General features: G+C 71.0%; 32 protein-coding genes. 9 read left to right on the top strand and 23 right to left on the bottom strand.

What is annotated here, in order from left to right; all coding sequences use genetic code 11:
* Window positions 1–162 precede the first annotated feature (162 nt).
* A complete protein-coding gene (gene dnaE / locus ACFXPL_RS14695) occupies window positions 163–3,699 on the bottom strand; it encodes a DNA polymerase III subunit alpha (RefSeq protein ID WP_384917985.1) in 3,537 nt (1,178 codons plus the stop codon).
* Window positions 3,700–3,982: 283 nt separating this feature from the next.
* Here dnaE and ACFXPL_RS14690 point away from each other — a divergent pair, with 283 nt between their 5' ends.
* The 3 genes from ACFXPL_RS14690 (at window position 3,983) to ACFXPL_RS14680 (ending at window position 7,256) form a co-directional block, all read left to right on the top strand.
* Entirely contained in the window at window positions 3,983–5,350 is a 1,368-nt protein-coding gene (locus ACFXPL_RS14690) for a DUF2252 domain-containing protein (RefSeq protein ID WP_384917982.1), read from the top strand.
* A gap of 290 nt (window positions 5,351–5,640) precedes the next feature.
* Window positions 5,641–6,327: a hypothetical protein gene (locus tag ACFXPL_RS14685; protein ID WP_384918154.1), complete on the top strand. Its 687-nt coding sequence runs from the start codon at window positions 5,641–5,643 to the stop codon at window positions 6,325–6,327.
* 113 nt (window positions 6,328–6,440) lie between these two features.
* On the top strand, window positions 6,441–7,256 hold the full coding sequence (locus ACFXPL_RS14680; protein ID WP_384917979.1) for a DsbA family protein: 816 nt from the start codon (window positions 6,441–6,443) through the stop codon (window positions 7,254–7,256).
* Window positions 7,257–7,346: 90 nt separating this feature from the next.
* Here the strand turns inward: ACFXPL_RS14680 and ACFXPL_RS14675 are convergent, their stop codons facing one another.
* Complete coding sequence (locus ACFXPL_RS14675; RefSeq protein WP_384917976.1) at window positions 7,347–7,916, bottom strand: dienelactone hydrolase family protein; 570 nt, start codon at window positions 7,914–7,916, stop codon at window positions 7,347–7,349.
* A gap of 58 nt (window positions 7,917–7,974) precedes the next feature.
* Here ACFXPL_RS14675 and ACFXPL_RS14670 point away from each other — a divergent pair, with 58 nt between their 5' ends.
* Window positions 7,975–9,126 carry a mechanosensitive ion channel family protein gene (locus tag ACFXPL_RS14670; RefSeq protein WP_384917973.1) on the top strand — a complete coding sequence of 384 codons (1,152 nt, stop codon included), beginning with the start codon at window positions 7,975–7,977 and terminating at the stop codon, window positions 9,124–9,126.
* A 108-nt stretch (window positions 9,127–9,234) separates the two neighbouring features.
* Here the strand turns inward: ACFXPL_RS14670 and ACFXPL_RS14665 are convergent, their stop codons facing one another.
* The 5 genes from ACFXPL_RS14665 to ACFXPL_RS14645 form a co-directional block, all read right to left on the bottom strand.
* Window positions 9,235–10,821 carry a Na+/H+ antiporter gene (locus tag ACFXPL_RS14665; protein WP_384917969.1) on the bottom strand — a complete coding sequence of 529 codons (1,587 nt, stop codon included), beginning with the start codon at window positions 10,819–10,821 and terminating at the stop codon, window positions 9,235–9,237.
* 160 nt (window positions 10,822–10,981) lie between these two features.
* A complete protein-coding gene (locus ACFXPL_RS14660; RefSeq protein ID WP_384917966.1) occupies window positions 10,982–11,452 on the bottom strand; it encodes a GNAT family N-acetyltransferase in 471 nt (156 codons plus the stop codon).
* The gene (locus ACFXPL_RS14655) at window positions 11,449–12,390 is read right to left on the bottom strand and encodes an RluA family pseudouridine synthase (protein WP_384917964.1); all 942 of its coding nucleotides are present in this window, start codon (window positions 12,388–12,390) and stop codon (window positions 11,449–11,451) included. Before ACFXPL_RS14655 ends, ACFXPL_RS14660 begins: the two co-directional genes overlap by 4 nt.
* Before the next feature lie 162 nt (window positions 12,391–12,552).
* Complete coding sequence (lspA, locus tag ACFXPL_RS14650) at window positions 12,553–13,125, bottom strand: signal peptidase II (RefSeq protein WP_384917961.1); 573 nt, start codon at window positions 13,123–13,125, stop codon at window positions 12,553–12,555.
* Between the two features lie 137 nt (window positions 13,126–13,262).
* Window positions 13,263–14,078, bottom strand: coding sequence for a TraR/DksA family transcriptional regulator (locus ACFXPL_RS14645; protein WP_384917958.1), 816 nt, complete (start codon window positions 14,076–14,078; stop codon window positions 13,263–13,265).
* 625 nt (window positions 14,079–14,703) lie between these two features.
* On the opposite strand from ACFXPL_RS14645, the gene ileS reads away from it, so the two are divergent.
* Complete coding sequence (ileS, locus tag ACFXPL_RS14640) at window positions 14,704–17,871, top strand: isoleucine--tRNA ligase (protein WP_384917955.1); 3,168 nt, start codon at window positions 14,704–14,706, stop codon at window positions 17,869–17,871.
* 359 nt (window positions 17,872–18,230) lie between these two features.
* Here ileS and ACFXPL_RS14635 read toward each other — a convergent pair whose 3' ends face one another.
* The 16 genes from ACFXPL_RS14635 to rsmH form a co-directional block, all read right to left on the bottom strand.
* On the bottom strand, window positions 18,231–19,541 hold the full coding sequence (locus ACFXPL_RS14635) for a DivIVA domain-containing protein (protein WP_384917952.1): 1,311 nt from the start codon (window positions 19,539–19,541) through the stop codon (window positions 18,231–18,233).
* 49 nt (window positions 19,542–19,590) lie between these two features.
* On the bottom strand, window positions 19,591–19,887 hold the full coding sequence (locus ACFXPL_RS14630; RefSeq protein ID WP_329826038.1) for a YggT family protein: 297 nt from the start codon (window positions 19,885–19,887) through the stop codon (window positions 19,591–19,593).
* Between the two features lie 93 nt (window positions 19,888–19,980).
* Window positions 19,981–20,592 (bottom strand): cell division protein SepF, encoded by a 612-nt coding sequence (locus tag ACFXPL_RS14625; RefSeq protein WP_384917950.1) that lies wholly within the window; start codon window positions 20,590–20,592, stop codon window positions 19,981–19,983.
* A 124-nt stretch (window positions 20,593–20,716) separates the two neighbouring features.
* On the bottom strand, window positions 20,717–21,436 hold the full coding sequence (locus ACFXPL_RS14620) for a YggS family pyridoxal phosphate-dependent enzyme (protein ID WP_384918151.1): 720 nt from the start codon (window positions 21,434–21,436) through the stop codon (window positions 20,717–20,719).
* A 23-nt stretch (window positions 21,437–21,459) separates the two neighbouring features.
* Window positions 21,460–22,188: a peptidoglycan editing factor PgeF gene (gene pgeF, locus ACFXPL_RS14615; RefSeq protein WP_384917947.1), complete on the bottom strand. Its 729-nt coding sequence runs from the start codon at window positions 22,186–22,188 to the stop codon at window positions 21,460–21,462.
* Window positions 22,185–23,396 carry a cell division protein FtsZ gene (gene ftsZ, locus ACFXPL_RS14610; RefSeq protein ID WP_384917944.1) on the bottom strand — a complete coding sequence of 404 codons (1,212 nt, stop codon included), beginning with the start codon at window positions 23,394–23,396 and terminating at the stop codon, window positions 22,185–22,187. Before ftsZ ends, pgeF begins: the two co-directional genes overlap by 4 nt.
* 276 nt (window positions 23,397–23,672) lie before the next feature.
* On the bottom strand, window positions 23,673–24,464 hold the full coding sequence (locus ACFXPL_RS14605) for a cell division protein FtsQ/DivIB (RefSeq protein ID WP_384917941.1): 792 nt from the start codon (window positions 24,462–24,464) through the stop codon (window positions 23,673–23,675).
* A gap of 22 nt (window positions 24,465–24,486) precedes the next feature.
* Window positions 24,487–25,581 (bottom strand): undecaprenyldiphospho-muramoylpentapeptide beta-N-acetylglucosaminyltransferase, encoded by a 1,095-nt coding sequence (gene murG, locus ACFXPL_RS14600; protein WP_384917938.1) that lies wholly within the window; start codon window positions 25,579–25,581, stop codon window positions 24,487–24,489.
* Window positions 25,582–25,587: 6 nt separating this feature from the next.
* Window positions 25,588–27,024, bottom strand: a complete 1,437-nt coding sequence (gene ftsW, locus ACFXPL_RS14595) for a putative lipid II flippase FtsW (RefSeq protein ID WP_384917935.1) — start codon at window positions 27,022–27,024, stop codon at window positions 25,588–25,590.
* Between the two features lie 140 nt (window positions 27,025–27,164).
* On the bottom strand, window positions 27,165–28,571 hold the full coding sequence (gene murD, locus ACFXPL_RS14590; protein ID WP_384917932.1) for a UDP-N-acetylmuramoyl-L-alanine--D-glutamate ligase: 1,407 nt from the start codon (window positions 28,569–28,571) through the stop codon (window positions 27,165–27,167).
* Window positions 28,568–29,638, bottom strand: a complete 1,071-nt coding sequence (gene mraY, locus ACFXPL_RS14585) for a phospho-N-acetylmuramoyl-pentapeptide-transferase (protein WP_384917929.1) — start codon at window positions 29,636–29,638, stop codon at window positions 28,568–28,570. Before mraY ends, murD begins: the two co-directional genes overlap by 4 nt.
* Window positions 29,635–31,065: a UDP-N-acetylmuramoyl-tripeptide--D-alanyl-D-alanine ligase gene (murF, locus tag ACFXPL_RS14580; protein WP_384917926.1), complete on the bottom strand. Its 1,431-nt coding sequence runs from the start codon at window positions 31,063–31,065 to the stop codon at window positions 29,635–29,637. Before murF ends, mraY begins: the two co-directional genes overlap by 4 nt.
* Window positions 31,062–32,819: a UDP-N-acetylmuramoyl-L-alanyl-D-glutamate--2,6-diaminopimelate ligase gene (locus tag ACFXPL_RS14575; RefSeq protein ID WP_384917923.1), complete on the bottom strand. Its 1,758-nt coding sequence runs from the start codon at window positions 32,817–32,819 to the stop codon at window positions 31,062–31,064. Before ACFXPL_RS14575 ends, murF begins: the two co-directional genes overlap by 4 nt.
* 17 nt (window positions 32,820–32,836) lie before the next feature.
* Window positions 32,837–34,807, bottom strand: a complete 1,971-nt coding sequence (locus ACFXPL_RS14570) for a peptidoglycan D,D-transpeptidase FtsI family protein (protein ID WP_384917920.1) — start codon at window positions 34,805–34,807, stop codon at window positions 32,837–32,839.
* A gap of 4 nt (window positions 34,808–34,811) precedes the next feature.
* The gene (locus ACFXPL_RS14565) at window positions 34,812–35,300 is read right to left on the bottom strand and encodes a cell division protein FtsL (RefSeq protein ID WP_384917918.1); all 489 of its coding nucleotides are present in this window, start codon (window positions 35,298–35,300) and stop codon (window positions 34,812–34,814) included.
* Window positions 35,297–36,253 carry a 16S rRNA (cytosine(1402)-N(4))-methyltransferase RsmH gene (gene rsmH / locus ACFXPL_RS14560; RefSeq protein WP_384917915.1) on the bottom strand — a complete coding sequence of 319 codons (957 nt, stop codon included), beginning with the start codon at window positions 36,251–36,253 and terminating at the stop codon, window positions 35,297–35,299. The genes ACFXPL_RS14565 and rsmH overlap by 4 nt, the downstream gene beginning before the upstream one ends.
* A 280-nt stretch (window positions 36,254–36,533) precedes the next feature.
* Here rsmH and ACFXPL_RS14555 point away from each other — a divergent pair, with 280 nt between their 5' ends.
* The 4 genes from ACFXPL_RS14555 to ACFXPL_RS14540 all read left to right on the top strand — a co-directional run bounded on the left by ACFXPL_RS14555 (window position 36,534) and on the right by ACFXPL_RS14540 (window position 42,232).
* Entirely contained in the window at window positions 36,534–37,160 is a 627-nt protein-coding gene (locus tag ACFXPL_RS14555) for a beta-class carbonic anhydrase (RefSeq protein WP_384917912.1), read from the top strand.
* Window positions 37,161–37,392: 232 nt separating this feature from the next.
* A complete protein-coding gene (locus tag ACFXPL_RS14550) occupies window positions 37,393–38,451 on the top strand; it encodes an AAA family ATPase (RefSeq protein ID WP_384917909.1) in 1,059 nt (352 codons plus the stop codon).
* Window positions 38,451–39,809, top strand: coding sequence for a DUF58 domain-containing protein (locus ACFXPL_RS14545; RefSeq protein WP_384917906.1), 1,359 nt, complete (start codon window positions 38,451–38,453; stop codon window positions 39,807–39,809). The genes ACFXPL_RS14550 and ACFXPL_RS14545 overlap by 1 nt, the downstream gene beginning before the upstream one ends.
* The gene (locus ACFXPL_RS14540; protein WP_384917904.1) at window positions 39,806–42,232 is read left to right on the top strand and encodes a DUF3488 and DUF4129 domain-containing transglutaminase family protein; all 2,427 of its coding nucleotides are present in this window, start codon (window positions 39,806–39,808) and stop codon (window positions 42,230–42,232) included. The genes ACFXPL_RS14545 and ACFXPL_RS14540 overlap by 4 nt, the downstream gene beginning before the upstream one ends.
* Window positions 42,233–42,371: the final 139 nt, after the last annotated feature.

Genomic DNA, 42,371 nt, shown 5'->3' with positions numbered 1-42,371 from the left:
GGGGGGCTCCCGCGTACCCCCCCCGCGCCCGCCCCCACCGCGCCCCCCCCGCGCGGGCCCAACACCCCCCCCCCCCCCCCGGGGGGGGGGGGGGGGGGCCCCCCCCCCCCCCGGCCCCCGCCCCTCCTTCGGTCCGTGCGGGACCGGTCGTTCCGAAAGCTCCTAGCCGGCCAGGCAGGCGGGGCCGAGCAGCACCTTCAGGTCGCCGAAGAGCGCCGGGTCGGGCTGGACCCGGTGCCGGTCGAGGCGGAGCACGGTGGTCTTCCTGGCGCCCTGGAGCTTGATGCGGACCTCGGAGTTGCCCCGGTGGTGGCTCAGGATCTCGCCGAGCCTGCTGACCATGGGCGGGGTGAGCTTCACCGTGGGGATGGTGATGGTGACGGGCGCGTCGGTGCCCGCCGAGGAGACGTCGGGGACCTGGAGTTCCATGGCGACGAGCCGGGGGACGTCCTCGCGCTTGTCCAGCCGGCCCTTGACGAAGACGACCGTGTCCTCGACGAGCTGGGTGGAGACGAGCTGGTAGGTCGCGGGGAAGAACATGCACTCGATGGAGCCGGCCAGGTCCTCGACGGTGGCGATGGCCCAGGCGTTGCCCTGCTTGGTCATCTTGCGCTGGAGGCCGGAGATGATGCCGCCGACGGTGACGACCGCGCCGTCCCCGTGTTCTCCGCCCGTGAGCTGGGAGATCGACGCGTCGGCCTTGTCGGACAGCACGTGCTCCAGGCCGAAGAGCGGATGGTCGGAGACGTAGAGGCCGAGCATCTCGCGCTCCTGCGCGAGGAGGTACGTCTTCTCCCACTCGATGTCGGAGAACTCGATGTCGAGCCCGAACCCCGGTTCGCTCGTCTCCTCGTCGCCGCCGCCGAAGAGGTCGAACTGGCCCTCGGCCTCCTTGCGCTTGACCTGGACGACGTTGTCGATCATCGGCTCGTGGTGGGCGACCAGACCCTTGCGGGTGTGGCCCATCTCGTCGAAGGCGCCGGCCTTGATCAGCGATTCGACGGTGCGCTTGTTGCAGACGACCGCTTCGACCTTGTCGAGGAAGTCGGGGAAGGTGGCGTACTTCCCCTTCGCCTTGCGGGACCGGATGATCGAGTCGACGACGTTCTGGCCGACGTTGCGGACGGCGGTCAGGCCGAACAGGATCACGTCGTCACCCTGGGCGGCGAAGTTGGACAGCGACTCGTTGACGTTGGGCGGCAGCACCTTGATGCCCATGCGCCGGCACTCGTTGAGGTAGACCGCCGACTTGTCCTTGTCGTCCTTGACCGAGGTCAGCAGGGCGGCCATGTACTCGGCGGGGTAGTTCGCCTTGAGGTACGCCGTCCAGTAGGTGACCAGCCCGTACGCCGAGGAGTGCGCCTTGTTGAACGCGTATCCGGCGAACGGCACCAGGACGTCCCACAGCGCCTTGATCGCCGCGTCCGAGAAGCCGTTCTTCTTGGCGCCCGCCTCGAACAGGACGAAGTTCTTCGCCAGTTCGTCGGCCTTCTTCTTGCCCATCACGCGGCGCAGGATGTCGGCCTCGCCGAGCGAGTACCCGGCGACGATCTGGGCGGCCTTCTGCACCTGCTCCTGGTAGACGATCAGGCCGTAGGTGAGGCCGAGCACCTCCTTGAGGGGCTCTTCCAGCTCCGGGTGGATCGGGGTGATCTCCTGGCGGGCGTTCTTGCGCTCCGCGTAGTTCGTGTGCGAGTTCATGCCCATCGGGCCCGGCCGGTAGAGGGCCGAGACGGCGGAAATGTCCTCGAAGTTGTCGGGCTGCATCTGGCGCAGCAGCGAGCGCATGGGGCCGCCGTCGAACTGGAAGACGCCGAGCGTGTCGCCGCGGCAGAGCAGTTCGTACGTCTTGGGGTCGTCCAGCGGCAGGGAGAGCATCTCCAGGTCGATGCCCTTGTTGGACTTCACCATCTTGACGGCGTCGTCCATGATCGTCAGGTTGCGCAGGCCGAGGAAGTCCATCTTCAGCAGGCCGAGCGACTCGCACTGCGGGTAGTCCCACTGGGTGATCGTCACGCCGTCGGTGTGCCGGACCCAGACGGGGACGTGGTCGGTGATCGTCTCGCTGGACATGATCACGCCGGCCGCGTGCACACCCATCTGCCGGACCAGGCCCTCCACACCCTTCGCGGTGTCGATGACCTTCTTGACGTCCGGCTCGTTCTCGTACATCCCCCGGATCTCGCCCGCCTCGCTGTAACGCGGGTGCGAGGGGTCGGTGATGCCGTTGAGGTCGATGCCCTTGCCGAGGACGTCGGCGGGCATGGCCTTCGTGAGCCGGTCGCCCATCGCGTACGGGTAGCCCAGCACGCGGGCGGAGTCCTTGATGGCGTTCTTGGCCTTGATCTTGCCGTACGTGCCGATCATGGCGACCTTGTCGGCGCCGTACTTCTCGGTCACGTACCGGATGACCTCACCGCGCCTGCGCTCGTCGAAGTCGATGTCGACATCGGGCATGGAGATGCGCTCGGGGTTGAGGAACCGCTCGAAGATCAGTCCGTGCTCGATCGGGTCGAGGTCGGTGATGCCCATGGCGTACGACACGATCGAACCGGCGGCGGAGCCACGGCCGGGGCCGACCGCGATGCCGTTGTTCTTCGCCCACATGATGAAGTCGGCGACCACGAGGAAGTACCCCGGGAAGCCCATGTCGATGATGATGCCCATCTCGTACTCGACCTGGCGCATGCGGTCTTCAGGGATGCCGTTCGGGAAGCGCCTGGCCATGCCGCGCATGGTCTCCTCGCGGAACCAGGAGACCTCGGAGAAGCCCTCGGGCACCTCGAACTTGGGCATCAGGTTCCGCTCCTGGAACCAGCCCTCGGGGTCGATCTGGTCGGCGACCAGGCGGGTGTTGGCGCACCCTTCCTGCCAGGCGTCGGAGAGGTCCACGGCGTACATCTCGTCGGTCGACTTGAGGTAGTAGCCGGTGCCGTCGAAGCGGAAGCGGTCCGGGTCGGAGAGGTTCTTGCCGGTCTGGATGCAGAGCAGCGCGTCGTGGGCGGTGGCCTCGTTCGCGTACGTGTAGTGGGAGTCGTTGGTGACCAGCGGCGGGATGCCGAGCTTCTTGCCGACCTCCAGCAGCCCGTCGCGCACCCGGCGTTCGATCTCGATGCCGTGGTCCATGAGCTCCAGGAAGTACCGGTCCTTGCCGAAGATGTCCTGGTACTCGGAGGCCGCCTTCAGCGCCTCGTCGAACTGGCCGAGCCGCAGCCGCGTCTGGAGCTCACCGGAGGGGCAGCCGGTCGAGGCGATGAGGCCCTCGGACCACTTGGCGATGGTCTCCTTGTCCATCCGGGGCCACTTCTGGAGCCAGCCCTCCTTGTACGCGTCCGAGGAGAGCCGGAAGAGGTTGTGCAGCCCGGTCCGGTTCGCCGCCCAGATCGTCTTGTGGGTGTAACCACCCGAACCGGACACGTCGTCCCGCTTCTGGTGCGGCTGGCCCCACTGCACCTTCCGCTTCAGCCGCCGGGACTCGGGCGCCACGTACGCCTCGATCCCGATGATCGGTGTCACGCCCGCCTTCGTCGCCTGATGGAAGAAGTCGTAGGCGCCGTGGAGATTCCCGTGGTCGGTCATCGCGATATGGGACATGCCCATCTCTTTGCACGCCTTGAACATGTCCCCCAGCCGCGCGGCACCGTCCAGCAGCGAGTACTGGGTGTGGACATGCAGGTGCGTGAAGGGCGGCTTGGTCACGGCGGGGGCCTCCAGTGAGCGGGCGACACGGTGGTTTCCCGGGGGCGGGCCCGGGGGGTCTCCCGGCGCTGCGGACAGTCCGGGGAGACAGCCCCGAAGTCTACGTCGCACGACCGACAACGGGCGGGCACCGGGTCGGCCCGGCGGGCGATCGGAGCCGGCCCGGCGGGCACTCGGGGACAGCGTCGCGCGTTGCCCCCTGCGAGGGCACGGACGTGCCCTCCGGGGGCCTGCCGCCCCCGTGGCCGCCCGGCCACCCACCGTCACCAGGAGGCACCCCGCGATGTCGGTCCCGCGACCTGTCGAAGCAGCCGAGAAGCAGCGCGCAGAGGAGATTCTCGCCGTCTTCGACACCGCGTTCGGTGAACTTCTGACGGCGGATCCAGCAGCCTTCCGGGTGAAGTTCCGCAAGATGGCGGCCTCCGCGTTCGCCTTCTACCGGGGTACGGCGTGCCTGTTCTACAGGGACCTGTCACAGGAGGGCGCCGGGTCCGGGGAGCCCGGGTCCGACGAGCCGTTCCTCGACGAGCGGACGGGCCGGGTGTGGATCCACGGTGATCTGCACGCGGAGAACTTCGGCACGTACATGGACGCCAACGGCCGGCTGATCTTCAACGTGAACGACTTCGACGAGGCGTACATAGGCCCGTTCACCTGGGACCTGAAGCGGTTCGCCGCCTCGCTCGCGCTGATCGGCTACACGAAGGCGCTCAGCGACCCGCAGATCACCGAACTGGTGGAGATCTACGCGGGCGCCTACCGCGAGCGGATCCACGCGCTGGCGACCGGCGCGAAGAACGACGAGGTGCCGCCCTTCACCCTGGACACGGCCGAGGGCCCGCTGCTCACCGCGCTGCGCTCGGCCCGCTCGCTGACGCGCTTCTCACTGCTGGACTCGATGACGGAGATCCGGGAGTACGAGCGGCGCTTCGCGGCGGGCGGTGGCTCCATCGAGCTGGACGCGGCCACCCGGTACAAGATCCTCGCAGCGTTCGACGGCTATCTGGAGACGCTTCCGGAGTCCAGCCTGACCCGTCCCGACTCGTACCGCGTGAAGGACGTCGTGGGCCGGCGGGGCATCGGCATCGGCTCGGCCGGGCTGCCCTCGTACAACATCCTCCTGGAGGGCAACAGCGACGCCCTGGAGAACGACGTCGTGATCTACCTGAAGCAGGCGCAGACCCCGGCGGTCTCCCGGCACCTCACCGACGGGGCCGTCCGCGACTACTTCCAGCACGAGGGTCACCGCACGGTGATCTCGCAGCGGGCGCTCCAGGCGCACGCGGACCCGTGGCTGGGCTGGACGGAGCTGGACGGGGCGGGGCAGCTCGTCGCGGAGGTCTCGCCGTACGCGGTGGACCTGGACTGGTCGGACCTGGACGACCCGGAGGAGATAGCGGCGGTCGTCGCGGACCTCGGCCGGGCGACGGCGACGATGCACTCGGCGGCGGACGACGAGAGCGGGCACTCCCTGGTGCCGTTCTCCACGGAACGCGCCATCGACGCGGCGATCGCGGCCGACGAGGACGGCTTCGGAGCACTGCTGGTGGACTTCGCGCACACGTACGGAGCGCGGGCGAGGGCGGACCACCAGATCTTCGTGGACCTGTTCCGCAACGGCCGGCTCGCCCAGGGCGTGTTTCGAAAGTAGCGCCGTCCGCCCGTAGGGCGGGGCCTGCGGCGTCCGGTGCACTGCACTCGCTCCGCTCGCTCCGTCTCGGCACACTGAATCCTCCTTCGGATGCCGAGCGCGATCGCGAGGAGGAGGATCGGCACCCTCGATGGCCCGGACGTACTCGGACGACTCCGACAACGCGGCGAGCGTGCGTGCGTGCCAGGCGTCGCGGGCCAGGCGGGACTTTCGAAACACGCCCTAGAACACGTCTCCTTCCGTGATGCTTTAGGGATCGTTTACAGGGACCCATGGCACACTCGGCGACGATGGACATATCCGGGACGCGGCTCAGAGCGGCGCGGGCAGCACTCTTCACGGCGCTGGTCGTGACGCTGTCCGCGGGCTCGCACGTGCTGCTGTCCCGCACCCCGCTGCCGCTCTCCCTGGTCGCCGGGCTCGGCGCCGCCGTGTTCGCGCTCACCTACGCGGCGGCGGGCCGCGAACGTGGCTTCTGGCGGATCGCCGCCCTGCTCGTCCCGCTGGAACTGGCCGCCGACACCGTCTTCACCAGCGGCCAGCGCGTCTGTTACGGCGCCTCGGGCGGCCCCGTGGCGGGGTCGCTGCGCTCGGTCGGCCTCGACGTGCTGTGCGGCGGCGGCCTCGGCGCGCCGCTGCCCGGGGTGGCCTCGCCGCGGTCCACGGCCGCCGCGCTGCTGGACAGCCCCGACCCGGCCCTGCCGTGGCTGCTGCTGGCCGGTCACGTCGCGGTCGGGCTGCTCGCCGCGGCCTGGCTGCGGCACGGCGAGACGGCGCTGTCCCGGCTGGTCAGGGCCGCGGCCGTGAGCGCCTTCCGGCCGCTGCTGATCGCGGTGGCCGTGGTCTCCACGGCCACCCGGGCGGTACGCCGCGCCGCACGGCCCGCGGGCCGCCCGCGCCCCTCGCGTCACCGGCTCCTCGTGCACTCCGTGGGACGGCGGGGCCCGCCCGGCCCGGCGCTCGGCCTCGCCGCCTGAGGCTCTTCCCGAGCCGAAGTCCGAGCCGAACGCCGAGCCCGAGCCGAACCCCGGCCCCGGCACCCCTCCCCGCCCCCGGCGGCATCACGCCATTCCCCACGGAGCGAATCATCATGAGCGCACGCAACAACCAGGCCAACAAGGCAGCCGCACGCGAGCGGCTGCGCGCCGAGCGCGAGCAGCAGGCGAAGAAGGACAAGGTACGCCGCCAGCTCGTCGTCATCGGCTCGGCCGTCGTCGTCCTCGCGATAGCCGGCGGCGTCGGCTACGCCGTCGTCCAGTCCAACAAGCCCTCCCACTGGGAGGCGATGAAGGACGAGAAGACCGTCGTCGCCCCCAAGAACACCGAGGGCACGAACGGCACGACCGTCGTCATCGGCAAGAAGGACGCCAAGAAGACGCTCGAACTGTACGAGGACTCCCGCTGCCCCGTCTGCGCCACCTTCGAGCAGGCCGTCGGCGAGACGGTCCACAACAACGTCGACGCCGGCAAGTTCAAGATCAAGTACGTCGGCGCGACCTTCATCGACAACTCCGACAACGGCGAGGGCTCCAAGAACGCCCTGTCGGCGCTGGGCGCGGCGCTCAATGTGAGCCCCGAGGCGTTCCTGGAGTACAAGACCGCGCTCTACTCGGCGAAGTACCACCCCGAGGAGACGAGCGACAAGTTCGCCAAGGACAGCTACCTCCTCGAAGTCGCCGACTCGGTGGGCGCGCTCAAGGGCGACGCTGCCTTCAAGAAGGACGTCGAGAACGGTACGTACGACGCCTGGGCGATGAAGATGTCCGCCGCCTTCGACAAGAGCGGCGTCAAGGGCACGCCCACCCTGAAGATGGACGGCAAGAAGGTCACGACCGAGGGCAGCGACAACCCGCCCATGACCGTGGCGGAGTTCAACGCCGCGATCACCAAGGCGCTCAAGGGCTGAGCCCGAGCACCGCGCGCCCGCTGCCCCCGCCGGTTCGCACGGCGGGGGCGGCACGCCGCTACTGACCGGCGGCCGGCACGTGGCAGGGGCTCAGAGCGAGTCGATGAAGGCGAGCCCGGTCCGCCAGGTCTCCTCCGCGGCCCGCTCGTCGTGGTCGGGCAGCTCCGGGTCGGTGAAGAGGTGCCCGGCCCCCGGATAGCGGTAGACCTCCACGTCCGCCCCCACCTGCCGCATCCGGAGGTACCAGGCGGTCAACCAGTCGTGCGGCTCGAACGGGTCGGGGTCGGCCACGTGAAGCTGTACGGGCAGCTCGTCCACGGACGCGTTCTCCGCGATGTCTGACGTGCCGTGCAGAAGCAGCAGCCCGCGCGCCTTCGCGTCGCCCAGCGCCAGGTTCTGCGCGATGGAACCGCCGAGCGAGAGCCCCACGTACACCAGCCCGCGCTCGGAGTACGGCGCCGCGGCCAGCACCGCCCGGCGCAGCAGCTCCTCCTTGCCGATCCTGTCCTTCAGCTTCATCCCCTCCTCCACGGTCGAGACCGTTTCCCCCTCGAAGAGGTCGGGCACGCGCACCTCGTGCCCGGCGGCACGCAGCCGGTCGGCGGCGGCGTGCACCGCCGGGCGGAGACCGTAGACGGAGTGGAAGAGCATGATGTCCATCCGGACATCCTGCCAGCCCGCCCGCACCCGGCCCGCATGAGAGGGACACATCGGAGTCATGGAGAACGCACTGCGCCCACTGATCGTGCTCGGCGGCACGGTCCTGCTCACGCTGGCCCTCGGGTGGGCCGTGGACCTGGTACTGCGCCGCGCGGACCAGCGTCACCCCGAGACCCCGCTGTGGGGGCTGCTGCGGCGCTGCGGAGTGCCGCTCCAGGTGCTGGTGCTGACGTCGCTGCTGCGCGGTACGTACCGCGAGACCGGCTGGTACCTCATGACGCACTACCAGGCCGAGATCGGCCGGGTGCTGTCCCTGGTGGTCATCGGCTCGGGCGCCTGGCTGGTCGTACGGGTCGTCTCCGTGGTCGTGGAGTCGACGTACGCCCGCTACGCGACCTCGACCCGCGATCCGGCCCGGGTGCGCCGTGTGCGCACGCAGGTGACGCTGATGATGCGCATCGTGATCGCCGTCGTCGTGGTGATCGCGGTCGCGGCGATGCTGCTGACCTTCCCCGATCTGCGCAGCATCGGTACGTCGATGCTGGCCTCCGCGGGCATCATCGGCATCGTCGCCGGTGTCGCCGCGCAGTCCACGCTGAGCAATCTCTTCGCCGGGTTCCAGATCGCCTTCGGCGACATGGTGCGCATCGGGGACACGGTGGTGGTCGACGGCGAGTGGGGCGTGGTCGAGGAGGTCACGCTCACCTTCCTCGCCGTACGGACCTGGGACGAGCGGCGCATCACCATGCCCGTCTCGTACTTCACCTCCCAGCCCTTCGAGAACTGGTCGCGCGGCGGGGTCCAGATGACCGGCACGGTCTTCCTCCAGCTCGACCACAGCGCGCCCGTGCCGCTGATGCGCGAGAAGCTCCAGGAGATCCTGGCGGAGTGCTCGGCGTGGGACGGCCGCGACTGGAGCCTGGCGGTCACGGACACCACCCCGACCACGATCGAGGTGCGCGCGGTGGTCACGGCCAAGGACGCGGACGACATCTGGAAGGTGCGCTGCGCGGTACGGGAGCAGATGGTGGCCTGGCTGGCCGCGCACCATCCGTACGCGCTGCCGAGGATCGTGGGCGAGGTCGCCGCGCCGCCGGCCGCGCGTGGCCGGGTGGCCGCGCCCAGGGAGAACACCGAGGACGGCGGCAGCGGCACCGAGGGCGACCGGCAGGCCAGGGCGGGCGGGGAGGCCGACACCGGCCGCGGCTGACGGGGAGGCCGGCGCGGGCCGTGCTGACGGCGCCCGCGTCCCGTACCCGGGCCGACGGCCCCGTACCTGCGCCGCGGCCCGTATCGCGTACTCCGGTCCGTCCGTCTGTCAGTGCATGCTGCGTACGTCGAGCTGGCGCAGGACGCGGTCGACGATCTCCGGGTCCGCGCCCGGCTCGTTACGGGCCGACAGGACCTCGTGGCGGGCCGCCGACATCATCTCGCGCTGGATGCGCTGTACGGCACGGCCACGGGCCACCCGCTGCGCGGCCCACTCGCGGCGCTCGTCGTCCGCCAGGTCGGGGCTGATCCGCAGCCCGATGTCGATGGCCACGCGCGACAGCCGCTCGCTGATCTCCTCCGGGACCTCCTCCACCGTCTCGATCTCCTTGAGCCGGCCCTTGGCGGCCTTCGCGGCCCGGAGCGCGAGCGCGTGCTCCAGCTCGTGCTCCGCCTTCGTGTCCGCCTGTACGCCGAGCTTCCGCACCAGCCAGGGCAGCGTCAGCCCCTGGACGACCAGGGTCGCCATGATCACCGCGAACGCGATGAAGATGATCTCCTCGCGGCCCGGGAACGGCTCTCCGTTCTCCGTCTCCAGCGGGATCGCGAGCGCCAGGGCGACGGAGGCCACCCCTCGCATCCCGGCCCACCACATGACGACGGTCTCGCGCCAGCTCGTCGGGATCTCCTCGTCGTAGTCCCGGAGCTTGTGCATCCGCTTGGCCAGCCAGGTCGCGGGCAGCAGCCACAGCAGCCGTACGAACACGACGACCCCGACGACCACCGCGCCCCAGCCGAGCATCTCGAACGTCCGGCTCTCGGCCGCCCCGAACGCGTTGTGCAGCTCAAGACCGATGAGGCCGAAGGCGACCCCGGTGACGAGCGTGTCGACGACCTGCCAGAAGGAGTTGCCCGCCAGCCGTCCCATGACGTCGTCGGCGTCCGCCGTGTGCGTGGCGAGGAAGAGCGCGATGGTGAGGACGGCGAGCACCCCGGAGCCGTGCAGTTCCTCAGCCAGGACGTAGCTGACGAACGGCACCAGCAGCGACAGGCCGATCTGGAGGGTCGCGTCGCCGAGCAGCGACATCAGTTTGTTGGTGAGCCAGCCGAGCGCGAGCCCCACCGCCACGGCCACCACCGCGGAGAGGACCAGGGAGCCGACGGCGCTCGGCCAGGAGAAGGTGCCGCTGATGGCCGCCGCGATCGCCACGTGGTAGAGCACGATCGCGGTGACGTCGTTGAAGAGGCCTTCGCCCTCCAGGATGGAGACCAGCCGCCGGGGCAGCCCGAGCGATCCGGCGACGGCGGTCGCGGCCACCGGGTCGGGCGGGGCGACGAGCGCGCCGAGCGCGACCGCGGCGGCGAGCGGCAGGCCGGGCACGATCGAGTGGGCGACGGCCGCCACGGCCGCGGTGGTCACGAAGACCAGCGCGACCGCGAGCAGGAAGATGGGCCGCAGATTCGCCGTGAACTGCCGCCAGGAGGTGCGTTGCACGGCGGCGTACAGCAGCGGTGGCAGCAGGAGCGGAAGGATGAAGTCCGGCGGCACCTGCACATTCGGTACGAACGGCAGCAGCGCCAGGACGACGCCGATGATCGTCATCAGCACGGGCGAGGGCAGCCCCAGTTTGTCCCCGAGCGGAACGGTGAGCACCGCCCCGAGCAGCAGGACGATCAGCAGTGCCAACTGGTCCACGGTGGGCCCTCCGGTGGTCGAAAGCCTTGACGGCAGACAAGGGTGATCAAGGGGTGATCAAGGCCTCAAGCCTGCCATGGGCCGCCTGAGCCGCAGGCCAGGGGGCGAGCCACCGGGACCTGCCCCGCCTCGCCCGCCCGTGTCCGCTCCGTCCGAGCGGCTACAGCGGCCGGCGCATGGACCGGTGCGGAATGCCCGCGTCCGGGAACTCGGGGCCGTACGCCTCGTATCCGAGCCGTTCGTAGAAACCGAGCGCGTGCGTCTGCGCGTGCAGGTCCACCACCCGCAGGCCCCGCTCGCGCGCCGCGTCCTCGATGGCCCGTACGAGCGCGGCGCCGATACCGAGGCCCCGGGCCGCCGGGGAGACCGCGAGCCGTCCGAGGGAGCCGGTGCCCGGGTCGCCACCGGTACGGTCGGCCACGCCGGGCCCGTACAGCAGCCGTCCGGTGCCCAGCGGCATCCCGTCGTCACGTACGGCCAGGACCTGGACCGCGTCGCCGTCCCGGCCGTCGTACTCCAGCTCCTCGGGCACGCGCTGCTCGACGACGAAGACCTCTTTGCGGACCGCGAGGCACGCCTCGATGTCCGCCGGGTCCCGCGCGACCCGCAGCGTGTAGCCGGGCGCGGTCACGCGTTGCTCTCCGCCCTGACCTTGTCCAGCGCGCCCTGGAGGTCGTCGGGGTAGGTGCTCGCGTACTCGACCCAGCGCCCGTCCGACGGGTGCTCGAAGCCGAGGCGTACGGCGTGCAGCCACTGCCGGGCCAGCCCGAGCCGCTTGGCGAGCGTCGGGTCGGCGCCGTAGGTCAGATCGCCCACGCAGGGGTGACGGTGGGCGGACATGTGCACCCGGATCTGGTGCGTACGGCCCGTCTCCAGCTTGATGTCGAGCAGCGAGGCGGAGCGGAACGCCTCGATCAGGTCGTAGTGCGTGACCGACGGCTTGCCCTCGGCGGTGACCGCCCACTTGTAGTCGTGGTTCGGGTGGCGGCCGATGGGCGCGTCGATGGTGCCGCTCATCGGGTCGGGGTGCCCCTGCACCAGCGCGTGGTAGCGCTTGTCGACGACGCGCTCCTTGAACTGCGCCTTGAGCAGCGTGTACGCGCGCTCCGACTTGGCGACGACCATCAGCCCGGAGGTCCCGACGTCCAGCCGGTGCACGATGCCCTGGCGCTCAGCGGCGCCGGAGGTGGAGATGCGGTAGCCGGCGGCGGCCAGACCACCGATGACGGTCGTGCCGGACCAGCCGGGACTGGGGTGTGCGGCGACGCCGACCGGCTTGACGATCACGACGATGTCGTCGTCGTCGTGCACGATCTCCATGCCCTCGACGGGCTCGGCGACGATCTGTACGGGCGCGGGGGCGGCCGGCATCTCGACCTCCAGCCAGGCCCCGCCGCTCACGCGCTCGGACTTCCCGACCACGGAGCCGTCGACCTGGACCTTCCCGGAGGCGGCCAGCTCCGCCGCCTTCGTACGGGAGAAGCCGAACATACGGGCTATGGCGGCGTCGACGCGCTCGCCCTCCAGGCCATCGGGCACGGGCAGGGTTCTGATCTCGGGAAAGCTCACCTGTCGAGTATGCCTTGTGGCTACGACAGACCCGACCGCGCGCCCTTCGGACCCAAGATCCCCGGGCACCTCGACCCCTTCGCTCCTCGCACCCTCAGCCGGTGCGAACGGCCGGCCCCTGTGGACGGTCAGCCCCCGCAAGCGGTCAGTCCTTGTGAACGGTCAGTCCTTGTGGACGGTCCCGTCGGGGTCGAGCCCCCGGAAGGAGAGCAGCACGATCAGGATGCCGCCGCAGACGATGGCGGAGTCCGCGAGGTTGAAGACCGCGAAGTGCGCGGGCGCGATGAAGTCCACCACGGCGCCCTGGAAGACGCCGGGCGAGCGGAAGATCCGGTCGGTGAGATTGCCGAGCGCGCCGCCGAGCAGCAGCCCCAGCGCGATGGCCCAGGGCATGCTGTAGAGCTTGCGCGCCAGCCGGGCGATCACCACGATCACCGTCGCCGCGATGATCGTGAAGATGACCGTGAACGCCTCGCCGATACCGAAGGCGGCACCCGCGTTCCGGATCACCTCGAACTTCAGCAGATTGCCGATGACCTCGATCGGCTTGTGGTGCTCCAGCTCCGCGACCACCAGCATCTTGGTCCCGAGGTCCAGCAGATACGCCAGAACGGCGACGACGAAGAGCGCGACGATCTTGCGCTTGCCCTTCGGCCGCTCGGCCGGGGCCGGAGCGTCGTCGTCGCTGCCGCTGTCTCCGGACGGCGTACCGATGATGCGCTCCGCCTCTGCCACGTGAGTCCCTCAACTGCTGGAGTACTGGGTGCCTGACTGAGGACGAGAGTACGTCACCCCGGTACCCCCGTCCCCTAACCTCCGCCTGTCTTCGCGACCTCCGCCCGCCGTCGCGCCAGGCACCCGGCCGGCGGGGGCTACCCCCGCCGTTCCTGCTTCTGCTTGTCCTCCACGCAGAGGGTGGCCCGGGGGAACGCCTGCATCCTGGCCTTGCCGATCGGCTTTCCGCAGACCTCGCAGAGGCCGTACGTGCCCGAGTCGAGCCGCAGCAGCGCCCGCTCGGTCTGCTCCAGCATCTCGCGGGCGTTGGCGGCGAGCGACATCTCGTGCTCCCGCGTGATGTTCTTCGTACCGGTGTCCGCGTCGTCGTCACCGGCCCCGTCCCCGGAGTCCCGCATCAGCCCGGCCAGCGCGGCCTCCGACGAGGTGATCTCGGCGCTCAGCCGGGCGATCTCGCTCTCCAGCCCCGTGCGCGCCTCGGCGACCTCCTCCGGCGTCCAGGGGTCCTCGCCGGGCCGTACCGCGAGTTCCCCGGGGGGTGCCGCGGCGGCCTGTGCCGTGGACATCGCCGTGGCGCCGGCCGCGCCCGCGCCACCCGCAGTCTTCTTCGCTCCCACCGTGTTGGCTCCCGTCTGTTCCGCGGCTTGGGCCGCCCCCTCGGCCGCGGACGCGGCCTGCTTCGCAGGTGCCTTGCTCGCCGGCGTCTTCCTCGCAGGTGCCTTCTTCGCGGCCTTCTTCCCGCTGGCCGCTTTCCTGCCCGGAGCCTTCTTGGCCGGCGCCTTCGTGTCCGGTGTGCTCTCCGCCGTCGCCTTCTCGGCCGCGGCCTTCTTCGCGGTGGTCTTCTTCGCCGGCGCCTTCTTGGCCGGCGCCTTCTTGGCAGTCGTACGGGCGGTCGTACCGGCGGTCGCCTTCTTCACCGCCGTCTTCTTCGCGGTGGTCTTCTTCGCCACCATGGCCGCGGCCCCTTCACATAGCGCGATCTTGCTCGCGAATCGTGCTGGGACGATAAATCGACACCAGCCCCGCGGCAACGGGGCACGCCGCCTCTCCGGCCTCTCCCCATGGCACGAGAAGACCGGCCTCCATCCGTTGTGCCCAGCTCCCCGCCGGGTAATCCGCCGCCGGGCGCGCCACGCCGTACACGAGCGCCGGTATAACCGTTCGGGTCATACGCTCCGCCGTACGGCGCTCCCCCGCTCCCCCCGCCCCCTCCGCACTCCCTTCCGCGCTCCCCCGGCGCGCCCCGCTCCGCCCGGCCGCGGAAAACCGGTCGGCCCGGCGGAGCGCCGCCCCGTACACTGGGCCCAGCGAGAGGCGTGGATGGGGACGAGTAGCGTCGTACGCGGCCATGAGCGACCCGGGGACGGTGAGAGCCCGGGGGCAGAGCGCGATGTGAAGCATCACCCCGGAGCCGCCGGAAGAAAGCCCAGGCCACCGCGGGGCGAGTAGAACCGGCAGCGCGACCCCAATGAGGGGGCCGCGGGCGGCGACGTCCGGGGCCAAGGAGGGTGGTACCGCGGGAGCCCAGCTCTCGTCCCTTCGACGGAGATGCCGCAGTCCCGCCGGAGGAAGCGCCCCATGACACCAGAACCCTCGACGTCCGCGACCGCCCCCCGGTACCGCCAGGTGCCCGCCCAGGTCGATCTGCCCGCGCTGGAGCACGCCGTGCTCGACCTGTGGCGCGAGAACAAGGTTTTCGAAAAGACCCTCGAACAGTCGGAGGGCCGCCCCGAGTGGGTCTTCTACGAGGGCCCGCCCACCGCCAACGGCATGCCGGGCGCGCACCACATCGAGGCCCGCGTCTTCAAGGACGTCTTCCCGCGCTTCCGCACCATGCGCGGCTACCACGTGGCCCGTAAGGCCGGCTGGGACTGCCACGGCCTGCCCGTGGAGCTGGCCGTCGAGAAGGAGCTGGGCTTCACCGGCAAGAAGGACATCGAGGCGTACGGCATCGCCGAGTTCAACGCCAAGTGCCGCGAGTCCGTCACCCGGCACACCGACGCGTTCGCCGAGCTGACGACCCGCATGGGGTACTGGACGGATCTCGACAACGCGTACCGGACCATGGACCCGGAGTACGTGGACTCCGTCTGGTGGTCGCTCAAGGAGATCTTCGACAAGGACCTGCTCGTCCAGGACTACCGCGTCGCGCCCTGGTGCCCGCGCGACCAGACCGGGCTCTCCGACCACGAGCTGGCGCAGGGGTACGAGACGGTCGTCGACCCGTCGGTCTTCGTCCGCTTCCCGCTCACCTCGGGTCCGCTGGCCGGCCGGGCGTCCCTGCTGGTCTGGACGACGACCCCGTGGACGCTGGTGTCGAACACGGCGGTCGCCGCGCACCCCGACGTCCGGTACGTGGTCGCGACCGACGGCACGGAGCAGCTCGTCGTCGCCGAGCCGCTGGTCGGCAAGGCGCTGGGCGAGGGGTGGGAGACCACCGGCGCGTCCTTCACGGGCCGCGAGATGGAGCGCTGGACGTACGACCGTCCCTTCACCCTCGTGGAGTTCCCGGCTCAGGCGCACTACGTCGTCAACGCCGAGTACGTGACGACCGAGGACGGTACGGGCCTGGTCCACCAGTCCCCCGCCTTCGGTGAGGACGACCTCAAGGTCTGCCGCTCCTACGGCCTCCCGGTCGTGAACCCGGTCCGCCCCGACGGCACGTTCGAGGCGGACCTCCCGCTGGTCGGCGGGGTCTTCTTCAAGAAGGCCGACGAGGTGCTGACGGCGGACCTTAAGGAGCGCGGCCGGCTCTTCCGCCACGTTCCGTACGAGCACAGCTACCCGCACTGCTGGCGCTGCCACACCGCGCTCCTCTACTACGCACAGCCGTCCTGGTACATCCGTACGACGGCCGTCAAGGACCGCCTCCTGGAGGAGAACGAGCGGACGAACTGGTTCCCGGACTCGGTCAAGCACGGCCGGTACGGCGACTGGCTGAACAACAACGTCGACTGGGCGCTGTCCCGCAACCGCTACTGGGGCACCCCCCTGCCGATCTGGCGCTGCGAGGACAAGCACCTCACCTGCGTCGGCTCGCGCGCCGAGCTGACGGAGCTGACGGGTACCGACCAGAGCGGCCTCGACCCGCACCGCCCCTTCATCGACGCGGTGACCTTCACCTGTCCGCAGGACGGCTGCGAGCTGACGGCCGTCCGCGTCCCCGAGGTCATCGACGCCTGGTACGACTCGGGTTCCATGCCGTTCGCGCAGTGGGGCTACCCGTACCGGAACAAGGACCTCTTCGAGAAGCGCTACCCGGCGCAGTTCATCTCGGAGGCGATCGACCAGACGCGCGGCTGGTTCTACACGATGATGGCCGTCGGCACCCTCGTCTTCGACAAGTCGAGTTACGAGAACGTCGTCTGCCTCGGCCACATCCTCGCCGAGGACGGCAGGAAGATGTCCAAGCACCTGGGCAACATCCTTCAGCCGATCCCGCTCATGGAGCAGCACGGCGCCGACGCGGTCCGCTGGTTCATGGCGGCCGGCGGCTCCCCCTGGTCGGCGCGGCGCGTGGGCCACGGCACGATCCAGGAGGTCGTGCGCAAGACCCTCCTCACGTACTGGAACACGGTCGCCTTCCAGGCGCTGTACGCCCGTACGTCCGGCTGGGCGCCGAGCGCGGCCGACCCGGCCCCGGCCGACCGCCCGCTGCTCGACCGCTGGCTGCTGAGCGAGCTGCACGCGCTGGTCGACCAGAGCACGCAGGCGATGGAGGCGTACGACACGCAGCGCGCCGGCAAGCTGCTCTCGGCCTTCGTCGACGACCTGTCCAACTGGTACGTACGCCGCTCGCGCCGCCGCTTCTGGCAGGGCGACAAGGCGGCGCTGCGCACGCTGCACGACGTGGTCGAGACGGTGACGCGGCTGATGGCCCCGCTGACCCCGTTCATCACGGAGCGGGTCTGGCAGGACATGGTCGTACCGGTCACCCAGGACGCGCCCGAGTCGGTGCACCTGACGTCCTGGCCGCAGGCGGACCTGTCGGTGATCGACCCGGCGCTCTCCCGCCAGATGGCGCTGGTACGGCGGCTGGTGGAGCTGGGCCGGGCGACGCGGGCCGAGTCGGGGGTCAAGACCCGCCAGCCGCTGTCGCGCGCGCTGATCGCCGCGACGGGCTTCGACGCGCTCTCGCCCGAACTGCGCGCCCAGATCACCGAGGAGCTGAACGTCTCCGCGCTGGCGACGCTCTCCGAGGTGGGCGGCTCGCTGGTCGACACGACGGCGAAGGCGAACTTCCGCGCGCTGGGCAAGCGTTTCGGCAAGGGTGTGCAGGCCGTGGCGAAGGCGGTCGCCGAGGCGGACGCGGCGGCGCTCTCCGCGGCGCTGCGCGACGGTACGGCGTCGGTGACCGTGGACGGGGAGAGCATCTCGCTCGCCCCGGACGAGGTGATCATCACGGAGACCCCGCGCGAGGGCTGGTCGGTCGCCTCGGACTCCGGCGCGACGGTCGCCCTGGATCTGGAGATCACCCCGGAACTGCGCCTGGCGGGCCTGGCCCGGGACGCGATCCGCCTGATCCAGGAGGCCCGCAAGAACAGCGGCCTGGACGTGGCGGACCGGATCGCGGTGCGCTGGACGTCGACGGACGACGCGACGACGGAGGCGCTGACGGCGCACACGCCGCTGATCGCGGACGAGGTCCTGGCGACGGACTTCACCCCGGGCGAGGCGGACGACACGTACGGCACCCCGTTCGAGGACGAGGGCCTGACCCTCACGTTCCGCCTCCGCAAGGCGTAACACCCCACGGGGCCGGCCGGCTTCGGCCGGCCCCTTCAAGCCCGCCCGAGGCGCCTCCTCAAGCCCGTCCCGCCGCTCGTCCGGCTTGAGGACACTCCGGCCCGCCCGAGGCGCCCCCTCAAGCCCGTCCGGCGCTTGAGGACCGGGGCCCGGGGCGGAGCCCCGGTTCGGGAAGGGGCGGGTAGGGGAAAGCCCCGCGCAAGCGGCCCCCAGCCGCCACCGGCCCCGGCCTCCGGAGCCGCATCCGCGCACATCACACGCACGAGCGCAGGCACAGAAAAGGGCTGGGCCCAGGACAGAAGTCCCGGGCCCAGCCCTTCAAGCCGCCGACGGCTACGCGCACCGCACGCGCGAACCCGTCAGTTGTCGTCCTCGTCGATCAGGAACCCACGCATCGGCGACGGTGCCTGCTGCATCGGCTGCGGCGCCTGCGGCCGTACCGGTGCCATCGGCTGCGTCATCGCGGGCGACATCTGCTGCTGCCCGCCGTACGACGGTCCCTGGGACGGTGCGCCCATCGAGGGTCCGCCCATCGAGGGTCCGCCCATGGACGGGCCGCCGCCCATGCTGTGTCCCATCGCGCCCGCGCCGGCCGGAGCCATGGAGGGCGACGGCGGCAGTGAGGCGGCCGCCGGAGTGCGCGGCGGGGCGAGCGAGTCGTCCGCCTGGGTCTCCAACTGCCGGAGCTGGCTCTCCAGGTAGGACTTCAGCCGCGTACGGTACTCGCGCTCGAAGCCTCGCAGGTCCTCGACCTTGCGTTCCAGCGTCGCGCGCGCGGACTCCAGGGAGCCCATCGCCACGCGGTGCTTCTCCTGCGCGTCCCGCTCCAGCGCGTCCGCCTTGGCGCGCGCGTCGCGCTCCAGGCCTTCGGCGCGGCTGCGGGCCTCGCCCACGATCTTGTTGGCCTCGGAGCGCGCCTCGGCGATCGCCTGGTCGGCGGTCTGCTGGGCGAGCGAGAGGACGCGCGCGGCGCTGTCGCCACCGGGGCCCTGACCGGGCTGGCCCATCTGCGGGCCGTGACCGCCCATGGGACCGCCCATAGGTCCGCCCATGGGGCCACCCTGCTGCTGCATGGGTCCGCCCTGACCCATCGGACCGCCTTGGCCCATGGGTCCGCCCTGGCCCATCGGACCGCCCTGGCCCATGGGTCCACCCTGCATGGGGCCGCCCTGCATGGGGCCACCCTGCTGCATGGGTCCGCCCTGGCCCATCGGGCCGCCCTGCTGCTGCATGGGGCCACCCTGGCCCATCGGGCCCTGGCCGTGCTGCTGGCCGTGCTGCTGCTGGCCACGCGGGTCATGTCCCTGCGGGCCCTGGCCGTGGGCGCTCGGCCCGGCGGGGAGCTGCGGTGCGCCACCGGGCAGTTGGGGCGGGCCCATCTGCGGGGGCTGCTGCTGTTGCGGCGGTCCGGATATGGCGGCGGGCACCGGGGCCCCGGGTCGGTCCTGCTGCTCGGGCGGCTTACGCATGGACTGCTGCTGCTGGTTCTGCGCGGCGGCACGCGTGGCCGCGGCCAGCTTGGCGCGCAGGTCCTCGTTCTCGCGGAGCAGGCGGGTCAGTTCGGCCTCGACCTCGTCGAGAAAGGCATCGACCTCGTCCTCGTCGTAGCCTTCTCGGAGGCGGACGGTTGTGAACTGCTTGTTCCGCACGTCCTCGGGGGTCAACGGCATCTCTTCTTCACCTCTACGTAGTCGTCGGCAGTCGGCAAGACCGTTTCGTTCACATTCCCCTCGCAAGGTTGCTGACAACCGTGATGAGGATGTAAACGATGATCATCAGAACGAAGAAGGACAGGTCGAGTGCCACGCCCCCGAGACGCAGCGGCGGGATGAACCGCCGCAGAAGCTTGAGCGGTGGATCGGTGACAGTGTAGGTGGCCTCCAGAATGACCACCATCGCCTTGCCTGGCTGCCATGAGCGCGCGAACTGGAAGACGTAGTCCATGACCAACCGGAAAATCAGCACGATGAGGAAGCACATCAGCGCGATGTAGACCACCTGTAGTGCGATGCCCATCCCGCTGTTTCCCTCTCCCCTGGCTCACTCTGGCTCCGGTCGCTCCGGCGGGCCGTTCCCGCCGTGCGACCGGGTCGTTCCCGGTGCTGTGTTCTAGCTCTGGTTGAAGAACCCGCCCTCTGCGATACGGGCCTTGTCCTCCGCCGTGACATCGACGTTAGCAGGAGAGAGCAGGAACACCTTCTGCGTCACGCGCTCAATGCTGCCATGGAGACCGAAGACGAGTCCTGCGGCAAAGTCGACAAGTCGCTTCGCGTCCGTGTCGTCCATCTCCGTGAGATTCATGATCACCGGAGTGGCCTCGCGGAAGTGTTCCCCGATGGTACGGGCCTCGTTGTAGGTCCTCGGGTGGAGCGTGGTGATGCGGTAGGGCTCCCGCTCTGACACGACCTTGGGCATGATCACCGGTGCGTTCTTCTCCAGGCTGGGACGTTCAGGTGTGATGGATGCCACGGGGGCGATTCGTGCCGGACGTCCGCTTTCCGCCGCTAGCGGAACCGGCTCGCGCTCGCGCTGCGCGGGCGGTTGGGGCACGCGCACGGGTTCTTCCCGTTCGGGCTGGTGTACGGGCTGGTGACGCCGGTGCTCACGCTCCGGCTCCGGCTCGGGTTCGAAATCATCGTCGGGGTCGAAGCCCCGGCCGTCGTACCCATCGTCCTCCACGAGGCCGAGGTAGACCGCCATCTTGCGCATCGCGCCGGCCATGCTCTGGGTCCTCCGCTCTGTGGTGGATCGGCCTCGTCACCAAGTGCCCTCGATCCACTGGGTCTGACCGCCTTTCGGCGGAAATGACCATATTTTCTGCTGTGGTCCGACTCGCTTCGCGACGTTACCCGAGCCGAGGTCGGTCTCCGAGCACCGCAGTACCGACGCGTACATGTGTCGCTCCCGCCGCTACCGCGTCCTCAAGGTCCGCACTCATCCCTGCTGAGACCATGTTCGCAGCCGGATGGTCCGCCCGCAGGCGGGATGCCAATTCCAGCAGCCGGTCGAACGCGGCCCGTTGCCGGCCCGCGTACGGACCGGCGAGCGGCGCCACGGTCATCAGACCGTCGAGCCGCAGCCCCGGTGCGCCGGCCACCGCGGCGGCCAACTCCTCGATCCCGTCGGGCGCCACACCGCCCCGCGCCCCACGCTCACCGGACCCGGCGTCGAGGGCGACCTGAAGCAGGCAGCCGACCTCGCGCTCCGTGCGTACCGCCGCGGCGGAGAGCGCTGAGACAAGCTTGACACGGTCGACAGATTGCACCACATCGGCGTAACTGGCTACGGAACGGACCTTGTTCGTCTGCAATTGCCCCACAAAATGCCAGGTCAACGACAAATCTTCACAAGCCGCCGCCTTGGGGGCGGCATCCTGGTCACGGTTCTCGGCCACCTGCCGTACGCCGAGTCCGTGGAGCAGCCGGACATCGCTCGCGGGGTAGGTCTTGGTGACCACGATCAGGGTCACCTCCTCCCGCGCACGGCCCGCGGCGGCGCAGGCCGTGGCGATCCGCCGCTCCACCGTCGCCAGATTCGCGGCGAGTTCGACCCTTCGGCCCGCCATGTCCTCCATGTCCGCCCTGCTCATCAGGCCAGCCAGACATAGCCGGCGAGGCGGCCGGTCACGCGGTCACGGCGGTACGAGTAGTGGTCGTCCGACTCGCGGGTGCAGACCTCCGAGCGGTGCCGGTCCCGTACGCCGAGGGACGCGAGCTGTGCGTGCACACCGCCGACGACGTCGACGGACGGCGTCCCCCAACTGGTCTCGGCCCCGGCCTCCGGTACGACGGCGGCGACCTCGTCGCGCATCGTCGCCGGGACTTCGTAGCACCACCCGCAGACGGCGGGGCCGGTGCGGGCGGTGATCCTGGCGGGTTCGGCGCCGAGCGAGACCATCGCCTCGACGGCTGCGGGGACGATGCCCGCGACCAGTCCGGGACGCCCCGCGTGTGCCGCGGCGGCGACCCCGGCGACCGGGTCGGCCAGCAGGACGGGGACACAGTCCGCGGTGAGTACGGCGAGGGCGAGGCCGCGCCGTACGGTGACGACCGCGTCGACGGCGGGGATGTCCCCGTCCGTCCACGGTCCTTCGGTGACGGCCACGTCGCGGCCGTGCACCTGGTTCATCCAGACGACCCGCGCGGGGTCGATCTTCAGGGACTTCGCCGCCAGGTCCCGGTTGGCACGTACGGCGGCGGGGTCGTCACCGACCGCGCCGCCGAGGTTGAGCTCACCGAACGGAGCGGCGCTCACTCCGCCCCACCGGTCGGTGAAGGCGAAGTGCGCGCCGCTCAGCTCTTCGTACTGTCGTATCACTTCAGGAAGTCCGGGACGTCCAGCTCTTCGGCCTGGCTGTCCGGGAACGGACGGGCCGGCGGAACCTGCGGCGGGTTGACCGTGGTGAGCGGCTTCTCGCCGACCGGGGCGGGATCGACCCGGATCTGGCTCTCCTCGCGCGGCGGCACCGTACCGAGCCCGCTCACGGAACGGCCGGTGTCGGCGGAACGGTTCGGGGCCTGCTGCTCGTCGCGCTTGCCGGAGCCCGCGCCGAGCACGGTCTCGCGCCGGGTCGGCGGCTGTCCGCCGTCGAAGCCCGCCGCGATGACGGTGACGCGTACCTCGTCGCCCAGGGCGTCGTCGATGACGGCGCCGAAGATGATGTTGGCCTCGGGGTGGGCGGCCTCGCTGACGAGTTGCGCGGCCTCGTTGATCTCGAAGAGACCGAGGTCGGATCCGCCGGAGATGGAGAGCAGGACCCCACGGGCACCGTCGATGGACGCCTCCAGGAGGGGCGAGGAGATCGCCATCTCCGCGGCGGCCACCGCACGGTCGTCGCCGCGGGCGGAGCCGATGCCCATGAGCGCCGAGCCGGCCTCGGACATGACGGACTTCACGTCGGCGAAGTCCAGGTTGATCAGCCCGGGGGTGGTGATGAGGTCGGTGATGCCCTGGACACCCGACAGCAGCACCTGGTCCGCGGACTTGAACGCGTCGAGCACGCTGACCTGGCGGTCCGAGATGGACAGCAGCCGGTCGTTGGGGATGACGATGAGGGTGTCGACCTCTTCGCGGAGTTCGGCGATGCCGTCCTCCGCCTGGTTGGCGCGACGCCGGCCCTCGAAGGTGAACGGCCGGGTGACCACACCGATCGTGAGGGCGCCGAGCGAGCGCGCGATGTTGGCCACGACGGGCGCGCCGCCGGTGCCGGTGCCGCCCCCCTCGCCCGCGGTGACGAAGACCATGTCGGCCCCCTTGAGGACCTCCTCGATCTCCTCACGGTGGTCCTCCGCGGCCTTGCGGCCGACCGCCGGGTTGGCGCCGGCGCCGAGGCCACGGGTGAGTTCCCTGCCGACGTCGAGCTTGACGTCGGCGTCGCTCATCAACAGGGCTTGCGCGTCCGTGTTGATCGCGATGAACTCGACGCCCTTGAGGCCGACCTCGATCATTCGGTTGATGGCATTGACACCACCGCCGCCGACACCGATGACCTTGATGACTGCGAGGTAGTTCTGCGGTGCTGCCACGTCGAAGGCCTCTCGCCTCGATTTACGTGTCGTCGCGGCGCTGATGTGGCGCCGCGGCGACTGATGCCGATGGGACGGTCCGAAACGCCGACCCAAACCCTCACGTTGAAGTTCAGGGTTACCAGTGCGTCCGCTTCTTGGACTCTTCCGAACAGGACACTAAGTCGACAAGAGGCGCGCGTTCAACGAACACGCCGAACCTCCCGTTTTTCTTTTCACCCTATGTGATCACCCATAGCGCTGACCAACCAGGGTGCTGGCCAGCGCATATGCCCGTCAACTCCCCGAGGCGGCAGGCGCCGTGGGCGCGCTCACATCGAAGTGCCGCGCCCCGGGGACCGCTTTCATGAGGGCGGTGAGCGCACGCGCCTTGGCCGCGCCGTCCTCACCGCTCCCCCACATCACCGTACGTCCGCCGGTCAGCTCCAGGGAGATGGAATCGTACGAACGGACCCGGACGGCCCGGGTCCGTTCGGCCACCCCGCCGGGGAGTTCGCTCCGGACGGCCACCGCTTCACGCATCAGCCGGGCCGTTCCGAACCGATCAGAACCGGCCGATCGGCCGACCGTCATTTTCAGTACGGGAACACCGGCGGGTGCCTTGTCGACGGTCGCGAAACGGACACCATCGGCGTCCACTTCGATGAATTTTGAGTCTTTTCCGATGAGCAGCGCGGGTTTACGTTCGATCACTTTCAGACTGATCCCGTCCGGCCACGATCGCGCGACCTCGACGGAGTCGATCCGGGGGAGCCTCTGCCGCAGCCGGGACTCCACCGCGTCCGTGTCGACGGAGACCAGCGGCTCCCCGAGGGGTACCGCCGCCACCGACTCGACCTCGGCACGGCTGAGCACCTCGGCACCGGAGGTGGTCACCTTCGCGACCCGGAGCCACTGGGAGCCGTAGAGCGCCCAGAGCGCCCCGCCGGCCACCACGACCGCGGCGGCCACCGCGATCAGCAGCCGGGGGCGAGGCAGCCGGAACCGGCCACCCCCGCCCCCTTCGCCAGGGTGGCCGGAGGCCGGCTTCGGTCGTGCGCCGCGTTCGGCGGTCGTCCCTCCGGCCACGCTGCTGCCTCCTGCCTCCCGCCTACGCCCTTCGGCGTGCGGCGATCGCCTCGTACACCATGCCGACCAGCAGATCGTCGGCGTCCCTGCGGCCGAACTCCGCTGCCGCGCGCGACATCTCGAACAGCCGGTGCGGATCGGCGAGCACGGGGAGCACCTGGCTCTGGATCCACTCCGGTGTCAGTTCCGCGTCGTCGACCAGCAGTCCGCCGCCGGCCTTCACCACCGGCTGGGCGTTGAGCCGCTGTTCGCCGTTGCCGATGGGCAGCGGGACGTAGGCGGCGGGCAGTCCGACGGCGGAGAGTTCGGCGACGGTCATCGCGCCCGCGCGGCAGAGCATCATGTCGGCCGCGGCGTACGCGAGGTCCATCCGGTCGACATACGGTACCGGGATGTAGGGCGGCATACCGGGCATGTTGTCCACGCGCGGCATTTCGTTCTTCGGGCCGACCGCGTGCAGGATCTGGATTCCGGAGCGCTGCAGCACGGGGGCGATCTGCTGGATCACCTCGTTGAGCCGGCGCGCGCCCTGCGAGCCGCCGGAGACCAGCAGCGTCGGCAGGTTGGGGTCGAGCCCGAAGGCGGCGCGCGCCTCGGGGCGCACCCGGGCGCGGTCGAGGGTGGCGATGGTGCGGCGCAGCGGGATGCCGATGTAGCGGGCGTCACGCAGTTTGCTGTCGGGGGTGGAGACGGCCACCGCGGCCGCGTACCGCGAGCCGATCTTGTTGGCGAGTCCGGGCCTGGCGTTGGCCTCGTGGACGATGATCGGTACCCCGCGCCGTTTGGCGGCGAGGTAGCCGGGCAGTGCGACATAGCCGCCGAAGCCGACGACGCAGTCCGCCTTGGTGCGCTCCAGGATCTGCTCGGCGGCCTTGATGGTGCCGCGCAGCCGCCCCGGAACGGTGATCAGTTCGGGAGTGGGCCTGCGCGGCAGCGGTACGGCGGGGATGAGCCCGAGTTCGTATCCGCGCTCGGGTACGAGTTTGGTCTCCAGTCCGCGCTCCGTGCCGAGGGCCGTGATCCCCACGGTGGGGTCCTGCCTGCGCAGGGCATCCGCGAGGGCGAGCGCGGGCTCGATGTGGCCGGCGGTCCCCCCACCGGCGAGTACGACATGCACCGAAATTCACCGCTCTCCGGACGGACGCTTCTTGACGCGCCGTCTCATCGTCTTCCAACTCACCCCGCGCCGCTTCCTGCCGAAGACAGGCTGCCGCATGGCCAGGGCCGCCTTCGCGGCGGGATCCTCCCGTGCGAACGCGATCAGCAGCCCGACCGCGAACATCGCCGGAAGCAGGGCCGACCCTCCGTAGGAGAACAGCGGGAGCGGGACTCCGGCGATCGGCAGCAGGCCGAGCACCGCACCGATGTTGATCACGGCTTGCACCGTGATCCAGGTGGTCACACCTCCCGCGGCGTACCTCACGAAGGGGTCCTCCGTGCGTCCGGCCACGCGAATACCCGCATAGCCTAGAGCCGCGAACAGTGCGAGTACCGACAGCGTCCCCGCCAGCCCCAGTTCCTCCCCGGTGATGGCGAAAATGAAGTCGGTGTGCGGTTCGGGCAGTTGACCCCACTTTTCCACACTCGCGCCGAGGCCGGAACCGAACCATCCGCCGGAGGCGAGGGCGTAGATTCCGTGGACCGCCTGCCAGCACTCCCCTTCGGGTCCCAGATCCTTCGCGGCGATGCAGCCGAACCGGTCCAGCCGGTTCTGACTGGTCTGGATCAGCATGACGCCGATCAGCGCGGCGACCCCGAGGACACCGGCGAAGAGCCGGGTGGGGGCGCCGGCCAGCCAGAGCAGCCCGAAGAGGATCGCCGTGAGGATGATCGCGGTGCCCATGTCGCCGCCGAGCATGATCAGTCCGAGCAGCAGGAAGCCGCCGGGGACCAGCGGCACCAGGAGATGTTTCCACTGGGTCAGCAGCCGTTTGTCGTTCTTGCGGGCGAGCAGGTCGGCGCCCCACAGCACGAGGGCCAGCTTGGCGAACTCGCTGGGCTGGAGCTGGAACGGGCCGCCGAGGTAGATCCAGTTCTGGTTGCCGTTGACGGACCGCCCTATCCCGGGGATCTGCACGAGCACCATCAGGAAGACGCTGGAGACCAGCATGGGGTACGAGAGGGCCCGGTGGAGCTTGACGGGCATCCGGGCGGCGGCCCAGAGCAGCCCGGCGCCGAGGATCACCGCGAGGAACTGTTTGCGGAAGAAGTAGGTCGCGGGCAGCGAGTTCTGGAGCGCGTAGATCATCGACGCGGAGTAGACCATCACGAGGCCCAGCACGGTGATCAGCAGGCCGCTGCCGAGGATCAGGTAATAGGCGGTGAGCGGTCGGTCCCAGGCACGCCTCAGCCGCTCGTAGAGGCGTCTGACGCGGGCGCCGCGGGGCGGGCGGGGGGTGCGGGCCCCCGCGGCGCCGCGCCGGGCCGCGGGCCTGCGTACGGGGGCGCCCGGCGCCCTGCCGCGGAGTGCGGGCACTCCGCCGAGCGCGGGCACCGCCGCGAAGCCCCAGTGGGTCACCGCGGGCTCGCGTTCCCGGTCCGCGGTGTCGTCGGCCGGCATCTGTCCCCTCCAGTCGTGCCCGGCGCGGCCGTCACGGCTGTCGCGGAGGTCGCGGCGTTCGGCGGGCCGGGGCGTGTTCGGCGGGGCCGCCGCTGCCGCGGCCCCGGGAACAGTTCAGCACGGCGCGGGGGCCGGACCGGTCAGGCGTGCTCATCCAGGGCGTGTACGGCGTCGGCGAACGCCTCGCCCCGCTTGTTGTAGTTGACGAACATGTCCATCGAGGCACAGGCGGGGGCCATCAGGACCGTGTCCCCCGGCCGCGCGAGGCGCCCCGCTTCGCGGACCGCCGCCGACATCGCCCCAGTGTCCGTCCGGTCGAGGTCCACGACCGGGACTTCGGGGGCGTGTCGCGCGAGCGCTTCGCGGATCAGGGCCCGGTCGGCGCCGATCAGGACCACGCCGCGCAGCCGTTTCGCGGCGCCTGTGACGAGTTCGTCGAAGGAGGCACCCTTGGCGAGGCCGCCCGCGATCCAGACGATCGGGTCGTACGCCGCGAGGGAGGCCTCCGCGGCATGCGTGTTGGTGGCCTTGGAGTCGTCGATGTACGTGACGCCCCCGATCTCCGCGACGCGCTCGATCCGGTGCGGGTCCGGGTGGAACGCGCGCAGTCCGTCGCGTACGGCGGCTGGTTCGACACCGTACGCGCGGGCGAGGGCCGCCGCGGCGAGCGCGTTGGCGATGTTGTGCGGGGCCGGCGGGTTCACGTCGGAGACCTGGGCCAGTTCCTGGGCCTGCTCGCGGCGGTTCTCGACGAAGGCCCGGTCGACCAGGATGCCGTCCACGACGCCCAGTTGGGAGGCGCCGGGGGTGCCAAGGGTGAAGCCGATCGCCCGGCAGCCCTCCTCGACGTCGGCGGCACGCACCAGGTCCTCGGTGGCCGGGTCGGCCGCGTTGTAGACGCAGGCGACGGTGTTGCCCTCGTAGACGCGGCCCTTGTCGGCGGCGTACGCCTCCATCGAGCCGTGCCAGTCGAGATGGTCGGGGGCGAGGTTGAGGACGGCCGCGGAGTGGGCGCGCAGGCTCGGCGCCCAGTGGAGCTGGTAGCTGGACAGTTCGACGGCGAGGACGTCGTACGTCTCCTCGCCGGTGACGGCGTCCAGCAGGGAGACGCCGATGTTGCCGACGGCGGCCGTGCGCAGCCCCGCGGCGGTCAGGATCGAGGCGAGCATCCTGACCGTCGTGGTCTTGCCGTTGGTGCCGGTGACGGCCAGCCAGGGGGGCGCCCCGGGCCCCCGCAGCCGCCAGGCCAGTTCGACGTCGCCCCAGATCTCCACGCCGGCCGCCGCGGCGGCCGTGAAGAGCGGTTTGCCGGGCTGCCAGCCGGGGGCCGTGACGATCAGCTCGGTGGCCTCGGGCAGGGTCGCCCCGTCGCCGAGGCGCACCGTCACGCCCAGCTTCTCCAGCTCGGCGGCCTGGGCGCGGGCCCGCTCGTCGTCCGTGTCGTTGACGACGGTGACGACGGCGCCGAGTGCGTGCAGCACCCGGGCCGCCGGGATCCCGGAGACCCCGAGACCCGCGACGGTGACCCGCTTGCCCTGCCAGTTCACTTCTCTGCCGCCCAGCCCGCGTAGAAGAGTCCGAGACCGACGATGACGCACATGCCCTGGATGATCCAGAAGCGGACCACCACCAGGACTTCCGACCACCCCTTGAGTTCGAAGTGGTGCTGGAGTGGCGCCATCCGGAAGACGCGCTTGCCGGTCATCTTGAAGGAGCCGACCTGGATGACCACCGACATGGTGATCATCACGAAGAGGCCGCCGAGGATCGCCATCAGGAACTCCGTGCGGGAGCAGATCGCCAGACCGGCGAGCGCGCCGCCGAGCGCGAGCGACCCGGTGTCCCCCATGAAGATCTTGGCGGGTGAGGTGTTCCACCACAGGAAGCCGAAGCATGAGCCCATGAGGGCGGAGGCGACGACCGCGAGGTCGAGTGGGTCTCGTACCTCGAAACAGGCGTTGGGGTTGGTCAGGGTCAGCGCGTTGGCGCAGGACTCCTGGAACTGCCACAGCCCGATGAACGTGTACGCGCCGAAGACCATCACCGAGGCGCCGGTGGCCAGTCCGTCCAGACCGTCCGTCAGGTTCACGCCGTTGGACATGGCGAGAATCATGAACAGCGCCCAGACGACGAACAGCACGGGGCCGATCGACCAGCCGAAGTCCGCGACGAACGACAGCTTGGTGGAGGCCGGGGTGTTGCCCCGGTAGTCGGCGAACTGGAGCGAGAGCACCGCGAAGGCGATGCCGACGATGAGCTGGCCCGCCATCTTGGCCTTGGCCCGCAGCCCCAGCGACCGCTGCTTCACGATCTTGATGTAGTCGTCGAGGAACCCGACGAGCCCCATCCCTCCCATGAGGAACAGGACGAGCAGCCCGGAGAAGGTCGGGGACTCACCGGTGATGACCTTCGACAGGGCGTACGCGATGAGCGTCGCCAGGATGAAGGCGATGCCGCCCATCGTGGGCGTGCCCTTCTTGCTGCCGTGGGTACGGGGGCCGTCGTCCCGGATGAACTGCCCGTACCCCTTCCTCGCCAGCAGCTTGATCAGCAGCGGAGTGCCGATCAGGGTGAGGAAGAGCCCGATGGCTCCCGCGAAGAGGATCTGCCTCATCGGCCGGCGACCTCGCCCTCGGTGGCGTTCTCCAGCAGTGCCTGGGCGACCTTTTCGAGGCCGACCGACCTGGAAGCCTTCACCAGCACGACGTCTCCCGGACGCAGTTCACTGCGCAACAGGTCGATCGCCGCCCGCGCGTCGGACACGTGCACCGACTCCTCACCCCACGAACCCTCGTTGTAAGCGCCCAATCGCAGCCAGGACGCTTCCCTGCCCCCGACTGCCACGAGCTTGCTGACGTTGAGCCGGACGGCGAGCCGTCCGACCGCGTCGTGCTCGGCGAGCGATTCGTCACCCAGCTCGGCCATCTGCCCGAGCACCGCCCACGTACGGCCCCCCTCGGCCCGTGAGGCACCACCCATGGCGACCAGCGCACGGAGCGCCGCTCTCATGGATTCGGGGTTCGCGTTGTAGGCGTCGTTGACGATCGTCACGCCGTCCGAGCGCTCGGTGACCTCCATACGCCAGCGGGAGAGGGTCCCCGCCTCGGAGAGCGCCACGGCGATCTCGTCGACGGACATGCCCAACTCATAGGCGACGGCGGCCGCGGCGAGCGCGTTCGACACGTGGTGCTCACCGTACAGCCGCAGCATCACCTCGCTGCACCCGGAGGGTGTTCGAAGGCTGAACGCGGGCTGTCCGGTGGCTGTGAGGCGGACGTTCTCTGCCTGTACGTCTGCTTCGCCCGACTCCCCGAAGAGCACGACGCGCGCCTTTGTGCGCGACGCCATGGCGCGAACCAGTGGGTCGTCGGCGTTGAGCACGGCCACACCGCCGTCGGCGGCGGACGGCAGCGACTCGACCATTTCGCCCTTGGCCTGGGCGATCTGTTCCCGGCCGCCGAACTCGCCGATGTGCGCGGTGCCGACGTTCAGGACGAGTCCGACGGTGGGCGGGACGAGTCCGGTGAGGTAGCGGATGTCCCCGATGTAGCGCGCGCCCATTTCGAGCACGAGGAAGCGGGTGTCCTCCTCGGCGCGGAGCGCGGTGACGGGCAGCCCGATCTCGTTGTTGAGGTTGCCGTCCGGCCAGACCGTGGGGCCCGCGCGCCGCAGGAGCTGCGCGATCAGGTCCTTGGTGCTGGTCTTTCCGGCCGAACCGGTCAGCGCGACGGTGGTGGCGCCGAGACGCTTCACCACGGTGCGTGCGAGGGCGCCGAGGGCCTGGACGACATCGTCGACGACGATGGCGGGCACACCGACGGGGCGGGTGGCCAGGACGGCCACCGCGCCCGTCTCGACGGCGCGCCGCGCGTAGTCGTGGCCGTCGACACGGTCGCCGGCGAAGGCGGCGAAGAGACCGCCCGGCTCGACGGCGCGGGAGTCGTACACGACGGGTCCGGTGACAAGGACGGCCGGATCCGGTATGTCGTGCGGCTGCCCGCCGACGATGGCGGCGATCTCGGCGAGGGAGAGGGCGATCACTGGGTCATCCCTGACTGTTGTTCTCGTTGCGGGGCGCGGGACTGCGGGCTCTGCTCGCCGGGGTCCGCGTCGTGGCGCAGGGAGCGTTCGATGGCCTCGCGCAGGACCTGGCGGTCGTCGAAGGCGCGTACCACTCCGGCGACGTCCTGACCCTGCTCGTGGCCCTTGCCCGCCACCAGTACGGTGTCGTCGGCCCCGGCGCGTGCGACGGCCGCGGAGATGGCGGCGGCCCGGTCGGAGTCGACCAGGACGTCACCACGCTCGTGGACCGGCACCTCCGCCGCGCCCGCGAGCATCGCGGCGAGGATCGCCAGCGGGTCCTCGCCGCGCGGGTTGTCGGAGGTGAGTACGGCGGTGTCGGCGAGGCGCGCGGCTGCGGCGCCCATGGGCCCGCGTTTGGTCTGGTCGCGGTCCCCGCCACAGCCGAGGACGATGTGCACCTTGCCCTTGGTGACCTTACGCAGGGAACGGAGCACCGATTCGACGGCGTCCGTCTTGTGCGCGTAGTCGACGACGGCGAGGTACGGCTGTCCGGCGTCCACGCGCTCCAGCCGTCCCGGTACGCCGGGGACCGCGGCGATGCCGTCGGCGGCCGTCTGCGGGTCGATCCCGGCGACGGCCAGGGTGACGATCGCGGCGAGGGTGTTGGCGACGTTGAACGGTCCCGGCAGCGGCGCCTCCGCGGTGACGCGCTCGCCGCGCGGGCCGACGGCGGTGAAGGTGGAGCCGTGCGAGCCGACCTGGACGTCCTCGGCGCGCCAGTCGGCGTCGGGGTGGCCCTCGGCGGAGAACGTCGTGACGGGGACGCCGGACTCGCCGGTGAGCCTGCGGCCGTAGGTGTCGTCGATGTTCACGACGCCGGTCCTGCTGCGCTCAGGGGTGAACAGCCGCGCCTTGGCCTGGAAGTAGTCCTCCATGTCGGAGTGGAACTCCATGTGCTCCGGGCTGAGGTTGTTGAAGACGGCGACGTCGAAGACGCAGCCGTCGACCCGGCCGAGCACGAGGGCGTGGCTGGAGACCTCCATGGCGACCGAGCGGACACCCCGTTCGCGCATGACCGCGAAGAGCGCCTGGAGGTCGGTGGCCTCGGGGGTGGTGCGCTCCGACTTGAGGCGCTCGTCCTCGATGCGCGTCTCCACGGTGCCGATGAGGCCCGTACGGTGGCCGGCGCCGCGCAGTCCGCCTTCGACGAGGTAGGCCGTGGTGGTCTTGCCCGAGGTTCCGGTGATGCCGATCTGGAGCAGATCGGTGCCGGGGTTCCCGTAGATCGCGGCGGCGAGTTCGCCCATGCTGCCGCGTGGGTCGGGCACGGTGAGGACAGGCAGTCCGGTGGCGGCGGCGCGGTCGGTGCCGGAGGGATCCGTGAGGATCGCCACGGCTCCGAGGTCGGCGGCCTGGCCGGCGAAGTCCGCCCCATGGAGCCGGGCGCCGGGGAGCGCGGCGTACACGTCCCCGAGGCGCACGGCGCGCGAGTCGTGGGTGATCCCGGTGGCTTCGCCGGGTCCCGCCGCCGTGGCGCCCGGTGCCTCGGTGCCCAGCCGGGCAGCCAGCTCGGCGAGGGAGGTCGGGCGGACCCGGTCCGGACGGGGCGTCCCCGGAGTGTTCACAGGGGCGTCCTTGGAGGGGGTTCGGTACTGATCAGCTTGTGGCACGGCGGTGAGCGTACCGGGGTGGGCGGGCGCCGGGCCACGTGAGGCGGGCTGGTGCGCGGGCGGTTCCGGGTGGTTCCCGGAACCGGGGGTGATCGTTGTCACTGGGACTTTCCCTGGGGTCACTCGCCGGGTTTGAAGCTGACCGGCAGCCGGGCGGGTTTACTGCCGGTCGGTTCGACCCGCAGTGTCTTGAGAGCGAACTCCATGACCTTCTTGTAGATGGGGCCGCAGATCTGTCCGCCGAAGTAACTGCCGCTCGTGGGGTTCTGAATGGCGCAGTAGACGGTGATCTGCGGGTCGTCGGAGGGTGCGAACCCGGCGAAGGAGGCGGTGTAGCCCTTGTAGACGCCGAGTTTCGGGTCGACCCTGTTGGCCGTACCGGTCTTGCCCGCGATGCGGTAGCCGGGGACCTGGGCCTTGGTTCCGGTGCCCTCCACGTCGGAGACGACCGACTCCAGCATGGTGGCCACCGTCTTGGCGGTCTTCTCGCTGACGACCCGGGTCTTGCGGGGTGCGGGCGCGGCGGTGAAGCGGTTGTCGGGGCCGTTGGTGCCGCGGATCAGGGTGGGTTCGGTCCGTACGCCGCCGTTGGCGATGGTCGAGTAGACCGAGGCGGCCTGCATGGCGTTGAGGGAGAGCCCCTGGCCGAAGGGGATCGTGTACTGCTGCGAGGTGGACCAGTCCTGCGCCGGGGCGAGGATGCCGCGGGTCTCGCCCGGGTAGCCGAGGCCGGTGGGCTGTCCGATGCCGAACTTGTCGAGGTAGGAGTGGAGCACCTTGTTGGCCTCGGGCTGGGTCTTGCCGAGCTGCCCGGTGGCCAGGATGGTGCCGATGTTGCTGGACTTGGCGAGGACGCCGTTGAGCGTCAGGTACCAGGTGGGGTGGTCGATGTCGTCCTTGAAGAGCCGGTCGCCGCGGTGCAGCCGGTTGGGGACGACGACATGGGTGCCGGGGGTGGCGGCCTCCTCCTCCAGGACGGCGGCCATGGACATGACCTTGGCGGTGGAGCCGGGCTCGTACACGTCCTGGAGCGCCGCGTTGCCCATGGAGGCGGAGTTGGCCTGGGCGAGGTTGTTGGGGTCGAAGCCGGGGGCGTTGGCCATGGCGAGGACCTCACCGGTCCTGGTGTTCTGGACCACCACGTAGCCGCGGTCGGCCTTGGACTCCTTCACCTGGTCGGCGATGGCCTGCTGGGCCGCCCACTGGATGTCCCGGTCGATGGTCAGCTCGATGTCCGAGCCAGGTACGGCGGGGGTCTCGCGGGAGGTGGCGGTGGGGACCCGGCGTCCGCCGGACTGGGCGTAGGTGACCTTGCCGTCCTTACCCGCGAGTTCCTTGTCGAGCATGGACTCGATGCCGCCTCCGCCGCGCCCGGCGGCGTTGACGTATCCGAGTATCCCGGCGGCGAGGTCACCGTTGGGGTAGACCCGCTTGCTGCTGGTCTCCTGGAAGACACCCGCCAGGACGCTGACGCCGCCGTCGGCGGACTTCCGCTTGCTCGCCTTCTCGGCGAGCACCCGCTTGAGGTCCTTGATCTGGTTCCAGACCTGCGGGGTCTGCCGGCGGGCCAGCACCGCGTAACGGGACTTGGGGGCCTTGAGCTTCTTGACGAGTTCGCCGGTGTCGGCGCCGAGGATCGGCGCGAGCAGCGCGGCGGCCTGTTCCGGGGCGTCGGGGACCTTGCTGAAGTCGGGGGTGAACATCGACGGGTCGGCGGTGACGTCGTACGCGTCGTCGCTGGTGGCGAGCGCGACGCCGGAACGGTCGGTGATCTGGCCGCGCTCGGCGGCGATGGTGTGGCTGAGGTAGCGGCTCTTCTCCGCCTTGCCGGCGTACGCGCTGGCGTCGACGGCCTGCACCTGGAGCAGCCGTACGACGAACACCAGCATGACGAGCGTCAGGCCGAGGCCGACCAGCCGGAGCCGGGGGCGGGGGCTGCCGAGCTGGATCCTGTGCGGGCCGCGGGAGCCGTTACGGGGCCGGCGCGGCGCGGGGCGGGCGGCCGGGCGGGACGGGGTGCGGGGGCGTCCGCCGCTGCCGGAGCGCGCGGGGTTCGGGACCCGGCGGCGTGGTGGTTCCTTGGGGGGCACGGGGTCACCTGCCGGAGGTCGTCGGGGCCGGCGTGCCGGATGCCGGTGCGGGGGACGGCGGGGTCTCCTCCACGGCGGAGGGCCGGGGGGAGAGCTGTGCGGAGGGCTGGGCCGACGGCAGACCCTCGGCCGCGCCGGGGACGCCGCGCACCGTACCGTCCGGGTCGAGGAAGGCCGGGCTGCCGCCGGGCACCATGCCCAGCTCGCGGGCGCGCCGCTCCAGCGCGTACGGGGCGGAGAGGTCGTCCACGTCCCGTTGCAGCGCCTGCTGTTCGTCGGTGAGGTCGGTGGTGCGTTTCTTCAGGTCGGTGAGCCGGAACGACCCTTCGCTGAGGGCGGAGTTCAGCAGCAGCAGGGCGATCAGGCCGCCGCCGAGGAGCAGCACGACCAGCAGGACGAAGGGGGTGCGGGCCGCCGAGCTGTTCCCGGCGGGCAGCACCTGGGCGAGGCGTGCGGCCCGCCCCTTCAGTTGCCCGCCCGGCCCCTTCGTCACAGGACGTCCTCCCGGATCCGCTGCGCCCCCCGCAGCCGGGCGGGGGCCGCGCGGCGGTTCTCCGCGACCTCTTCCTCGGTGGGGAGTTCCGCGCCGCGGGTGAGCAGCTTCAGCCGGGGCTGGTAGCGCTCGGGGACGACGGGCAGGCCGGGCGGCGCCGTGTTGGCGGCGCCGGCCGCGAAGACCTGCTTGACCATGCGGTCTTCCAGCGAGTGGTACGAGAGGACGGCGATCCGGCCGCCGACGGCGAGGCTCCGCACGGCGGCGGGGACGGCCTGTTCCAGGACGGGGAGTTCGCCGTTGACCTCGATGCGCAGGGCCTGGAAGGTGCGCTTGGCGGGGTTGCCGCCGGTGCGCTTGGCGGCCTGCGGGAGGGCGTCGCGGATCAGCTCGACGAGCCGGGCGCTGCGGCTGAAGGGCTCCTTGTCGCGCTCCTTGACGACCGCGGACACGATGCGCTTGGCCTGCTTCTCCTCGCCGTAGGCGCGCAGGATGCGGACCAGTTCGCCGGGCGGGTAGGTGTTGAGGACCTCGGCGGCGCTGACGCCGGTCGTCTGGTCCATCCGCATGTCGAGCGGTGAGTCCTGGGCGTACGCGAAGCCGCGGTCGGCCTCGTCGAGCTGCATGGAGGAGACGCCGAGGTCGAAGAGGACGCCCTGGACGCGCGGGATGGACAGCCGGTCGAGCACGTCGGGCAGTTCGTCGTAGACGGCGTGCACGAGGGTGGCCCGGTCGCCGTAGGGCGCGAGGCGCTCGCCGGAGAGCCGCAGCGCCTCCTGGTCGCGGTCGAGCGCGACGAGCCGTGCGGCGGGGAAGGTGGCGAGCAGCGCCTCGCTGTGTCCGCCGAGGCCGAGGGTGCAGTCGACGACGACGGCTCCGGGCTCGGCGAGGGCGGGGGCCAGCAGGTCGAGGCACCGCTGGAGCATCACCGGTACATGCCGGACCTGGTTCATGCGCCCTCTCAAGTACGGACGGTCGTACGTACCACCGAGCGGGAAGGGGCCGAGCCGCACGTACGCCGCGTTATGCGGGAAAATTCGGGATGCGTTCTGGCACGTGTTCAGGGTGTGTCCGTGAACTTCGCGCCACTTTAGTCCACGCCTCCCGGTGGTTCCGGGCCACCCGGACGGTCAGCGCGTCGCGGGGTGTTCGGGCCGTCGGTCCGCGAACGCCGATCTTCACCTGTTCGGCCGCAGCCGCTCGGCCCTGTGGGTTAGCTCACACCAGGCCGCGATGGCGTTCTTTGTCCCCTCCCACAGGGGGCTTCCCCCGGCGGTGACGACTAACGTCACAGGTATGCCGACCTCCGCACATCTCCCCGCAGAGCCCTCAGGGGCCCCCGCCGGTGCGGCCCGCACCGGCGGCACCGTCACCGACCGCCTCGTCGACGCGAACGGTGAGTACGCCGCCGGATTCAGCGATCCGGGCATGGACGCGCGCCCCGTGCTCCAGGTCGCCGTGGTCGCCTGCATGGACGCCCGGCTCGACCTGCACGACGCGCTGGGCCTCTCGCTCGGCGACTGCCACACCATCCGTAACGCGGGCGGTGTCGTCACCGACGACGTGATCCGTTCGCTCACCATCAGCCAGCGGGCGCTGGGCACGCGCAGTGTCGTGCTGATCCATCACACCGGCTGCGGTCTGGAGAGCCTCACCGAGGAGTTCCGGCACGAGCTGGAGATGGAGGTCGGCCAGCGTCCGGCGTGGGCCGTGGAGGCGTTCCGTGACGTCGATCAGGACGTACGGCAGTCGATGCAGCGCATACGAACCTCGCCGTTCCTTCCGCACACCGACGACGTCCGCGGCTTCGTCTTCGACGTGAAGACCGGGCTGCTGCGGGAAATCGACCCCGCGAGCTGAGCAGGACCGCCGCCCCCGTACGTATGGAACGGGGGCGGCGACCGGCCCCGAACAACAGCAAAGCAGACATAACCCACCGACTTATCCACAGGCGGATGACACGAAGCGGTAACGGCAACGAGAATGCGTGGGGGACACCGCTCCGGGACCTTCCGGAGACGGTGTCCGTGTTTCGGGGAGGGCCGGGCCGTCTGATGGGCGTCGGCCCGTTGAAAGGGCCGAGGAGGGCCGGGTGACGACCTATGACGATCGAGCGAGCCTCACAGATCTGACCACCACAGCGGAGCGTGTGCGCGCATCGGTGGAGGGTGTGATCGAGGGCAAGCCTGAGGTCGTACGGCTTTCGCTGACCGTGCTCCTCGCCGAGGGCCATCTTCTGATCGAGGATGTTCCCGGCGTGGGCAAGACCATGCTGGCCAAAGCGCTGGCGCGCTCCATCGACTGTTCGGTGCGGCGTATCCAGTTCACGCCCGATCTGCTGCCGTCGGACATCACCGGGGTGTCGATCTACGACCAGCAGCAGCGGGACTTCGAGTTCAAACCGGGTGCGATCTTCGCGCAGATCGTGATCGGCGACGAGATCAACCGCGCCTCGCCCAAGACCCAGTCGGCGCTGCTGGAGTCCATGGAGGAGCGCCAGGTCACCATCGACGGGCACACCTACGAGCTGCCCAGCCCGTTCATGGTGGTGGCGACCCAGAACCCGGTCGAGATGGAGGGCACGTACCCGCTCCCGGAGGCGCAGCGCGACCGTTTCATGGCCAGGGTGTCGATCGGGTACCCGAGCGCCGAGGCCGAGTTGCAGATGCTGGACGTGCACGGCGGGGTCTCGCCGCTCGACGACCTCCAGCCGGTGGCGCACGCCCATGACATCATCAAGCTGATCGACGCCGTACGGGCCGTCCATGTCGCCGAGTCCGTACGGCGGTACGCGGTCGAGCTGGTCTCCGCGACCCGTACGCACGCGGATCTCAGACTCGGCGCCTCACCGCGCGCCACGCTCCATCTGCTGCGCGCGGCGAAGGCCGCCGCGGCGCTGGCCGGTCGGGAGTACGCGCTCCCCGACGACGTGCAGTCGCTGGCGTCGGCGGTGCTGGCGCACCGGCTGCTGCCCACGGCCCAGGCCCAGTTGAACCGGCGTACGGCGGAGCAGGTCGTCCAGGACATCCTGCAGCGGACGCCGGTGCCCACGGCGGACGGCGGCCGGACCACGGTGGGCCGCCCGGCGGCCGGCGGGTCCGCGAGTCCCGGCACGCTCTTCGGCCAGCAGTCCGGCGTCCGGCGGCTGTGATGGCGTCCGGGGGGCCGACCGCCGGGGACGGCGAGGAGAAGGGCGGGGCGCGGGCCGCCCTGTCCGGGCTGACCACTCGCGGCCGGTCGTTCCTCGCGGCCGGCATCGCCGCCGCCGTGTGCGCCTATGTGCTCGGCCAGTCGGATCTGCTGCGGGTGGGGCTGCTGCTGGCCGTGCTGCCGCTGATCTGCGTGGCGGTCCTGTACCGCACGCGCTACCGGGTGGCGGGCAGCAGGCGGCTGGCGCCCTCGCGGGTCCCGTCGGGGTCCGAGGCACGGGTGCATCTGCGGATGGACAACGTCACGCGGCTGCCCACCGGGCTGCTGATGCTCCAGGACCATGTGCCGTACGTGCTCGGGCCGCGCCCCCGCTTCGTGCTGGACCGGGTGGAGCCGGGGGGCCGCCGTGAGGTGTCCTACCGGGTCCGCTCCGATCTGCGCGGACGCTATCCGCTCGGGCCGCTCCAGCTCCGGCTGAGCGATCCGTTCGGGATGTGCGAGCTGACCCGCTCGTTCAGCGCGTTCGACATCCTCACGGTCATCCCGCGCACCGAGCCGCTGCCTCCGGTGCGGCTCGCGGGCGAGGCCTCGGGCCTCGGCGACGGGCGTCAGCGCTCGCTGGCGCTGGCCGGTGACGACGACGTGATCCCGCGGGAGTACCGCCACGGCGACGATCTGCGCCGGGTGCACTGGCGCTCCACGGCCCGTTACGGCGAGCTGATGGTACGCCGGGAGGAGCAGCCGCAGCGGGCGCGCTGCACGGTCCTGCTGGACACCCGGCGGATCGCCTACCAGGGCTCGGGGCCCGACTCGGCCTTCGAGTGGGCGGTGTCCGGCGCGGCCTCCGCGCTGGTGCACATGCTGGAACGGGGCTTCGCGGTAAGGCTGCTGACGGACACCGGCGGTTCGGTGCCCGGCGAGGGCGCGGACGGCTTCGCGGGGGCCACCCAGGACTCCGCGGACGCGGCCGGGCTGATGATGGACACGCTCGCGGTCGTCGACCACTCCGACGGAGCGGGCCTCTCGCGCTCGTACGACGTGCTGCGCGGCGCCACCGAGGGGCTGCTGGTGGCGTTCTTCGGCGATCTGGACGAGGAGCAGACGGCGGTGGCCGCCCGGATGCGGCAGCGCAGCGGCGCGGCCGTCGCCTTCGTACTCGACTCCTCCGGCTGGACGCAGGGTCCGAGGGACGGCGCCGAGGCCGACCAGCGGCTGCGGCAACTGCGCGAGACGGGGTGGACGGCACTGGCCGTGCCGTCCGGGGCGGCGCTGCCCGACCTGTGGCGGCAGGCCGGCCGCCAGCACGCGGAATCGGCCGTCGCGGGCGGTACGACAGGCTTCTCCGGAGGATGGTCATGAGCGGTCACGGAAGGCTGGCGCTGTGTGCCTTCGCCGCCACGCTGATGGCGGCGGGCGCGCTGACCCCGCTGGTCGAGTCGCCCACCTGGCTGGTGCAGTGCGCGTTCATGGTGGGCGTCGTGAGCGGGGTGGGGGCGCTGGCCCGGCGGATTCCGCTGGCGCGGGCGCTGACCGTCGTTGTCCAAGCGGTCACGGTCCTGCTGCTGCTCACCCTGGTCTTCACCAAGGAGCAGGCCCTGTTCGGCTTCGTGCCGACGCCCGACGCCGTCCAGGAGTTCGGCCGGCTGCTGACCTCGGGCGGCGACGACGTCGGGCGGTACGCGATACCGGCCCCGGCGACCGAGGGCATCCGGCTGATGCTGATCGGCGGGGTCCTGGTGATCGGGCTGGCCGTGGACGCGATCGCGGTGACCTTCCGCAGCGCCGCCGCGGCCGGGCTGCCGCTGCTCGCGCTGTACTCGGTCGCCGCGGGGCTCTCCGGTGGGGCCGGGGGGTGGCTGTGGTTCCTGCTGGCCGCCACCGGCTATCTGCTGCTGCTCCTGGCCGAGGGCCGGGACCGGCTCTCGCAGTGGGGCCGGGTCTTCGGGGGCGCACCGCGCCCCGCGGGCCGGTTCTCGTCGGTCTTCGATCCGAACGGGCGGGCCCCGGTGCGTACGGGCCGCAGGATCGGTGTGGTGGCGCTGGGCGTCGCGCTCGCGGTCCCGGCGGCCCTGCCCGCGCTGGACGGCGGGCTGCTGGCCGGCGCGGGTGTCGGGAACGGCTCGGGGGTGGGCGGCGGGGGCACGATCTCGGCGGTCAACCCGCTGGTGTCGCTCCAGGACAACCTGAACCAGCCGGAGGACCGCGAGGCGCTGCGCTACCGGACGAACGCGAAGGAGACGCAGGACCTGTATCTGCGGATCATGGCGCTGGACAAGTTCGACGGCACGTCCTGGCGGTTCTCGCAGCGCGGCGTGGAGGACGTTCCCGGCACCCTGCCCTCCGCGCCCGGGCTGCGGAGCGAGGTCGGCACCACGGAGATCAGGACCACCATCTCGGCCGCCGGGTGGTACCGGCAGAACTATCTGCCGATGCCCTACCCGGCCTCCAAGGTGAAGATCGACGGGCGCTGGCGCTTCGAGCCCACGGGCCGGACGCTGGTGGGCGACCGGGGCCAGTCGACGCGGGGTGCGCGCTACGAGGTCACCAGCCTCCAGGTGACCCCCAGCAGGCAGCAGCTCGCCTCGGCGCCCGCCGCCCCGTCGGCCCTGCTCCGCGAGTACACCCAGGTGCCCTCGGTACTGCCGGAGGTCGTCAGGGCGACGGCGCGGGAGGTCACAGCGGGGGCGGCGAACGACTACGAGAAGGCCGTCAAGCTCCAGGACTGGTTCGCGCTGGACGGCGGCTTCACATACAACACGGCCGTCGACTCGGGCACCGGCGTCACGGCGATCACCCGCTTCCTGCAGAACAAGGAAGGCTTCTGCGTCCACTTCTCCTTCGCGATGGCGGCGATGGCCCGCACGCTGGGCATCCCGGCGCGGGTCGCGGTGGGCTTCACCCCGGGCACCCCGCAGTCGGACGGCTCGATGTCGGTCGGCCTGCGGGACGCGCACGCCTGGCCCGAGCTGTACTTCGAGGGGGTCGGCTGGACCCGCTTCGAGCCGACGCCGAGCCGGGGCAGCACCCCCGACTACACCCGCCCGGAGGCCCCGACCGACACTCCGAGCGACGCGGCCAGTGAGGGCACCGACACCTCGGCCGCGCCGTCCACGGAGCCGTCGTCCTCGGAGAGCTGCCCGGCGGAGGCCCGGCGACTGGGCGAGTGCGGCCCGGCGGCGGACGCGGGTGCCCTGCCCCCGGCGGATCAGGGCACCCCGGCGGGGACCGTGCTCGCCGTGGTGGCGGGCTCGCTGGCGGTACTGCTGCTGCCGCTGCTGCCCCTGCTGTGGCGGACACGGGTCAGGGCACGGCGGTTCGGCTCCGGCGGGCGAACGCCGGAGGACGCCACGGCCAGGACGCTCGCGGCCTGGCGGGAAGTCACCGATACAGCGTGGGACCACGGCGTACCACCGGACGAGTCACAGACCCCCAGGAAGACGGCCGGGCGGATCGTCCGGCTGGGCGGCCTCGACGGCGAGGCGGCCGAGGCGGTGCACCGGGTCGCCGGATCCGTGGAGCAGGTGCTGTACGCGCCGGTGCCCCGGCCTGGCGTGGGGCTCGCCGAGGACGCCCGGCTGATCCGCCAGGGCCTGAGCGCGTCGGCCGGACGGTGGGCGCGGCTGCGCGCACTGCTCGCGCCTCGCTCGTCCGTTCGGGTGATCTGGTACCTGGCGGAGCGGTGGCGTACGGTCGCCATGCGCTGGACGGACCGCCGCCTGGAGCTGACCCGCCGGGTGGCCCTGGCCACGGCGCGCCTGCGGCCGTCGCGGCAGCGGGGCTGAGCCGGGACAGGGCCCGGGAGGGCGAGCGGGACGGACATGGCTGAGGGGCGGACGCGTGTAGCGGCCGCCCCCCACCCCAGCTGTGCGGGGCGTGCCCGGGCGCGGGGTGTGTCGTATAAAAAACTGAAGCGGCCGACGA

The sequence above is a fragment of the Streptomyces sp. NPDC059092 genome (assembly GCF_042756365.1).
Classification (GTDB): domain Bacteria; phylum Actinomycetota; class Actinomycetes; order Streptomycetales; family Streptomycetaceae; genus Streptomyces.
Note: the sequence above shows the minus strand (reverse complement) of the source record. Positions and strands in the feature narration are given on the sequence as shown.

Bases quoted from the DNA above. Each gene is read 5' to 3' on its own strand.
- ACFXPL_RS14555 (WP_384917912.1), top strand. From the start codon at position 36,534: ATGGCGTTCTTTGTCCCCTCCCACAGGGGGCTTCCCCCGGCGGTGACG.
- ACFXPL_RS14540 (WP_384917904.1), top strand. From the start codon at position 39,806: ATGAGCGGTCACGGAAGGCTGGCGCTGTGTGCCTTCGCCGCCACGCTG.
- ACFXPL_RS14680 (WP_384917979.1), top strand. From the start codon at position 6,441: ATGAGCGCACGCAACAACCAGGCCAACAAGGCAGCCGCACGCGAGCGG.
- mraY (WP_384917929.1), bottom strand. From the start codon at position 29,638: ATGAGGCAGATCCTCTTCGCGGGAGCCATCGGGCTCTTCCTCACCCTG.
- ACFXPL_RS14690 (WP_384917982.1), top strand. From the start codon at position 3,983: ATGTCGGTCCCGCGACCTGTCGAAGCAGCCGAGAAGCAGCGCGCAGAG.
- ACFXPL_RS14630 (WP_329826038.1), bottom strand. From the start codon at position 19,887: ATGGGCATCGCACTACAGGTGGTCTACATCGCGCTGATGTGCTTCCTC.
- ACFXPL_RS14545 (WP_384917906.1), top strand. From the start codon at position 38,451: ATGGCGTCCGGGGGGCCGACCGCCGGGGACGGCGAGGAGAAGGGCGGG.
- ftsW (WP_384917935.1), bottom strand. From the start codon at position 27,024: ATGCCGGCCGACGACACCGCGGACCGGGAACGCGAGCCCGCGGTGACC.
- ACFXPL_RS14625 (WP_384917950.1), bottom strand. From the start codon at position 20,592: ATGGCCGGCGCGATGCGCAAGATGGCGGTCTACCTCGGCCTCGTGGAG.
- ACFXPL_RS14635 (WP_384917952.1), bottom strand. From the start codon at position 19,541: ATGCCGTTGACCCCCGAGGACGTGCGGAACAAGCAGTTCACAACCGTC.
- ileS (WP_384917955.1), top strand. From the start codon at position 14,704: ATGACACCAGAACCCTCGACGTCCGCGACCGCCCCCCGGTACCGCCAG.
- ACFXPL_RS14645 (WP_384917958.1), bottom strand. From the start codon at position 14,078: ATGGTGGCGAAGAAGACCACCGCGAAGAAGACGGCGGTGAAGAAGGCG.
- ACFXPL_RS14685 (WP_384918154.1), top strand. From the start codon at position 5,641: ATGGACATATCCGGGACGCGGCTCAGAGCGGCGCGGGCAGCACTCTTC.
- ACFXPL_RS14670 (WP_384917973.1), top strand. From the start codon at position 7,975: ATGGAGAACGCACTGCGCCCACTGATCGTGCTCGGCGGCACGGTCCTG.
- ACFXPL_RS14675 (WP_384917976.1), bottom strand. From the start codon at position 7,916: ATGGACATCATGCTCTTCCACTCCGTCTACGGTCTCCGCCCGGCGGTG.
- rsmH (WP_384917915.1), bottom strand. From the start codon at position 36,253: ATGAACCAGGTCCGGCATGTACCGGTGATGCTCCAGCGGTGCCTCGAC.
- ACFXPL_RS14620 (WP_384918151.1), bottom strand. From the start codon at position 21,436: ATGGCGGGCCGAAGGGTCGAACTCGCCGCGAATCTGGCGACGGTGGAG.